Here is a 55,858-nt window from a genome sequence, read left to right as displayed (position 1 = left end):
GCGAGCGATCCCATGGCGTATTCAATCGTGCTCATCCCCTCATCGTTGCGGACGAGGGCGCGGGTGAGCTGGGAGTACTTAATAAATAGTGCAGACATTTTAGGAGTCCTTTCTTAAAAGGTGTGGTGGTTGAGTGGTTGAGTAGAAGTGAAAGGTGGTGCGTCTAGAAAAGCTGCGCGCCCAAGCTGATCACTACGGGCGCGAGGCCTAGAACGATGAATGCTGGCAGGAAGCACACCGCCAGTGGGAGGGCAATGAATACTCCTGCACGCTCTGCTTTAGCCGTAGCGTGAGCAGATGCTTCGGCGCGCAATGAAGTACAGATTCGCGTACATCCGGCGGCTATGGTGGCGCCGGATTGGCCCGATAAGATGACAAGCCCCGCCACGTCCTCTAGTCCCGCATGGCCTTTCATGTGGTCCCATGCAGATTCCGTGGGCACGCCAACCCCTAGGAGCGCGGATACCGTCTCCCACAGGTGCTGGGTATCGGCCTCTGCCGTGCGCGCGACTGCCGTAGCAGCCGCGTGCACCGTCAGGCCCGCACTCAGGCAAGCTGCGAAAAGTTCGATATCCCCGGCCACGAGGAGTGGATCCACGGTGGTAGATGGCTGGAGTTTGCTCATCAATCCCCCGCGCGCTGTTGCGCCATCGCGCTTTCTTGGGCCGGCGCGCGGGGTCTTCGCCGTGTGCTGCGCTGTGTATTGTGCCGTAGCCGGCCCCAGCCGCCCCTTGGTGGCCGGCAGCCCAACGAGCACGGCCAGCGCCAGGCAGATAAAGGCCATCATGGTGCCGCCTTCCTGATAATGACGCGGGACCAGGCAAAGCCGCCGCAGGCAAGCCCCACCCCGATGACCAGCAGGATTCCGCCTAATCCCCCGCCGAGCAAGAAGCCCAGCGAATTGGCCCCCATCGCCCCGCCCATGGCGATGCCCGCAATGGGAAGGCAGGCCAAGACCGTGGCCGTAGCTTGGGGTCCTTGCAGCCCGGCCGCGGTGGATTGGTGGTGGCGGCGCAGCGCATCCATTCGGCTTTGGGCCTGCTCAAAGAGGCTTGCCACCGCGATGCCGTGCTGTGTGGATAATTCAAGCAGGTGGCCCAGCCGGGTAAGTTCTGCATCCGCATGGGCTCCTGAGAGCGCCACGTGTGGGGGCGCACCGCGCGCCGCCGCGGTAGCAGTGGATTCTAAGGCCGCGCTCATATCCCGCGGCGTCGTCGAGGGAAGGGACTCCGCCCCGCGCGATAGCGCCCTTGCAAGGGTTGCCCCAGCGCGCAGGTCAGCGGTGACGACCCCGAAGTATCCGGCTAGGGCTTCGCGGCCGCACCGGCGCGTGCGGGCGGCCATGATGTCCTTGACATACCACGACACGCACCAGGCGATGATCGCTGCCGCAACCGCAATACTCATCCGCCCGACCGAGAAGAAGACCAAGCTGCCGCAGAATACGGCGCCCAAAATGGCTAAGGAGCTGGCCTTTATCCGGCTGCCCTTGCCAGCAATGCGGGATGCGCTCGAGGGCACAGACAGCAACAGCGCTGCGGCGAGCAATAAGAAGCTAAGCATCCGCCTGACCTCCTGCTTCTTCGTGCGGTTCCTCCAACAGCGCGGCCGAGAATTCCGCAAAGCCGGGCGCGGGGCCCTCGGTTGCACTCCAGACGATGCGCGGGGTGACCGGATTGCCCTCTAAGACGCCGATATGGGCCAGGCGCCGGCCATGTGGCGTGCGCTCCATGGTCAGCACCACGTTGACGGCGGCCGCTAATTGCGAGTGCAGGGCGCTGCGGTCCAGGCCGCCGAGCGCGCCGAGGGCCTCCATGCGGGCGGGTACCTCAAAGAGGGAATTGGCGTGCAAGGTGCCCGCGCCACCATCGTGTCCCGTATTCAGCGCGGCGAGGAGATCGACTACCTCTGGGCCGCGAATTTCACCGACGACGATGCGGTCTGGGCGCATGCGCAGCGCCTGCCGCAGCAATTGCGCCATGGTGATTTCCCCGCTACCTTCAGCGTTTGCCCGGCGCGAGACGATGCTCACGCAATGCGGGTGGTGGGGTGATAGCTCCGCCGTATCTTCGATGACCACGATGCGCTCGCGCTCGGATACGGTCCCTAAAAGCGCCGAGAGCAGCGTCGTCTTGCCGGAACCGGTTCCGCCAATAACGAGGAAGGACACCCGCTTGTCCACCATCGCGGCAAGCAGTTGGCCAATGTCTTCGGGCACGGTGCCATTGGCCACCAACTGCGGCAGAGTGGTCTGCGCCTGCCGCAATACGCGCAGGCTAATGCACGTTCCGCCCACGGCGGGTGGGCTTAAAAGGGCGTGCACGCGGAGCACGACGCCATCGGGGCGCGTAACGCGGCCATCGGCAAAAGGCTGGGCATCATCAAGCCGCGTTCCCGAGGCCGCGGCCAACCGGGAAGCGAGCTGGCGCACCTCCCCATCGTTGCGAAAGGTGATATCGCTGCGCTCTAGCCCCTCGCCGCGGTCCATGAAGACGTCTTCGGGCCCGTTGACCACGACATCGGTCACGCCCTGCCGGGCCAATAAGGCATCCAGTGGCCCCATGCCGGTGGCGTCCTGGCGCAGGCGCCGAAGCAGATCCACTACGGCTACGTCACTGATGACCCCCGCTTCCTCGCGGATCCGCCGGGCCAAGCTAGAGGCGTCGTGCACCAGATCTGGTTCGGCAGCAATGAGCCGCTGCATCTTCTCCATGGTTTCGGTCGAACTATCCATCGCTGCGCTCATACCCCTACCTCCTCGCGCACCGCAGTGGCGGTTTTGGCCAAAGCCGCGGGAAGTCGGGCCGGGAGTCCGCCGATCTCGATGCTGCGGGTTAGCCCGCGCACGGTAGGCAATTGGGCACTGACCCGGTGGTGGATGATGTCTTCTACCTCCGGCGCGCTCAGCGCCGCCCACTGCCGTTGGCGCAGCACCACCACGATGTCGCGCCGGGCCTCATCCATGCGCAGGATGAGTTGTGCGGCCGCCGCTGCCGATCGCACCTCCGCAGCCACCACCAACACCACGTGCGTGCAGGCAGCCGGGATATTTTCCGCCGTGCAATCCACAACGCACAGGCCCTCGCCTGCGTGCGCCGCAGACGTCGCCGCCGCCAAGAGCGCGGCATCCAGCGTGAAGGTGTCTTTCACCGTGCTGCGCGCCGCGGATAGCACCGCTATGTCATCAGCGGTAGAAGGCAAGGCGCGGTAAAGATCTGCGGCATCGATGCTGCCATCGCCAATATTGAGCTCCGGCCAGCGGGCACCTGGCGCGGTTTCCACGCCGAGGAGGAGATCGAGCCCGCCGGAGTGCGCGGTGGCATCGATAAGCAGCGCCCTCGCCTGCTCGCCCGCCGTGCAGTGAGATCGCGCCAAGGCTGCTGCAAAGGTAGAGGCTCCTACCCCACCACTGGCGCCCACCACCGCGATGGTGGCGGTACCGGGGCGATCTTCTGGCGGGTGCGCGGCCTGGGCGATTGCCGCCAGCAGGTCCTTAATCTCCGCGGGGATAATGAAAGCGCGGTCCGCATGGCAGGCAAGCGCTGCCTCATAATCGATGGGCCCCGGATCCGCGGCGAGGAAAAGCACCGGGGCGGGCGCGGTCTGTGCGGCTTGGGTCGAGGCGATAACGCGCGCCATGAGCGCGTCGACCAAGACCATATAGGCTCCGGGGAGGCTGCGTGGGATATCGCGGGGATCGGTTACCGTGATGACCTCGTGGCTGGTCGCGGCGGCGGCATGGACCGCCTCGGCGCGCAGGGCTTCCTCGCCTATGGCGACGACGATGGTGGAGCGAGAGTGTGCTGTATTCATGTCCCCTAGCCTGAAGCACCCGCCTCGGCTGCACTAGGGATGGGACTTCCCGCCTGTGGATAAAAGGGCAAAAGCTACCACTTAGCGCTCAGTTAGTTGAAATTTCTACAAAGCCTTGTGGATAACCGTAGATATAGGTGACGGCCCGCGCATCGGGGGTGCGCGCGGGCCGTCGGTAACCCGGCCTCGGGGGGCGAGCCGGGGCAGGCCGCACAGTATATCGGGGCCTTGCACCTATTATTATGACACGTTCACTACCCGATCACAACAGCTAAGAAAAATTATCTACCTGCACGGCGCTGACCTGCACCGAATGGATGTTCACCGCCTACCGGGTACGAGCGTACGGTTAGGCCGCGCGGGCGATGGCATCGGCTTCTTTGCCGCCTACCTCCCAGGCGGAGAGGTGAAAAAGCACCACCTCGCCGGGGCTGTCGCGGTAGCTCGCGCGGCACTCGCGGTAGGCCGTGGAATGGCGGTGGAAATACACCTCTGGCACGGCGAACCCGCGGGGATCGAAGCCGGTGTGTATGGCGGCAAGGCGGGCCGCAACGCGTGCTACGACGCCGCTGCGCGGGCCAAAGAATTCGCCTGCCTCGATTTCGGCGTGCACGACGCTCGGCAAGAGATCGCGGAATGCCGGTCCGCTGCCCTGCGCAATCAGGCGCGCCAAGCCCTGCAAGCGCGCGCTATCGCCGCTGGGAATCCCGTTGCCGCCGGCAGCGACGTCGATGCGCGCGAGCACCTGCAGCGGCGCGCGGGCAAAAGAGCGGACGGTGGAATCTACCACCTCAGGGGCTACCACGGAATACGCGCTGACCGCGCCGGCGAGCGGCCCGCTTTCCACATCGCCCGGGCCAGGATGCGGGGGGATGGCGTGCCCATCCAAGGCCACGCTAGCGCGCGCCCCGCGCATCAAGGACTCCGCGGAGATGACCTCATACCTGCGCAACCCTGCGGGCCTACGGTGGGCGCGCGCGATGGCCGCTGCGGCCTTTTCCGCACCTTCTTTCACCCCCGAGATGCGAAATAGCGGGGATAACGGGTCATTTTCTGGCATATACATTAGGATAGCCCTAGACGCCCCGAGCCCCGAAGGCCCCTACCTTTTGGCGTGGCACCGTAAAACCGCGCTGTATCTATTATCATTGGGGCCGTTACAAGGTTTAGATGAAAACGAGGAGAATTAATCGTGAGCAACGATGGATTATTTACTGACGGCACCGATCAATTCGCACCAAAGGTTAATTCGATTCCTTTGAGCGATGTTGATGCATCGTCCTCCGAAACCTCCATCGGCAAGTTGGTCTCCAATGCCACCGAGCAGATGTCCCAGCTCGTGCGCTCTGAGGTAGAGCTGGCCAAGACGGAGCTGGCGCAGTCCGCCAAGAAGGGCGGCATCGGCGCCGGCTTCTTCGGTGCGGCCGGCACCATCGCACTGTACAGCTCCTTCTTCTTTTTCTTCTTCCTCGCTGAGCTCCTCGCGCTCTGGCTGGAGCGCTGGGCTGCCTTCTTGATCGTCTTCCTCGTGATGATCGTGGCTGCCGGCGCCCTCGCCCTGCTCGGTGTCAAGAACGTCAAGAAGGTTAAGGCCCCGCAGAAGACCATAGATTCCACCAAGGAACTCAAGAACCTGATTCCGGGTAAGGCGCAGAAGTCGCTGGACCGCAAGGACACTCACGGCCTGTATACCTAAACCGCACGCACCATGAGATCCGCCTCAGCCTTTCCTGGGGCGGATTTTCTGTACACATAGAAAGGCGCCTTGCCCTCCATGGCCTTAGCACCACTTCCCCCCTCCACGGTTGAGCTGGAAGGACCCTTTGCGCACGAGTTTGTCCACACCCGGGGCATCCGCCTGCACGTGGCCATAGCGGGCGATAGCGCCGATCCCCTCGTCGTTTTTATTCACGGCGCTTTTGGCGGCTGGTTCGATTTCCAGGAGGTCATAGGGCCCCTCGCCCAGTGCGGCTACCACGTCGCCGCGGTGGATATGCGCGGCTTTGGCATGTCCGATAAGCCGCCCATCGATCCCGGCCAGGATATCCGCACCTTGGTCGGGGATCTGGATGGCCTCATCCAGGCCTTGGGCCACGATGACGCCTATATCGTCGGCGCCGATACCGGTGGCGCGGTAGCGTGGTGCCTGGCCGCCGAGCGCCCCAATCGCGTGCGCGGCTTGGTTTCGGTCTCGGCCGCGCACCCGGTTGATATCCGCCGCGCCATCGCCGCGCGCCCCTGGGACTTTGGGTGGATGATCCTGCGTTCCCTCCTCTGCCACCTGCCCAAGGTCACCCGCGCGAATACCCTGCTGCTTAGCCCCCGGGCCTACCGCAAGGAGCTCAGCCTGGATACGGGGCCCGCGCTTGCCGATGCCACCCTAGAGTCCATCCTTGCCCTGCGCCTGCGCGCCTCCCAGATTGGCAAGGTGCGCCGCGGAATCCTGTGGAACCACCGGATGCGCACCGCCGTAGTGCCCTTGAACTGGTCCGAATTAGCCGTCAAGCGCCCCGTCCTTTTCATCCACGCCCAACAGCGCCTGTGGAACCCCGTCATCCAGCGGGCGGCCCTGCGCGCCCGCGCGGGGTTTAGCGCCACCTCGATCCCAGGGGCCAAGAACCTGCCCTTCCTCGAGGCCCCTGAGGCGTTCGTCGACGAGCTGCGCCGCTGGCTCGACGCGTAGGGGGCGTAGGGCGCGTAGGGCGGCGCGTGGGGAGACATACCCCACGCGGTTCTAGTACGAAAAACTAGTGCGCCACGCACTCGCCGGTTTCTACTGGGCGCTGCAATTGGGTGACATCCCCAATGTGGCCGATGACCTCGTCTGCGGTCAGCGCGTATCCGGTCTCAGAATCGTCCACTGAGGCGCCGAAGATAACGCCCAAGACCTCGCCCGCGGTATTGACCAGCGGGCCGCCAGAATTGCCCTGTTGGATATTGCCACGCACGGTATAAGAATCGCGCTCTACCCGGCCTTGGGAGTAGATATCTGGCCCGGCGATGGTGATGCGATCGCGCACGCGGGCCATTTCCGCATTAAAGGGGCCTGAGTGTGGGAAGCCCATGACCATGGCGTCGTCGCCGGTCTGGGCCGGCTGCTGCGCCCACGGCAGGGGCTGGATGCCCAGATCCGGCGCGTGCAAGACGGCGATATCGACCTCTGGGTTGTAGTAGACCACCGAGGCGTCTTTCAGCCCCAGCTTCGTATCCAACCTCACCGTTTGGGTGCCGGCCACCACGTGGGCATTGGTGACCACATAGTCATTGTCCACCACGAAACCGGAACCCATGAGGCGGCGGGAGCACTCTTCGGCATCGCCAAGCACATGAATGATGGACGGGCGGATGCTGCGCACTAGCTCTGGATCCTGCACGTCTGGGGCGGGGTCCTCAACGTCCTTGCCGCTGATGGAATTTTCCCACGGCGAGACCAAGGGCGGAAGCCCCGATTCATTGAGCAACGCCGCCACGCCATTGGGAAGGGAAGCCAGGCGCGTCGGGGCGGCCGCGTTGAGGTTGCTCAGGATGCGGGAATCGCGCAGCCCCTGCCCCGCGGATCCGCCCAAATTGGTGGCCACGGGAATGGAAATCATCCAGATGACGATGAGCGCGATGAAGGACTGAAAGACCGCGCCGAATAGCGAATCTATCCGCTGGGTGGTGCGCGCCTTCATGCGATCGCGCATGCTGGTGCCCAAGGAGGAACCAATGATCTGCCCAATACCCACCAGCAAAACTAGGATGCCCACGAGCAGGAGCAGGCGCAGCGAAGGCTCCTCCACTGTGCGCAATACGCTGGGTGCTACGGCGATGCCCACCACGAGGCCCGCGCCCACGCCAATGGCGGAGAGCACCGCGGCGAGCGCACCATTGCGCCAACCACTTAGCAATGCTGCTAATACGGCAAGCACAATCAGGCCGTCAACAACGAGCGCAGCAGTCATGGCTTTGGTTCTTTCTCGATCGAAATCTCGTGCGTCCTCCGGCACCTTAAGCGCGCGGGCAATTAGGACATCTTCTCATTATTGCGGGACTTTTTGAGGGTGTCACGCAGGTCTATGACCGAATTGTTATCCCACGGTACGCTCCACCCAGAATGCTCCAATAATGCTGACAGAACTCCGGCAGTAAAGCCCCAAATCACGTAGTCATTGGCATAAAACGCCGGGCCTTGCCACTGCTTAAATCCCACCAGCAGGCGGTTGCGGGGGTCAATGAGCTCCCCGAGCGGGACGAAGAACACATCATCGGTCTCCGCCGGGCTAGCGGGATAGACTTCGCCCGGCTGGTTCCAATGGGCCAGGATGGGGCTTACCGGATTCCCCGTGGCGCGAATGTGCAGCTGTTCCCACTGCTCTAAGGGCGTGACCGTGTGGCGCTGCAGATCGGTTTCCTCCCACGCCTCCCGCAGGGCGGTATCTACCAGCGAGGTATCACCCGGATCCCGCCGGCCGCCAGGAAAGGCAATCTGACCGGAATGCGAGCGCAGGGACGGCGAGCGGTGCGTAAGCAAAATTTCGCCATCCTCCACACTGTTCCCGCTAAGCAGCATCAGCACCGCGGCTTCCCGCTTGGTTGGCACCTCTTCCTCTGAGCCATTGAGCTGCGATGCTTGCCGCTGCCCAATAAGTTCCTGCACCTGACTCGGATCGACGCCCAGCGCGGGTTTTATCCACTCGGGTGCGTACTCGGGCCATAATTCACTCATCCGGCGAGCGCCTCCTCAACCGTTTTTTCGATTTCGGCCGCCGAGGTAAACGGCTGGGCTGCCTGCTTAACCACTTCCCCATCGCGGAGAATCACGGTCACGGGAACCACGCCCGGCAGTCCCAGCGTGCCCGCGAAGCTATTATCCGGATCTTGGAAGCTCGGCAGGTCTACTCCCACATCGTTGAGAAAGGCAGCCCCGTTGGCGGCGTTTTTATCCGCGTGCACCCCAATGACCTTCCAGTCAGGGTGAGACTTTGCCACCTCGTCCAGGTGGGGCAATTCCGCGCGGCACGGCTCGCACCACCATGCCCACACATTGGCGATGGTAATGCCTTCATCCGCCTTGTCCCCTTCGCGTGCATCATCGCCGCCCAAGCATTCCAGTTCCACCCCGGCGATGGGCCCCGCGGGGCAATCTGGGCGCTCGGCCACGTCCTGGTAACCCGCCGAGCCCGATTCCGATCCCGCGCCAGGGGCCTGCGCCGAATCGCCCGTGCCGTTGTCATCCCCACGCAGCTGCATGACCCCCACCACCACGAGGGCTGCGATGACAATGGCCGCAATGACGGTGCCGAAGACGTATTTTTTCATACCGCTAGCTTAATGCAGCTGGGCACAGATCCCGCACCACGCAATTCCCACACTCCGGGTTCCGGGCATGGCAGACGCGCCGGCCGTGAAAAATGATGCGGTGGGAAAACATCGTCCACTCGGCCTCTGCAATGAGCTTGGCGATGTCCCTTTCTATCTTCACCGGCGTCTTCTCCCCCGTCAGCTCCAGGCGCTGCATCAGGCGGCTAAAGTGCGTATCCACGGTAAGGCCCGGTACCCCGAAGGCATCGCCCAGCACCACCAGCGCCGTCTTGCGGCCCACCCCAGGCAGGGAGGTCAGTTCCTTTACGGTCTGTGGCACCTCGCCGCCGAATTCAGAAACCAAGCGCTCGCCGATGCCCATAAGATGCCCCGCCTTTGCCCGCTGAAACCCCAGCGGCCGCAGGATCGCCTCCAGATCCTCCCGGCTGGCTGCCGCATAATCGGCCGCGGTGGGATAGGCGCGAAACAGCTCAGGGGTTACCGAGTTCACGCGCGCATCCGTGCACTGCGCGGAAAGCACCGTGGCCACCAAGAGTTGGAGGGGAGAGTCGAAATCGAGCTCGCACCGCGCATCGGGGTGTTCGCTTGCCAATCGCTCGTTAATGATGGGCGCTCTCTTACTCGGGGCCGCGGTGGCCGGCAGTGATGAACTCATGCCGCCAAGCTTAGTAGGATAGGAATACATGATTTCACTTGTTATTTTTGTACCGCTTGGTATCGCCCTTTTCGCCCTCCTCATGGAAAAATTGGAAGCAGTTGTCTTCGCCGATTAGCCGGAAATCCGCTGGCTGTAACACTAGGGGCGTAAGTGAACCCATTTCTGTCGTGTGACCATTATGGGGACAGTGTCCAAAAGTGACTAACTGCACTGTAAAATGGGGTACGCTAAAAATTGACCCCGCTTGTTCCGCATTAGCGTGCCTCCCTGGAGCCCGCAAAAGGATGTGGCCCAAGCACTTTAGTGACTTTTCGCAGTCGACATCCAAGGAGTAAAACGTGGAAGGCGTACAGGACACCCTCTCCCGCGCCGGAATCTTCCAAGGCGTTGATCCCGTAGCAGTGCAGAATCTTCTCGAGCAGATGGAGACAGTGCGCTTCCCGCGCGGTACCACCATCTTCGATGAAGGCGAGCCCGGTGACCGTTTGTATATCATCACCTCCGGCAAGATTAAGCTCGCCCGCCACGCCCCGGATGGACGCGAAAACCTCCTGACTGTGATGGGCCCCTCCGATATGTTCGGTGAGCTCTCCATCTTCGATCCGGGCCCACGCACCTCGTCCGCCGTCTGCGTGACCGAGGTCCAGGCCGCCACCATGAACTCCGAGCTGCTGGATAAGTGGGTCAGCGATCACCCCGCCATCGCCCAGCAGCTGCTGCGCGTGCTGGCCCGCCGCCTGCGCCGCACCAACGCCAACTTAGCGGACCTCATCTTCACCGATGTGCCCGGCCGCGTTGCCAAGACCCTGCTGCAGCTGGCTAACCGCTTCGGTGTCCAGGAAGGCAGCGCGCTGCGCGTCAACCACGATCTCACCCAGGAAGAGATTGCCCAGCTGGTAGGCGCTTCCCGCGAGACCGTTAATAAGGCCCTGGCTACCTTCGCCCACCGCGGTTGGATTCGCCTCGAGGGCAAGTCCGTGCTCATCGTCGATACCGAGCACCTCGCCCGCCGCGCGCGATAAAAACCACAAATTCCCTCCGCCTCCGTGCATAAGCACTAGGGAGCGGAGGGAATAAGCGTTTTAGCCGGCGTCCTACCGCGCCGCGCGTTAGTTGTCGGTACCGGTACCGTCGAGGTACTTCAACGCGGTGCGCGTAGACTGCTCTGCGGCATGGCGCAGCACCGGATCCACATCATCATACATTTCATTGACCAAGGTGGTCAGATCCACGTCATCACCCAGCCGGGAGCGGATTTCCCGGATCTGGTCGAGGCGGTAATGGCGGCGGTCAATGTACTTGCGCGCCACCTGCGAGGTGTCCTCCAAATCCGGCCCGTGGCCCGGGAAGAGCGGAACATCTTTCCCGCGAGATTCCAGCACGTCCAAGGTACGCAGGTAATCCGCCAAATCACCGTCTGTTTCTGAGAGCAAAACGGTGTGGCGCCCCGCGATGGTATCGCCGGTGGCGATGCCTTCTAACCGGGAATTATCCGCCTCCCCGCTCCACACGAAAAAGGACGTAGAGTCCGCTGTGTGGCCCGGCGTGTGCAGGACCTCCAGTTGCGGGGTGATGCCTTCTAGGGTCAGGATTTCACCCTTCTGCAACGCCTCCGCGCCATTGCAATAGCTGGGATCGAAGGCGCGGATGGGCGCGCCGGTCATCTGCCGGAGACGTTGTGCGCCCGAAGCGTGGTCATCGTGGCGGTGGGTAAGCAGAATTAAAGCCACCTCACCGGCATGGCGATGCACTACGTTGAGGTGGCCTTCATCCTCCGGCCCTGGATCTACGACGATCGACCGAGAGTCTTCAGCGGCGCTAATGATCCAGGTATTCGTGCCCTCGAGGGCGGTATAACTGGGATTATCACAAAGAACTACGCCAACGGATTGGCTTACGGGACGCAATTGACTATATGCGGGGTGCTCCATGCCTACCAGCCTAACCGATCACTCAGCGATCTCTACGATCAATTCGATCTCCACCGGGGCATTCTTTGGCAAGGCGGCAACACCGACTGCAGAACGAGCGTGCGTGCCAGCCTCGCCGAATACCTCCCCGATGAAATCCGATGCCCCGTTAACCACCGCGGGCTGGTCCTCGTAGCCAGGGTCCGAGGCCACAAAGCCAACGATCTTGATCACGCGGGAGATATTATCCAGTCCGATCTCCGCATCAACGGCCGCCAAGGCGTTGAGCACGGCGGTGCGGGCCTGGTCCTGGGCCTGCTCCGTGGTGACTTCAGCACCAACCTTGCCGGTCACCGGCAGGGAGCCATCCACCAAGGGAAGCTGGCCAGAGGTCCATACCTGGTCGCCCACGCGCAGCGCGGGCACATAGGAAGCCAGCGGCTTAGCGACGCCCGGCAGCTCCACCCCCATCTCTTTCAAGCGAGCGGAAAAGCTCATTTACTCTGCCACCTCGCGCTTAAAGTAGGCCACCACGTTCTCCGGGTTCGGGCCAGGGGTGATGGAGACCAATTCCCATCCGTCTTCGCCCCAAGAATCAAGGATCTGCTTGGTGGCGTGGGTCAGTACTGGTGCGGTTGCGTATTCCCATTTAGTCATGGGATTCATTCTAGCGATTTAGTACGACTTATGCCGCCCCTATTTGGCAGCGCTGCCACCGCTGCGCGGCCAGTCACACCCCTGACCGCCTTAAATGCCGACGAGTTCGCCACCCTTAGCCAGGTAATTGGCCCAGTCTGTGATGTGGGGGTTCTTGCGCAACAGCGCGCGGCGCTGGCGCTCGGTCAGCCCGCCCCACACGCCAAATTCCACGCGGTTATCAAGGGCATCTGCGCGGCATTCCGTTAATACGGGGCAGTGGCGGCAAATGACGGCGGCTTTGCGCTGTTCAGCGCCGCGCACGAATAATGCGTCCGGGTCCTCATTGCGGCACTTTGCTTGAGTGACCCACTCACCACGCTCGGGATTTCGGGCTGTATTGGACATTCCCGCAGTCTTCACTCGAACGGTCATGGGTGAGTGTTCTCCTTCCCAGACGGAATACTATGTACCGAAGCCTGAGTCTATTCACTAGAACGCGAGATTGTCTACGAGGTCACACTTTAGGGGGTGCAGGTCACCTTCCCCATTGCCAGGCAGACCACGTAGGGTATTGGGCGTGACTGTCTTCAAATCTTTGTCCAAGATAGCCCTGTCCACGGTCTTGGTAGCCGCGCTCATCGCGCTCGCGCTCGCCCCCTTTGCGGGCATTTCCGGCGTGGCGATCGCCCGCACCAACCAGACCATGCAATCAGACCTGCAAGACCTAACAGCGGGCAATATCCCTGGTGTTACCACGGTGCAGGATGCCTCGGGCAAAGATATGGCCTATGTCTATAGCCAACGCCGCCACCCCGTAGATGGTGACGAGATTTCGGATGCGATGAAAAACGCCATCGTCTCCATTGAAGACGAGCGCTTTTACGAGCACGGCGGCGTTGATCTTCAAGGCAATTTCCGCGCTCTGTGGACCAACCTGACCTCCGGCGGGGTATCCCAGGGTGCTTCCACTATTGACCAGCAGTACGTCAAGAACTACCTCCTGCTCGTCTCCGCGCAAACCGATGAAGAACGGGCTGCTGCGACCGAGCAGTCCGCCACCCGCAAGCTGCGCGAAATGCGCATGGCAACGCAGATGAATGAGGAGTTGGATAAGCAGGAAATCCTCACCAATTACCTCAATCTGGTCTCCTTTGGTAACCATGCCTACGGTGTGGAAGCCGCCGCGCGGACCTACTTTGATAGCCACGCCGCGGACCTCACGGTGCCGCAGGCGGCGATGCTGGCGGGTATGGTGCAGTCTTCAGAGCGCCTCAACCCTTATACCAATGAGGAAGAGGTGCTTGACCGCCGCAACGTCGTGCTCCAATCCATGGTGGATAACGGCTATCTGGAGCAGGCGGATGCGGATGAGTATAAGGGGGAAGAATTGGGCGTCGGCAAGCAGCCCAATACCCTGGCCAATGGCTGCATCGGCGCAGATGATCGCGGTTTTTTCTGCGATTATGTGCTGCAGTACCTCGAGGAAAAGGGCATAGACCAAGACCAGCTCGCCCACGGTGGATACACCGTAAAGACCACGCTGGACCCGCAGGTGCAGGATTCGGCGCTGTCCGCAGTGCAGTCGCGCACCAACCCAAATGCCCAGGGCGTCGCTGAGGTGATGGACGTTATCGAACCGGGCACGTCGGACCGCAAGGTCCTGGCCATGGTCTCGTCCCGTGCGTACGGGCTGGACCAAGACAATAATGAAACCCTGCTGCCGCAGACCAACTCCTTGGTGGGCAATGGCGCCGGCTCGGTTTTTAAGGCCTTTACCGCCGCAGCCGCCCTCGAATCTGGCTACGGCATTAAAAATACGGTGGATGTGCCCACCCGCTACGAAGCCGAAGGCCTTGGCCACGGCGGCGCCGATAACTGCCCCGCCAACCGCTACTGTGTGGAAAACGCGGGCAACTATAAGGCCACGATGACACTGCAAGAGGCCTTGGCCCACTCGCCCAATACGCCATTTATCAAGCTCACCGAGCAGGTTGGCGTGGCACCCATCGTAGATATGGCGGTGCGCCTTGGCCTGCGCTCCTATGACGAAAAGGGCACCTTTGATAAGGACACCTCCATCGCGCAGCGCACGAAGGACGCCAATTCCGGTTCCTTTACCTTGGGCCCCAACCCGGTAAATCCGCTGGAGCTATCCAATGTCGGCGCAACGATTGCCTCCAATGGCCGGTGGTGCGAGCCCAACCCCATTGACAAGGTCCTGGATAAGGACGGCAATGAGGTCTATCTCAAGGAGACCCCGTGTGAGCAGGCGGTAGACCAGGATGTGGCCCACGCCCTGGCCAATGCGCTGTCTGAAGATGCCAAGCAGGGAACCGCCAAGGATGCCGCCCACGCTGCTGGCTTTAGCTCCCCCGTCGCCGCCAAGACCGGTACCACCGAGTCCAACCAGTCCTCGGCGTTTTTGGGATTCAACGATGGGCTCGCCGCCGCTCCTTATATTTATAACGACGGCACCGATACCCAGCCGTTGTGTACCTCACCTGTGCGCCAGTGCACCGGCGCCGGCAACCTCTTTGGTGGCTTGGAGCCCGCGCAGACATTTTTCACCATGGCATCGCAGCTGCCGCGGGCTACCCAGGGTGGACTGCCCAATTACAATAAGAAATACGATGACGGCACCACCGGGGATAAGCTGCTCGATAGCTTGCGCGGCAAAAACGAGTCACAGGCCCGCAGCACCCTTGAGGCCAAGGGCTATGTGGTAAAGACCTCCCGCGTCGTCGGCGGGGATGTTCCCTACGGCCGCGTGGTGCGCGCGATTACCGGCAAGGATGGCAAGAAGGACGGCGCCGAGATTACCCTGCAGCTTTCCGATGGCACCTCTGCCACCCAATCCCCCTCCAGCGGCGTGGGCAGTGCGAATACGACCGGCGCACAAAATAACACCGGCAGCGCGAACACTACCGGTGTGAGCAACTGGGGAGGAAATAACGGCGGCGGATTAAACCTCAGCCCAGAGGACTTTGGAATCCGCCAAGAAGATATCGATAACTTCCGCAACGATATCCGCAATCTCCTCGGCCGCTAAAGATTAGTTAAGCTGGCCTTTTACCTCTGCGGAAAGGCGCTTGCCGTCGGCCTGGCCGGCGGCTTTTGCATTGGCAACCTTCATGACCGCACCCATCTGCTTCATGGTGGGTGCTTCGCCGTTTTCTTTTTCTACCTCAGCAATTGCTTCTTCTACCAATGCCTTCAGCTCCGCGTCATCGAGCTGGCGCGGCTGGTAGGCCTCGAAGAAGGGGACATCGACAAGCTCAGCCTCTGCCAATTCCGGGCGGCCATTTTCTTCATAGACCTCCGCGGACTCGCGGCGCTTTTTAATCTCGCGCGCGATGACCTTAAGGATGTCTTCATCCTCCAGCTCGTGGCGCGAACCGGTGGTTTCCTCAGCCTGGATTGCCGCCAACAGCGCGCGAATGGCGCTGGTGCGCTGCTTTTCCTTGGCCTTCATCGACGTTTTCAGATCTGCTCGGATAGTATCTTTTAGCTCGCTCATGCCTTTCAATATACGTCCATTTAAGGCAGGTAGTGTAGAAGCTGTGAAACTTCAACGGATTCTTGGCGGCGTCGCCGCCGGCCTAGGTATTGCTGCTTGGGGCTTTAGCGAGCTCACGAAATTCGAGCTCAAGGAATATACTCTTCCGCTCCTTCCCAAGGGCACCCTGCGCGGCGAAGAAGAGTTCCGCCTGCTGCACATTTCTGACCTGCACATGATCCCGGGGCAACAGACCAAGATCGATTGGGTCTCCGCCCTCGATGCGCTGGAGCCAGACCTCGTGGTCAATACCGGCGACAACCTCTCCGATAAGCAGGCCGTCCCCGATACCCTGCGCGCGCTCGGCCCGCTGCTCGCCCGGCCCGGCGTCTTCGTGTTTGGCACCAATGATTATTGGGCGCCCCGCCCGGTCAACCCCTTTAAGTACCTGCTGGGCAAAAAGCGCGAGCCCTCCTACGTTGACCTGCCTTGGCGCGGCATGCGCGCGGCCTTCGTGGAGCACGGCTGGTACGACGGCAACCAAGCCCGCCACGAGTTCAAGGTGGGCAATGTCCGCCTCGCCGTGGCTGGGGTGGACGATCCGCACCACGACTTGGATGATTATTCCGAAATCGCCGGCCCGCCCCACGAGGATGCCGATCTATCGCTCGCCCTGCTCCACGCCCCCGAGCCGCGCGTGCTCGAAAAATTCGCCGCCGATGGCTACCAGCTTTCCCTTTCCGGTCATACCCACGGTGGGCAAATTTGCCTGCCTGGGTCGCGCGCCATCGTGACCAATTGCGGCATTGATCGCCCACGCGCACAGGGCCTGCATGATTTCGGCCCTATGAAGATGCACGTCTCCAATGGCTTGGGCACGTCCAAATTCGCCCCAGTGCGTTTATTCTGCCGCCCCTCGGCCACCCTGCTGAGGATCACTGAGGCGGACTAGACCTGCCGTTTTGTCGATCTCATTCACCATGCGTTAAAGTATCTCAGTACTGCTTTTAAGCAGTAGACCGGGATATGGCGCAGGTTGGTAGCGCGCTTCGTTCGGGACGAAGAGGTCGCAGGTTCAAATCCTGTTATCCCGACAATAGCCTGCAGGAAACTGCGGGCTTTTTCCATGCCTACAGGGCCGGCGGATTCCAGGGCCCGCTTAGGCCAGCATCCCGGTAAAGAATGCGATGGCGACGAGGATGATGGAAAATACCCATGCGACGGGGAAGGCTATCTTCAAGTACTTGCCCATCTGACCGTCCGCCAGCCCCAGCGCCAGCCACAGCGCCGGCGAAAATGGGGAGACGAAGGTTCCCACCACGTTGCCGATAATAAGGGCGCTCGCAGCGCCCATCCCGCTGACGCCGAAGGACTCCACCGTGCCCTGCACGATGGGCAGTACCGAGAAGTAATACGCATCCGTGGAGGTCAACAGGTCTAGCGGAACCCCAAAGAATCCCACGATGACGTGCAAATACGGTGCCACTCCTTCTGGGAGAACATTCACCAGGCTCAGCGCGATTTCTTCTAGCATCTTGGTCTCATTGAGCACGCCCAAAAACATCGCGGCCGCGATGATCACTCCGGCCATGGACAAGGCGTTGGGAGCGTGACGCCGCAAGGCATCGCCCTGCTCCATCGCGCCGTCGAAGTTCACCACCAAGGCAATGGTGGTAGCAATGAGGAACGCGGGCGCCGGTGGCAACAAGCCAGAAAGCAGGGCTGCGAGCACGGCCAAAGCAACGACGATATTCGCGATGGTAACCCACCGGGATTTCCGGTACCTGAACCCGAGTTTCTGCTGTTCCTCGGCCTGCTTGGCGGAAAAATCATCCGCCAACGAATTCACGTCCACAGAGATGGTGCCCTTAATCTCGCCGCTTTCCTGTAGCTTGGCCAAGCGGCGGTTTTCGCGCCAGCCCAACAGGGTGGCAGTAGCAAAGATGAGGACCACTGCCACACCCTGAATGGGCAATAAGTGCAGCCAAATATCGTTCGGGTCTTGCTCAACCACCGCACCGGCACGCCCCAGTGGCCCGCCCCACGGGACCATATTCATCACCGAAGCGGCTAGGGCCACGATGGTAATTAGGACATAGCGCGACATGTGCAGCGCCCGGTACAGCGGCAGCAATGCGGGAATCGTAATAAGGAAGGTCGTGGAACCCGATCCATCGAGGTGTGCCACGATGCCGATGGCGGCCGTGCCTATGGTCACGGCCATGACATTGCCGCGGGTCGCCTTGATGAGTCTGCGGATCACCGGGGTAAAAAGCCCCACATCCTGCAAAATGCCGAAGAAAATGATGGCGAAGATGAACATCACCACGACGTTGATGACAGAACTTAAGCCTTCACCAAAGAAATCCGCGATATCTTCTACGCCGAAACCGGTTATCACAGCGCCGATGACAGGCACCAGGGTCATGGGGATGATGGGATTAACGCGGCCGCGGATGAGGATGCCCACCGTCACAAAGATGATGGCCAGTCCCATCAGGGTCAGCCCCAGGGAGGTCTGCATTGCGCTCCTTCAAAAGTCACTGGCGCCCGCCTGGCGCACGCCATTAGCCAATGGACGTATAGCTAATGTTAAACATTGCTGTGTGGTAGCGCACATTCCTGCCGTGAGCCGCACATATCCCCCTGGGCCGACCTGGATAAATAGCTTTGGGCAAAACGGGAAACGACGCGGCGCCCCTACAGCACCGCGTCGCCCCTATTCCCTATCACTCACAACGGCGCAAGCCGTTCGCCTACCCCCTAAGTAGACGGTGTGAGCACTAGCAAGAATAACACTCCTCGCATTCCAACCATAGCGATGGCAAATATTGCCAGCTTCATACAAGCTTTTGCCTATTTAAGTACACAATTTCATACTTTAGCGCCTGTTTTTGGGTTCTTCCTGGCAGGAACGATCCATTTCACTGCACTCAGACCTACGAGAGTGATAGCGCCCAATACGGCAAGGCCGGTCCACAGCACCACTGCCTCACCATCGTTGCCCGCCACGGTGACAGCCGCCGTTGTCCAGTTGAGCGGCAAAAGGTTAGCTACTACCTGCCACACCTTGTCCACCCCGGCGATGGCCGCGGATTTCCACAGCCACCCCACCAATGCGGTCTGCCCAATGCCAAAGATCGCGGCGAGGATGGATCCTACGGTCATGCCACACAGTTCGAGCAGGCCACGCACGATAAGAGCGGAGGACAGGGCACCCAAGAACAGCGCCCCTCCGGCGGCCACCGCGGCGATGGGGGTAAGGCCGATGGACAAGACGAAGAGCAGGATCTCCCCGATAGCCACCGCTGCCAGCGATCCGCCGAGAACCATCAGCCACGGGCGGAATCCCAATTTCCACGCCACTCCGGCCGCGGATCCAGCCAGCAGGACGAGCGCGGAAATGAGCATGGCGATGACCGGGCTCAGCTGGCGCGCATCTTCCTCCGCGGCCACGTGCGCGGGAGGCAGGGCGCGCTGCACCGCGCCCAGGTTCGATTGGTTTTGTTCCGCCATGCCGGTGAGCTTGCCGGCGCCATCGTCAAGCTGGCCCACCCCATCAAGCGCCTCATCCACGCGGCTATTGAGCTCCGCGATGGACTGGTTGAGCTGCTGCGCGCCTGCCACGGCCTGGTTGATGCCATCGTGGTAGGCATAACCGCTTACCGCCAGCTGATTGGAGAGATCGCGCGAGCCATCCTTCAGCTTCTTCAGCTCCCCAGTCAGGGATTCGTCGAGGTGGAAGTTTTCCACCTGCTTGCGCAAATCCCCCAGCTGGGAACGAACTTGTTTCGCTTCCTTGGAATCATTTCCTTTCAGGTCGCGCACCGTACCGTCGATGGCTTCTAGGATTTGGCCTTGGACGGCTCCCAGGCCCACGACCTGGTCAACGGCCCCTCCGACGGTATTGGCCAGTTCCGTCGCCCCACCGCCGAGGGTATTGGTCCCTGACTGCAACTGGTTAAGCCCCGACACCAGCTCTTGCGAACCACCGGCGAGCTTTTCGACGCCCTCGCCTAATTCCCCAGCACCCTTATCCAGCTCACTGGTGCCCTTGTTTAACCGATCCGCGCCAGATTTCAGGATGCTAGCCTGCGCTTGGGCGTGGCTGGCGGCCTCGGCGGCTTCCTTAAGCTCTGGCGAGGTCGAATTCGCCTGCGGCGCGCCATAAGGCTGCGCGGCGCTCGACCACGCATGCGCCGGTTCCCACTGCGACCAGGCCGCCACTGCGGTACCAACGATAAGCGGTACGGCGAGCAATACGAGCAGTAAGAGTGTGCGCCACCGCGAGGAACTCGCGGACGCGGTGGGCGCGGTCGAGGCAAGGCGTTTGGTCATGCTAGTAACCTATCGCTGCAGGTCATTCCCTTTCTGCAGGCGCGCCGATCCCCACGCATTACAAAGAGAATCTACTATTAAGACATGTCTAATCCTCTAAAACTCTCTCACTCCCGCGCCTTGGCGTGCGTAGCCGCGTTTCCGCTGTGCATGGCATTGGTCTCCTGCACCGATGATGCCGATAACTCTGGCGATTCCAGTGAGCCCCAGTTTTCTGATGCCGTGGCGCAATCCAGCTCCAGCTCCAGCACTACAAGTTCCACGGAGCAAACGGCGACTACGACGGACTCGCCCACAACCTCCCCGGTAGAAACGGTAGAAACTACTGCACAGCCACCTGCACCACAGGAGACAACAGTCACTACCACTACCACGCAGGCCAAAGGTGATTGTTCCCCAAGTACCTTCTCGTCTCTAGAGCCCGATATGGGCAAAATTGTGGTGTCGGATTGCGACGGGGAATGGGCTCATTTTGGCAAAGACAGTACAGATTGGACCGCTTGGGCACGTTTTAGCGATGGCGCATGGACAACTATTGAACCCATCGGTGAAACAAATAGTGGTTTGACCGCACCGTGCTATGACGTAGACAAATGGATCAATCAGGGCGCGCCGAGCTTTGTTGCAGACAATATGCGCCGCTGCGATTAATCCCGCCTAACGCACAAGCCGCCTTCGACCAATTACTCCACCCAACTCACAGCAGCTCGCTGTGGGGTGAGGACGCAGGGATGGTCGAAGGCGGCTTTGCTTTATGCCTCTAAAAAGCAGTACAACCGCAGTGGCGTGCTACTTCTTTTCGGCGAAGACCTCGCGCACGCGCTGGCCTAGGTCCGGGTGGACGTTGGTCCAGTACTGGTACACGCGCTCTTCGGTTTCTTCGGACACGCCGGCCATCGCGTTGGTGATATTGGTGACCAAGCGCTCCTTGGCGGCGTCGTCGTAGACGTTTTCGTACAGGTCGCGAGCTTGGACGAAGTCATCGTCTTCCGCGTGGCGCACGTACGGCGCGCGGACCAAGTCCTGGCCGTGGGGGTCCGGATTCACGTAGAGGTCAGCCGCGGTGGTGGTCTCTAGGTCCTCGCGGTTGTTTACGGAGGCATCGTCAAGCACGCCCGTACCCTTCGCATGGCGGTTGGGCGAGTACACCGGATCCTCTGGAGCATTGTAGAAATACTGCATTGGACCCTCGTGCTCGTAGGTATTGACCTTCTCCGCATTGCGCGGCTGGTTGACCGGCAACTGCTTGTAATTCGGCCCGATGCGGTAGCGCTGCTGATCCGCATAGGCAAAGACGCGGGCCTGCAGCATCTTATCCGGGGACAGGCCAACACCCGGCACAATATTGGAGGGATCCAGCGCAACCTGCTCAATTTGAGCAAAGAAGTTGCGCGGGTTGCGGTTGAGCTCGAAGTAGCCCACATCGTGCAGCGGGTAGTCCTTCTTGGACCAGACCTTGGTCAGATCGAAGGGGTTGAAGCGGTAGTCCTCTGCCTCCGCAAGCGGCATGATCTGCACCTTGACGTCCCAGATGGGGTAGTTGCCCTCTTCGATGGCGTTGTAAAGATCCGCACGGTGGCTATCCGGGTTCTTACCGGCTTCCACGGTGGCCTCTTCATCGGTGAAGTTCTCAACACCCTGGCGGGAGATGAAGTGGTACTTCACCCAGAATGCCTCGCCGTCTTCGTTGACCCACTGGAAGGTGTGGGAACCGTAGCCATTTTGGTGGCGGGTGGTCTTCGGGGTGCCGCGGTCACCCATCAGGTAGGTCACCTGGTGGGCGGATTCCGGGTTGCGGGTCCAGAAGTCCCACTGCATATCGGCATCGCGCAGGCCATTGGAACCAAGCCGCTTCTGGGAGTGGATGAAGTCCGGGAACTTCATGCCATCGCGCACGAAGAATACCGGGGTGTTATTGCCCACGATGTCGAAGTTGCCGTCTTCGGTGTAGAAGCGGAGGGCAAAGCCGTGCACGTCGCGCCAGGTATCCGGGGAGCCTTGCTCGCCAGCGACGGTGGAAAAGCGGCCCATCATCGGGGTGACGGTGCCCTTCTGGAAGACCTTGGCCTTGGTGTAGGCGGACACATCTTCGGTGATGTGCAGCTCGCCGTAGGCGCCATGACCCTTGGCGTGCGGGGTACGCTCGGGTACGCGCTCGCGGTTGAAGTGGGCGAGCTTTTCAATGAGGTGAATATCGTTGAGCGCGAGCGGACCCTGGGGTCCGGCGGTCACGGACGTGTTCTCGGAAGGCACGGGCTGGCCGGACGGGCGAGTAGTATTGCCCTTACCTGCGGGACGCTGTCCCTTGTTCAGGATGTCATCAGCGGTGGAATCAGTCATGGTATGTCTTTGCCTCCTGGCAATCAGTCGATAATTTGGGGTCAATTATCAATCACGGACAACCCATAGTTTACTACGTATAACGGTGCTGCGCTACCTTATGCGCGCATATGCTGCTTGCCGATGCCCCAGCCACCGCAACCTTGGCTAAGAAATACAACAGCTACTGGTAAATTCATTCAGGTGACACACCACTCCGCAGCAGACGACGCCCGCGTCACCGAGCTCGCCCTCCGGGCTGGGCGCGGCGACCGAGCAGCACTTACGGAGTTCATCAAGGCTACCCAGGATGATGTCTGGCGGCTGCTCGCCCACCTGGGCGGCCCCGAAATCGCCGACGACCTCACCCAAGAGACCTACCTGCGCGTCATCGGTGCCTTGCCGCGCTTTGCCGCCCGCTCTTCCGCCCGCACCTGGTTGCTCTCGCTGGCCCGGCGCGTCTGGGTGGATAATATCCGCCACGATATGGCCCGGCCCCGCAAGTCCGCCACACAATACGAGGATGCCATGAGCTCCGCCGCGGAAAATTCCGGCTCCTGGAGCGATTGGATCGATGCCCGGACGCTTATTGATGCCCTGCCGGCCGACCGCCGCGAAGCCCTCATCCTCACCCAAGTGCTGGGCTATACCTATGAGGAAGCGGCCAAGATTGCCGGGGTGCGCGTCGGCACCATCCGCTCCCGCGTGGCGCGCGCCCGCAAGGACCTCATCGAGGGCGCAAATTAATACCCCCGAATGTTCGAGCGCCTGGACGCATACTTTCGCCGCAATACTTATCAACGTGCAGGTACTTGGGGCAGCGCAGCGGGCGCATGCGGACCCTGGGCGGGGTAGAAAAATACTAAAGTGACGCGATTTCAGCTGTGAAGTCACGGGTGAAATGTGATTCTATTAGATACACACACGTGATAAATCGACCGTCGATCCGGGCCCGCGCGTTCCCAAAGCCGGGCCCGGCGAGTGTGAGTAAGAGAGTTTCTCCCCTCATGATTAAACGCGCAATCGGAATCTCCATGGCGTTTATTGGCATCGTTGTGGGCGCAGGCTTTGCTTCGGGCCAAGAAGCCATGCAGTACTTCGTAGCTTTCGGCGAGTGGGGCCTGTGGGGCATCGCCCTCGCCGCCGGCCTCATGATGGTCACCGGCGTGTCCATCCTGCAGCTGGGCTCCTATTTCCAAGCCGTGGAGCACACCGCTGTCTATAACAAGATCGCTTCACCAGTCACCGCCAAGATCTTGGACTGGTCCACGCTTATTACGCTGTTTTCCATCGGTTTCGTCATGTTCGCCGGTGGTGGCTCCAATATCAACCAGCAATTCCCCAGCATCCCTGTGTGGGTCGGCGGCACCGTCATGCTGATCCTCGTGCTGCTGGTGGGCCTTATGGACGTGGACCGCGTTACCCGCGTCATCGGTACCATCACCCCGTTCATCATCGTCTTCGTAGTGCTGGCCACCGGCTACACCATCCTTACGGCCGATGTGGACTTCGCGTCCCTGAACACCTGGGCCATCGATAATGTCAATACCTCGCTGCCAAACTGGTGGCTCTCCGCCTTAAACTACACCGGCCTGAACGTTATGACGGCCGTGTCCATGTCCATCGTCATCGGCGGTAACTTCCTGGATAACCGCGCCGTGGGCATCGGCGGCGTCATCGGTGGTTTCCTCTACCTCATCCTGCTGGCCCTGCTCGTCTTCGCCCTCTTCTTCGAGGCAAAGGACGTCAACGGCGAGGATATGCCGGTACTGAGGCTGATCACGAGCATCCATCCGGTGCTCGGTGTGCTCATGACCTTCGTCATCTACGGCATGGTCTTTAACACGGCCATCGGTATGTTCTACGCCCTGGGCAAGCGCCTAACCCGCAATAACCCGAAGCGCTTCTACCCCGTATATGCGGCATCCTGCATCATCGGCTTCATCCTGTCCTTCATCGGCTTCCAGTCCCTAGTCAGCAACGTCTACCCCATCCTGGGTTACCTCGGCCTGCTGATGATTGTGGTGATGGTTTATAACCGCATTAAAAACCGGGGCATGCTTGCCGATGAATCCGATCGCCGCATGCGCGCCCACGATCTCGTCGCCCGCAAGTTGGACCCGCGCGAGCGCTTTACCAAGAAGAATGAGCGCGAGCTGCGCATGCTAGCCGCAGCATCCAATATGCACACGCAAGAATTCATCGATCACCTCGCCGAGGATATCCACGAGGAGCTCGAAGAGGACGATGAACTCGACTACGACCGTTCGGAGCCTGCGCCTTCCGTCACCTACGTCCAGCACACGAAGCCGGAAGTACCTTCCGTCGATAGTGACTTGGACTTTGGCAAGAAAGACGAAGGCTAAGGACTAAGCCTTAGCGAAGCAAAACGCAATTCGGCTCCTCGCTTCCCAGTACAGGAAGGAGGAGCCGAATTTTTTATGCGCTGAGGCCAACGCTTAACAGCCCTGCCCCGGCGCGGTGGTGCCTTGCGGCTATACCAAGAGTTCTGCGATCTGGATGGTATTGAGCGCAGCGCCCTTGCGCAGGTTATCACCGGAGACAACAAGCACGAGTCCCTTATCGTCATCTACCGTCTGATCCTGGCGGATGCGCCCGACCAAGGAATCGTCCTTGCCGGCGGCGGCGAGAGGGGTGGGGACATCGGCAAGCGTCACGCCTGGAGCATCGCTCAGGAGCTCGGTGGCCTGCTCCGGGGTGATGGGCTTGTCGAATTCCGCGTGGATGGTCAGGGTGTGACCGGTAAAGACAGGAATGCGCACGCAGGTGCCGGCAACCTTGAGGTCCGGCAGGCCGAGAATCTTGCGGGATTCGTTGCGCAACTTCTGCTCTTCGTTGGTCTCATTGCTGCCGTCATCGACGAGGTTGCCGGCAAAGGGCAGTGCGTTATAGGCGATGGGCGCGACGAAGGGGCCCAAGTCCTCATCATCGAGGGCAGAACCATCGTGGACCAGATCCACGTTGTGATCGCCCACGCTGTAGACCTGCGCGGCCAGCGTCTGCACGCCGGCCAGGCCGGAGCCGGATACCGCCTGGTAAGACGATACGTGCAGCTTGTTGAGGCCCGCGGCATCGTGCAGGACTTTCAGCACCGGCATGGCGGCCATGGTGGTGCAGTTCGGGTTGGCGATAATGCCCTTCGGCGGGTTCTTCGCCTCCTCGGGGTTTACCTCAGTTACCACCAGAGGGACCTCCGGGTCCTTGCGGTAGGCCGAAGAATTATCCACCACGGTAGCGCCCGCGGCGGCAAAGACCGGGGCCCACTTCTCAGAGGTGGAACCGCCCGCGGAAAATACCGCGATATCGACATCGGCCACGGATTCTTCGGTGACCTCGGCCAAGTCCTCCACTTCGATCTGCTCGCCGCGGAATTCCAACTCGGTGCCGGCGGAACGGGCGGAGGCGAAAAAGCGCACCTTATCCGCCGGAAAATTGCGTTCTTCCAAAATTGAGCGCATCACGCGGCCGACCTGGCCGGTGGCGCCGACGACTGCAACGGTAGTCATTGTCTTCCTTTAATTGCTCTGAACTGCTCTGTAGTGCTCTGGTTTAGCGTCCGGTTCCAGCATAGACGGTGGCTTCTTCCTCGCCGCCGAGCTGGAATTTATCGTGCAGGGCGCGCGCGGCCTTTTCCAAGTCTGCCTCGCGCGTCAGCATGGAGATGCGGATTTCGGAGGTGGAGATAAGCTCCATGTTCACTCCCACATCGCGCAGGGCCTCGGTAAAGTCCGCCGTCACGCCTGGGTGAGACTTCATGCCGGCGCCGACGAGGGAGACCTTGCCCACTTGGTCATCGTAAAGCACATTGGACCAGCCGCCCTCAGACTTCAGCTTGCTCAATAGCTCCATCGCGCGGGGGCCATCGGCACGCGGGCAGGTGAAGGTGATGTCGGTGGTGCCATCCTCCAGGGAGGAGACGTTTTGCAGCACCATATCGATATTGATCTCCGCATCGGCGATGACGCGGAAAAGCTTCGCGGCCTCGCCCGGGCGATCTGGGATGCCCAACACGGTTACCTTCGCCTCGGATTTATCAGTTGCTACACCAGTAAGTACTGCTTCTTCCACGGGGATATCCTCCATCGAGCCGGTCACCAACGTGCCGGGGTCATTTGAATAAGACGAGCGAACTCGCAACGGAACATTGAAAGCGCGGGCGTATTCCACGCTGCGCAGGACCAGAATCTTGGATCCTACGGCGGCCATTTCCAGCATCTCTTCAAAAGAGAGCTTTTCTAGCTTTTGCGCATCCGGGACGATGCGCGGATCGGCGGTATAGACGCCATCGACATCGGAGTAGATTTCGCACACATCCGCCTTCAGCGCCGCAGCCAGGGCCACCGCGGTGGTATCGGACCCGCCGCGGCCCAGGGTGGTCACATCGCGCGAGTCCTTATTCACGCCCTGGAAACCGGCGACGATGCAGATCTGTCCATCCTCTAAGGCCTCGGTCAGGCGGCCGGGGGTGACGTCAACGATGCGCGCATTGCCGTGGCGCTCGGTCGTCAGCACGCCCGCCTGGGAGCCGGTAAAGGACTGGGCCTTCGCACCTAGGGACTCCACCGCCATGGCCACGAGCGCATTGGAGATGCGCTCGCCCGCTGTAAGGAGCATATCCATTTCGCGCTGCGGGGGAACAGGATTGACCTGCGCTGCAAGGTCAAGAAGCTCATCGGTGGTATCCCCCATAGCGGAGCACACCACGACGACATCATTGCCCTGCTTTTTAGTGGCCACAATCCGCTCCGCTACCGCGCGGATGCGATCTGCGGATTCGAGGGAGGAGCCGCCGTATTTTTGAACGATCAGGGCCACGGTGTGGTTGCCACCTTTCGTTTTAAAAGGCACCCCTGCGCGCAGACGCGCCACAGAAATACCTGTCGGACACTAGTCAAATTCCTATGCTACCCCGCAAGGCGCTACACCTCATCATAATTCCGAGACAATACTTTTATTTTATTCACACCCACCCCCGTGCGCGCGCTGGGTGGCGGGGCGGGGGCGGCATCGATAAGCAAAATGCATCTCCGTCACTTTTTTACTAGCGTTGAGCGGGTGTTAAGCAACCTCCTCGCCGTATTCTTCGCGCTCGCCTCCGCGCTTACGGTTGCTTGGGGCACGGTCGTTCGCCACCGCATCGCCCTTGAAGCAGACGATTCAGTCATGCGCTCCGCTATGACCAACCCACTGTGGTGGGTCGGCACTGGCGCGGCCATCCTCGCCTATGGCCTCCAGGTCGTTGCCCTGGGGTTTGGTACCTTGCTGGTGGTCCAGCCCATTTTGGTCCTCTCGCTCATGTTTACCCTGCCGCTTTCGGCCTGGTACGCCAAGCGCCCCATGCCCGTGCACGAGACGTTCTGGTCCATTGCGCTGACGGTGGCGGTCGGCGTGATGGTGGTCTACGGCCGCCCCGTTGCCGGCAATCCCCGGCCCGAGTGGAGCCAGTGGTGGCCCGCGCTGCTATTGGGCCTGGCCACCCTGGTCGCGTTGGGCGTGGCCGGCCATAAATTCCGCGAGCAGCGCCCGCTCGCCCTGGGCACGGCGTGCGGCGTCATCTACGGTTTCGTCGCCCTGCTCTCTAAGGCCGTGGTCGATATCTTCACCCACGAGGGCCTGAGCGTCCTGGTGGGCAGCTGGCAGTTCTACGGCCTCATCGGCCTCGCCCTGACCGGCACCGTGGTGCAGCAGTACTCCTTCAACGCCGGTCCGCTGGCGCAGTCGCTGCCGGCCATGACCATCTTCGAGCCCATCGTCGCCTTCGGCTTGGGCTACATGGTCTTGGGCGAGAAATTCCTCATCGATTCCACCGCTGGCTGGCTGGTCATGATAGCCGCGCTCGGCGTCATGATTGCCGCGACCATCATTTTGTCCCGCAATCCTGTCAGCCAGCGCAGCTAGATGGCCCACTCGAATACGGCCAGCATATAGGCCGAAAACCAGGCCCCGAAGAGCACCCAGGCGCCCACGCTTGCCGATGCCCCCTTCTTGCCCACCCACGGCAGCAAGACCACCGCTGCGGGCAGTAAGAGGCGGGGGCGGGAGTGCATAATGCCATCGGAAAGCAGCACATTTGCCATCAGCACCGCGGCAAACAGCCAGGCCGGCAGCGGCAGGCGCCCCCAGGCCAGCAGCAGGCAGATCGGGGCGGCGATGATCACCGCGGCACTGAGCAGATACCCGCCGTTCGTGGCGCTAGACAGCGTCTCCGCCACCCAGGTCACCGTCGCCCGGCCGCCGTCGAAACCGGAATTCCAGTGCTTTTCCTGCAGGCCAAAGTACCCGCCGGCGCCGGATAAATGGCGATTCGCCCACCAGATATAGCCAGCTAAGGGCAGCGCCGATACCGCCACGCTCAGCCAAGCCCACCAAGTGCGCCGCGCCTTGAAGAGCACCATGAGCGCGAAGACCACGATGAGATCCACCGCGGTGAGGCGGACGAAGGAGGCAAGGAAAATGAGCACCCCAGCCGCGATCCAGCGCTTATCATGCAACATCACCACGGCCCAGATCGCGAGCGCGCCGAAGAGCGCCTCCGTATAGGGCATGACAAAAACGATGCTCATAGGCGCGCTGGTGACCACCGTCGCGCCGAGCACCTGGCCGCGCGTGCCCAGCCCCATCTGCCTAGCCAGCGCCATAACGCCCGCCGCCAAGGCGATGGTGAAAAAGAGGTTGAGGACCATCGCCGTGCCCGCAATATCCGTGCCCAGCAGGTTACTGACCGCCCGCACCGCCAGTGGGAAGCCGGGAAAGAACGCGAGGGCGGTTTCCCCGCCATAGCCCGCGCGGGCGATGTCGACATAGTAGTGGGCGTCCCATTTATTCAGCAGCCCCCAGAGGGAATCGCCCTGCGCCGCGGCCAGCGCCGCGAGCACGCTGAGGCGAATCGCCGTTCCCGCAACCGCCACCAGTGCAGCATAAAACCAGCAGCGCAGCGCGGGCGCGGCTGCGGGGCGGCGGGTGGTAGGAACAGTAGGCACATCAGCATGGTACGCCACGCGCCCGGGTGTCCCGCTGAATGAAATATGTTGCCACACCGTGAGATCCTCTGTAGTGTGACCGGTATGACATTGCGGAACGACCTACTCCTTATCTGCCGCGGCGGGATTTCGGCCTAAACCTACGGCCAGCGCCCCGTCGCGGAGTCTGGCAATCCTTAGCCCAGCTGGCCGTCGCACTTCCCGACACCAAATACATTAAGGACACCGCACACTATGTCTCCCAACGATTCCTTCATTAGCGCACCCCGCGAAATCACCACCCCTGCAGGCCCTCCCCGCGAGGGACAGCCCGCTTGGAATAAACAGCGCGGCTCCTCCATGCCCTTCGACCGCTACCAGCCCTTCGCAGTAGAGGTCGAGGACATCGACCTGCCGGACCGCACCTGGCCGGGCAAGAAGATCACCCACGCCCCGCAGTGGTGCGCCGTAGACCTGCGCGATGGCAACCAGGCGCTGATCGACCCCATGAGCCCCGAGCGCAAGCACCGCATGTTCGACCTGCTGGTGCAGATGGGCTACAAGGAAATCGAGGTGGGCTTCCCTTCCGCCTCCCAGACGGACTTCAACTTCGTCCGCGAAATCATCGAGGGTGATAAGATTCCAGAAGACGTCACCATCCAGGTCCTCGTCCAGGCCCGCGAGCACCTGATCCGCCGCACCTTCGAGGCCTGCGCCGGCGCAAAAAACGTCATCGTGCACTTTTATAACTCCACCTCGAAGCTGCAGCGCCGCGTGGTCTTCCGCAAGGACAAACCGGCCATCAAGAAGCTGGCTACCGATGCCGCCGAGCTCATCAAATCCATTGCCGCCGACTACCCCGATACCAACTGGCGCTGGGAATACTCCCCCGAGTCCTTCACCGGCACCGAGCTGGATTTCGCCCGCGAGGTCTGCGATGACGTGGTCGCCATCATGGATCCCAGCCCCGAGAACCCGATGATCATCAACCTGCCGTCCACGGTGGAGATGATTTCGCCGAATGTCTATGCCGATTCCATCGAGTGGATGGACCGCAACCTGGCCCGGCGCGATTCCATCTTGATTTCGCTGCACCCCCACAATGACCGCGGCGAGGGCATTGCCGCAGCCGAGCTGGGCTATATGGCCGGCGCCGACCGCATCGAGGGCTGCCTGTTTGGCAATGGCGAGCGCACCGGCAACGTGGACCTAGTGACCTTGGGTCTGAACATGCTCACCCAGGGCGTTGACCCCCAGATCGACTTCACCGATCTGCCCAAGATCCGCGAAACCGTGGAGTACTGCAACCAGCTGCGCGTTCCGGAGCGCCACCCCTACGGCGGCGAACTGGTCTTTACCGCGTTCTCCGGCTCGCACCAGGACGCGATTAATAAGGGCTTGGACGCGCTGGCTGCAACGGTGCGCCCAGAGGCCAATTCCACCGACGTCAGCTGGGAAGAGCTGCGCGATGCCATCTGGGAGGTGCCTTACCTGCCCATCGACCCGAAGGACGTGGGCCGCGATTACCAGGCCGTTATCCGCGTCAATTCCCAGTCCGGCAAGGGCGGCGTCGCCTACATCATGAAGACCGACCACGGCATCAATATGCCGCGCGCCATGCAGGCGGAGTTTTCCACCGTCGTGCAGGAAATCACCGATACCGAAGGCGGCGAGGTCAATTCCAAGAATATGTGGGACATCTTCGCCACCGAATTCCTGGACCGCACCACCCCGCTGCAGCTGGAATCGTTCGAGATCGACAATATTTCCGCCGATGACACCGATGCCACCGTCACCGCCACCGTGACCTACAACGGCAAGAATTCCGAGGTCACCGGCACCGGCAACGGCCCCATTGCCGCCTACGCCAATGCGCTGGAGTCCTTGGGCATCGACTTCGATGTCATCGATTACTCCCAGCAATCGCGCTCGGCCGGCGATGATGCCGAGGCCGCCTGCTACATTGCCGCGGACGTCAACCAGAACAAGGTCTGGGGCGCGGGCATCGCCGGTTCCACGACCCGCGCCTCCATCAACGCGATTACCTCCGCAGTAAACCGCGCGTTGGCCTAACGCGGGCGCGGGTCGGCATGGTAGAAGATCGACTATGCCTTCTTCTACCTACCTCATCCCCCACCGCGGCCTCGGCGCGGTGCAGGCCTTGCCCATTCACGGCGCATCGGTGAAGGGCACGGAGGAGTTTACCGTCACCCTGGCTCCCAGCCAGGAGGGCGGTTTAAGCGTGGAAACCCAAGACCAGATCGGCACCATTAGCGCCGCGGACCGCGCGGAATACCCCGAAATCGATCTCCTTTTCCGCGCCGGTCTCACCCCAGCCGCCACGGCCCAGCCGCATACCGATGGCCACGTCACCCTCCTGCTTCCCCGCCCCGGGCTCTGCCTGCCGGCGAATAATCCACCCGTCGGGCCCTATACGATGCTCGGTTACGCCCCGCCCATCGATATCACCGATCTCCCCGCGGATCTCTATATCCCCGCCCAGGCCCGGATGCACGTGCTGGTCAACCTCGTGCCCTCCGCCAACGCCGTCGACGTCTTCTTCGGCCCTAAGTTCCTCACCACCCTGTCCCCGGGTCCCTCGCTGCCCCCGCTTGCCGATGCCCCCATCCTCGCCCACGCCTACCACGCCCCGCGCGGCAACGATCGCGTGCTAAGCATCTACGCCGGCGATCCGCTGCCCGCCTCCAACGAGGACTCCGTGGCCGTCGCCACCCCGACCACGCAGGCGGCGACCGAGACCTTCGAAACCAGCAGCTTCCGCGCCGTCACCGCCACACCGGAGCCTAGGCGCCGCACTGGGTGGTGGGTCACGGCCATTGCCCTAGTCGCCGTCGCGGCGCTGGTAACCGTATTGATCGTCGCGGTTTAGTTTCCACTAAACCGGATTAGGCACCGATGAGGCCCGGCGCGCCCTGTCCCGCCACAGGAATTCCGGGATACTAGACTTAGGTTGATGAATAACACACCTGGCCCCTCCCCACGGTCGCCGCAGGCTCCTTCGCCGGCGACCATGGCGTCCCAGCATGCGGCTAGGACCCACGCCCAGGCGTCCCCTCACTCCGCAGCCGACCCCGCCGCACAGCAGCGCAAGCCGGGCCCCAACACAGGTACGGCCAAACCGGGGCCGCGTCGGCCCCGTCCACGCCGCGCCGTCCGCCCCTCCGGCGGGCCTGCGACGCCGAAAACCTCAGCCGCGTCGTCTTCCCCGGCCGCCACGGCTTCCGAGGCATCCACATCCACCGCAGACAGCGCGCCGCAAAAGCAGCCGGACAAGGCCGAGACCGTCGCCAAGCACCCCTACGTTGCCCTCACGCTGCAGACCACGGGCATCCACCCCTCGACCGGCCGCATCGTCACCATCGATGCGGTGGCCTTTGATAACGCCGGCGATATTGGCCAACGCTTCCACGCCGTGCTCAAGCCGGATATCGACGCCGGCCCGCACCACCTCCATGGGCTCACCGTCGCGGATATCGAGCAAGCACCCGCATTTAGCAGAGTCCTCAAATCGCTGGATAAGCTTATCGATGGCCGCACCCTCGTCGTCCACGATATCCCCTATACCTGGGGCTTTATCGTCGCTGAGGCTCGCCGCGCCATGATGACCGCCGCCCGCCAAAACCGCGCGCGCAACCGCGGGCGCAATAAAAGCAAGCGGCGCCGCCAAAAGGTGGGCCACATGCCCGCCCCCGTACGCATCATCGACACCTTGGCCACCTCGTATGCGCAGGGGGTGCGTTCGAATGATGTGCGGCTAAGGGGCGTCGCTAAGCAGAATGGCCTGGATGCCGATCCTAAGGCGACGCTGGAGCGCGCCCGGCGCCCGGAGCAGGAGACCTCGCGCGAGGAGACGGAGCTGCTCATCCAGCTCTACCAGCACCAGCAGCGCGGCCCGGTGCGCAGCTATGCCCCAGACGAGGTCCGCGCCGACCGCTTTGGCCTACAGCGCTCGCACGTGCGCGTCGATGCCGCCGAAGCCCCCGTGCAGCACCACAACCCCGGCAAGTACGAGCCCGGCAAGGAACTGCGCCGCGGCATGGAAATCGTCGTGGCCCCCGAAATCCTGGAGGACCCGGATACCATCATCTCCGCCCTCATGCGCGAGGAGCTGAACTATTCAGAGAAGCTCACCCGCGAGGCATCGCTTGTCGTGTGCAATGTCACCACGGATCTCGTGGGCAAGGCCATGCACGCCCAGCGCAAGGGCATCCCGCTAATGTCTGATGCCGCGTTTCTCGATGCCCTCACCCGCATCGAAGACCCCACCACTGCGCGGCGCCAGCCCCCGCAAAAAAGCGGCGGAAATAACCAGAGCAAGAGCCAGAAACGGCGGCGCAGGCGCGGCGGGCGCGGCCGGGGGCGGCGAAATTCTGGCGGCTCGGCGCCCAAGAACAACGCCTAGGCCGCTTCCCCGACTACCCTAGGGGGCATGAGTTTTTCAGTCCCGGGTGCCTTGAAGAAGTTGCGCACCACCGCCGCGACATCCGCCGCGAAGCTGGCCACCACCGCTTCCCGCGCCACCGGCCGGGGCGCCGGCGGAATGATCGGCGGCCTTATCGCCAATGCCATTGATCCCTCCATCATGACCAACCTCGGCGGCGGGCGCCCGGCCGTGCTGGTCACCGGCACCAACGGCAAGTCCACCACCACCCGCATGCTCGCCGCCGCGGTCCGCGCCGAGCACCACGTCGCCACCAACGACGGCGGCGATAACATGGACGCCGGCATCATCTCTGCGCTCATGGCGGGCAAGGACGCCTCGCACCTGGTCCTCGAGGTCGACGAGCTGCACGTGCCGCACGTTGCCGATAACCTCAACCCGCAGGCGCTCGTCCTGCTCAACCTCACCCGCGATCAGCTCGACCGTGTCGGCGAGATCAACAAGATCGAGCGCGCCCTCCGCGGCGCCGTGGAGGCCCACCCGGACATGCTGGTCATCGCCAATTGCGATGACGTGCTCATGACCTCGGTGGCCTATGACGCCAAGAACGTTATTTGGGTCTCCGCCGGCGCCGGCTGGCTCGGCGATTCCGTCACCTGCCCGCGCACCGGCGGCCACGTCGTGCGCACCGAGGATGACTGGTACGCGGTCAAGCCGCTTGCCGATGGCCGCGAGTTCCGCCGCCCGCAGGCGACGTGGGGCGTCGATAAGCATGGCGTTATCACCCCCACCGCAAAACGCCCGCTCAACCTGGCGCTGCCGGGCCGCGCCAATCGCGGCAACGCGGCACAGGCCATCGCCGCGGCCGTCGAGGGCTTTGGCGTGGACTTGGACCGCGCTATTGCCGCGGCGGAAAGCATCGATGACGTCGCCGGCCGGTATTCCACCATCCATTGGAAGGGCCGCGAGATTCGCCTGCTGCTGGCCAAGAACCCCGCCGGCTGGCAAGAGGCCCTGTCCATGGTGGATCGCAGCGCCGATGGGCTGGTCATCGCCACGAACGGGCAAGTTGCCGATGGTATCGACATGTCCTGGCTCTGGGACGTGAAATTCGAGGGCTTCAATGGTCTCAGCGTCAAGGCCGCCGGCGAGCGCGGCACCGACCTTGCCGTCCGCCTCGTCTACGCGGATATCACCCACGAGCTCATCCCGGATCCCATGGATGCGCTCGCCGCCTGCCCTGAGGGCCGCATCGAGGTCCTTGCCAATTACACCGCCTTCCGCGATCTGAAAAAGGCCCTGTCCAAGGAGGCTAATAATGCTTAATATCGGCCTAGTGCTTCCCGATGTCCTCGGTACCTACGGCGATGACGGCAACGCCCTCGTGCTGCGCCAGCGCGCCCGCATGCGCGGCCTCGACGCCGAGATTCACCCCATCCGGCTGGGCGAACCCGTGCCCGAAACGCTGGATATTTATACCATTGGCGGCGGCGAAGACACCGCGCAGATTCTTGCCGCAGAACACCTCATTGCCGATGGCGGGCTGACCCGCGCCGCCACGTCCGGCCGCCCCATCTTGGCCATTTGCGCTGGCCTGCAGGTCCTCGGCGAGTCCTTCCGCGCCTCTGGCAGGGTTATCGATGGCGTCGGGCTTATCGATGCCACCACCGCCGGCATGCAAGACCGCGCCATCGGCGAGGTGTCTTCCACCCTTACCGGCGCCGGGGTGACCGCAGATCTCACCGAGCCGCTTACCGGCTTCGAAAACCACTTGGGCGCGACCATCCTCGGCCCGTCCGCCCAACCGCTGGGAACCCTGACCCGCGGCAATGGCAACGCCGACCAGGCCGCCACTGCGGATCTCGCCGATGGCTCCACCCAGCGCACCTACGAAGGCGCCGTGCAGGGCAGCGTCATCGCCACTTATATGCACGGCCCCGCCTTGGCCCGCAACCCGCAGCTCGCGGATCTGCTCCTGGCCCAAGCCATGGGCGTTTCGCTCGCCGATCTCGATCCACTAGACATCCCCGCGGTCGACCGTTTGCGCACCGAGCGCTTCAACGCCGCCGAGCCGCCGCGCTCCCAGCGCTAAACCTGTGGATAACTTCCCCAATTCGCGGCCTTCACAACCAAAAAGAGCCAAATTGAGCCGAGTTATCCACAGGCTGGCCGCGGTCGCCTTGTAGCTCCCAGGCCCCAACCCTAGGCTGCGGGGCATGACGTTATTGGAGCAGCTGGGGGACATCGCCAAGCGCGGCGTAGACCTGATTGAAGAGGCCTACGCCGCCGCTGACCTACCCCTGCCTGCGGACCAAGCGCGCGAGCTGCGCCGCACCGCCGAGGCTTTCCTCGCGCCCACCAGCCACTCGCGCTATCAACGCCGCGCCCTGGCCGCCGCACGGCGCAACGAGCACAGCCTGGACACGCTCGCGCTCATCGCGCGCCGCTCCCAGCGCGTGAAAAATCCCACCGAGCGCTGGCGCTTCCGCAAAACCCTGTGCGCTACGGCCGGGACCACGGCCGAAGTGTCCCGCGCCGCCACCCGCCTGCTGCGCGAAATCGCCCCGCCGCCCGAGCGCAAAGACGGCGGGCGCCGCATCCTGCACGGCGAGAAAACCACGCTGAGCTTTACCGGCCCCGCCGCTGAAATGGCCGATATCTGGGCCACCGCGAAGGGCGATCCCCTCGCCTGGCTCACCGGTTCCCGCGCCGTCGCGCCGGCCAGCGTAACCACCAATGTCATCATCGAGCTGCCGGATTACCTGAAAATCTTGCACGGCGAGGGCTCCGAAGTCCGCCTCGCCATGACCAACGGCGCCACCATCACCGGCGCCGACCTTATCCGCCGCACGCTCGCCGGCGCCGGCCTTTTCACCCTCATCCACCCCGAGGAAGGCCCCGTCAACCTCTACCGCGCCCGCCACGCCTCCGCCAAACAACGCCGCATGCTCGAGGCCGAAGGCGCGCGTTGCGCGTGGCCCGCTTGCCGACGCCCCGCCGCCGAATGCCAAGCCCACCACATCTTCGAATACGCCCGCGGCGGCCACACCCACCCGGCGAACATGTGCCTTTTGTGCCCGTACCACAACTCCATCAACGGCCTTCCGGGACGCGGGCGAATGGCGCGCATCAACGGGCGCATCGCCTGGCTGCCGCCGCATCCGCGCCACACGGACCGCCCCGCCCCGCCGGGCTCCGCTGCACCGTCACGTTCGGCGCCACCGCCAGACTCGGCGTCGCCACCGGAGCCGAATGCGCCTCCCCCAGTCTTTACTGGCCGCGCGCCACGCGGGCCGACCGCCGCCGTGCCCTAAACCCCAAGAAACCGAGCGGTGCCGCGGTCGGTGCTGCGGGCCCCTAAATGGTCAAGCGCCCCGAAAGCGCACGGGACAAGGTGAGCTCGTCCACGAACTCCAAATCGCCTCCGAGCGGCATGCCGGAGGCCAATCTGGTGATCTTTAAATCGGGAAAGTCCCGCAATAACCGCACCAGGTAAGCCGCGGTGGCCTCGCCCTCCGTATTCGGGTCGGTGGCGAGGATGACCTCACGGATGGTAGGGGTGTCGTCGTAAAGCGGGGCCTCTGGCGTGGAATCCGCCAACTCCCTATCCGGCAGCACCCCGCCCAGCCGCTGGAGGAGCGTGGAAATATTCAAATCCTTCGGCCCAACATTGGCCAGCGGATCCAGCGCACCGCCAAGCACGTGGTAGCGCCCCTCGTACTCACCCGTGCGCTCGATGACCTGGATGTCCTTCGGCTCCTCCACAACGCAAATAGTCGAGGCGTCGCGCTGCGAATTGATGCAAATCCGGCACACATCCTCGCGCGAAATATTGCAACAAATACGGCAGAAAGTAACGCCGTCGCGCACGCCGCCTAAGGCATTTTGCAGGCGCTCGATATCCTCCGGTTCCATGTGCAACACATGAAACGCGATACGCTGCGCCGACTTCGGGCCGATGCCCGGTAGCCGCGAAAACTCATCAATGAGGTCCTGCAGAGGTCCTTCAAACACCACAACTCCCAAAATTACGTCAAGGCCGCGGCCCCATCACCGGGGCAACGGCCTTTTAAGAATATCGCGCGGTTAGAAGCCGCCGAACATGTCATCCATCGACGGTCCACCCTGGCCGCCCATGCCTTGCGACAGGGGACCAATCTTTTCCTGTGCCAACTTGCCCGCTGCGGCGTGGGCATCCTTAAACGCGCCCATCACTAGGTCCTGCAGCGTATCGATGTCCTCCGGGTCAACCACGGACTTATCAATCTGCAGGTCTACTAGCTCGGCGCCACCGGTCATGGTCACCTTAACCAGGCCATTGCCCGCGCTGCCCTCAACGTTGGTGGCCAGGATTTCTTCCTGCGCCTTCTGCAGCTCGGCCTGCACCTGCGCCGCCTGCGCGATGAGGTCGTTCATGTCGTTGGGTTGTGGGGTGGAATCTTGTTCAGCCATAGCTTTCGTCCTTTCTAAATAAATCCACTGTAGCTTTGCTACCGCCCGAGTCTACCGTGCCGCAGTCCTAGACACGGCGTGCGCCTAGTTCCTTTTCCACGAGTTCTATCGCTATCTCGGTGGCGCTGCGGTGGTCCATTTCGCCTGCGGACTGCGCGGCTTCGACCATGTCGCGTTCTTCGTCATCGCGCGTATAGGCCGGCGGTTCTTCCGGCGGCGGCTCGTCCGCGGGGCCCTCCGGCTCGGGCGGCAGCGGCACCCCGTTGCTAAATTGCGGCGTGCGCGCGAATTCTTCATCGCGTTGCTTCGCCACCTCGCTTGCCTTGGCAATGCGCGAGCGCCACCCGGGCTTACTCTCCGCCTCCTTGTCGTCGCTTGGCTCCCGCTCGGGCGCGTTGGGGTTCCATTCGGGTTTGGCCTGCGGGGCCCGCGGCGCATCGAACCCTGCGCTCTTAGGGTCCGTGCCCACCACGCAGTTGACCTGAATATCGCGCTGGAATTCCTCCCGCAGCACGTCCACGATGACGGAATTATTCGCCGGCGCATTGATGCGTTCTGCCAGCGCACCGGTGGTATGCCCCAGCGTCAGCGTATTATCGCGGAATCCGAGCACGCGGGCTTCGGCAAGCATGATTTCGGCAACCTTATTACGCTTGCCGACGCTCCCCCTCAGCTCCACCCATTTCCGCTTCACTGCCTCCACGAAATCACCGTCATCGCCGCTTGCCGATGCCCCCTTCGACTGGTCCTGCCTCTCCGGCTGCGCTGGCGCCGCCGGCACCGGTTTCTCCAGCGGTTCCGCCTGGTCGTTTCCGCGGGCTGGCGCATTCTGCGGAACCTGGCGCTCCTGGCCCCATGGATCCGCGCTACCGTCAGTTTCTACGTTGCCGCCTGCCGCGGTAGCCGAAGCGTCCTCCGCAGGCACATCGCTAGACTGCGAATCCGTGGACTGCTGCTCAGGCTGCCCAGCCCAATCAGCTCTTTCTGGCTGCTCTGCCTGGTCAGATGGCCCAGCCTTTTGCTGCTGCCCCGGCTGCGTATACTCCGCGCTCGATTGCGCAGGCCACGATGCTGATTGTTCCTCATTCTCAGCTCCTGCCGGCTGCGCTGCGTCCTCATGCCCGGCCTGCGATTGCTGCGCCGTTGCCTCCCGCCGCTCGTGTGTTTGCTCAGGTTGAGACGGCGATGACAATGCTGACGGTGATGCCGATTCCGGGGCCGGCTCCGGTGCCCCGGTGCCCGCGGCCGCTTGATTCCGTTGTTGTCCAGGTGCCTCTGAAGCAGTGGAGCCAGTAGCGGCCTGGTTTTGCTGAGCCTGGGACTTTGCACGGCGCCGCGCGATGATGGCGGCCGCTGCCGACTGCGGATCCTGGGCGCCCGAAAAGGCTGGCCCGTTTCCTGCAGAGGGTGCTGACTGGCCCGGCTGTCCTGCCTGCGGTGACTGTGCAGACTGTGCCCCTTGGCCAGCATGGTTGGGCTGGTCAGATTGTGCGGATTGCGGGGCGCCGCTGGGTTGGGCAGGCTGGGCTGCGGATGCCGCACTCGGTGCCGCGCCGGACGAGGTACCAATGAGCAAGTGGGCGCACATGATTTCGAGCAGTAGGCGCGGCGAGGTGGCCCCGGTCAGATCGCTGATGCGGTCATTGACGGTGGAGGCAAGATAAGTTAGCTGCGGGCCGGAAAAACGCTGCGCTTGGGCGGTGAGCACCTCGGCGCGGTCGGTTGGCGCGGAAACTAGGCCCGCATCGATGGCCCCAGGCACGGCCTGCAGGATCATCAGGTCGCGCAAACGGTCGAGCAGATCCACTGCGAACCGGCGCGGATCGTGGCCGGCCTCGATGACGTTGTCTATCTGCGCAAAAAGACCGGCCTTGTCGTTCTCGGCGAGGGTGGCGATGGTGTCATCGAGAAGCGTGACGTCCGTAACGCCGAGCAGCGGGCGCGCGAGGTCATAGGTCAGGCCATCGGGACCCGCGCCGGCCAAAAGCTGGTCCAGCAGCGACAGGGTATCGCGCGGGGAACCGCCGCCGGCCTCGATGACCATGGGATAGACGGCGTCTTCGACCTGCACGCCCTCGGCGGCCACGGTCTTTTGCAGCAGCCCCTTCATCGCGGGCGGGGTAAGCAGGCGGAAGGGATAGTGGTGTGTACGGGAGCGAATGGTGCCGATGATCTTTTCCGGCTCCGTCGTCGCAAAGATAAAAATCACGTGCTCCGGCGGCTCTTCAACCACCTTAAGCAATGCGTTGGCACCGGACGGGGAAATCATGTGCGCCTCGTCGATGATGAAGATGCGGTAGCGCGATTCCGCCGGCGCATAGTAGGCGCGATCGCGCAGCTCGCGCATGTCCTCCACGCCATTGTGCGAGGCGGCGTCGAGCTCCGTCACGTCCAGGTTGCCCGGGCCGCCGGGCGCGAGCGACACACACGAATCACACTTACCGCACGGCGTCGAGGTGGGCCCGTGCTCGCAGTTGAGCGAGCGGGCCATAATCCGCGCCGAAGACGTCTTACCGCAGCCGCGCGGGCCGGAAAAGAGGTAGGCGTGGTTGATGCGCCCCGCGTCGAGGGCGGCAGATAGCGGCGTGGTGACCTGCTCTTGCCCCACGACCTCGGCAAACGTTGCTGGACGGTATTTCCGGTATAAAGCCACGGTTAGCCAGTTTACCGGCTAACCCTCGCGCGACCAGTCCAGCAGGTCAATGCCCTGCTCGGCCACGGCCTCCTGCAGCTTGCCGACGCCCTCTTCCACCCCAAACGCATATTCCGCATCCGTCAGCATGACCAGCTGCAGCACGAGCGTCAGGCGGTTCTCCTCGCGGTATTGCGGCGTCTGCCCGCCCCAGAGGTACGGGGCGATGAGCAGTCCGTGGTGCACGGTCAGCTCGCCGGGGAGATCCAAAAGCGACGGCAGCAAGACGCCGGGTTGCGCGGGCAAGAGGCCGCCCGCCTTCTCCAGCTTCGCGGCCGCGGCCCCCACGGCGGCGGCGACTTCGGGCTGGCCCACGCGCGCTACAGTGACGAGTTCGCAGCGCACATCTAGGCCTTCGGCATCGCTGCGCAGGCCGGTATCGACGTCGTTGAAGGTGGTGGTGAGGGCGAGGGATTGGGCATCGGCAAGCGTGGCTAAACCCAGCCTGCGCCCGTCGACGTACCGGAACTCCAGGGGAGCCGGGATGACCTCGCTGAGCCACACGGCGGATTCGTCGGCGTTGATTTTAGCCCTCCGCCTTTTCGATGGCCGCCAGAAGCACGCAGGTGGCAACGCCGTCGATGGCTTCCTCGATTTCCTCCTGCGGCGGCAGCGACACCGCAAGGCGGATATTGCGGTCATTCTCATCGCGGCCGTGCGGGTAGGCCGCGCCCGCCTTGGTGAGCACGATGCCGGCATCCTTAGCCAGCTCCCACACGCGGGTGGCGGTGCCGTCGACGACGTCCATGGAAATGAAGTAGCCACCCTTAGGGTCGGTCCATTCCGCGACGCCGTACTCGCCCAGACGCTCATCCAGGATGCGGCGCGCGGCGGCGAACTTCGGCGCCAGCAGCTCGGCGTGGCTGCGCATCAGCTCGCGCACGCCGTCCGCGGAGCCAAAGAACTCGGCGTGGGCGAACTGGTTGATCTTATTCGGTCCAATGCCGCGGATGCCCGCGTTCGCCAGGTACCAGTCGAGGTTGTCTGCCGAGGACCCGAAAAAGCTCACGCCAGAGCCCGCGAAAGTGACCTTGGAGCTCGAGGACATGGCCCAGAAGCGGTTGGGGTGCCCGCCCTGCTTGGCGATGTCCAGAATCGGCAAGATTTCCGGGAACTCGTCTGTCAGCGTGTGTACTGCATAGGCGTTATCCCACACAATGCGGAAATCCGGCGCCGCGGTATCCATGTCCGCCAGGCGGCGGGTCTTGTCCTCCGAAATGAGCGCACCGGTGGGGTTGGAGAACATGGGAATGATCCACATGCCCTTGACCTGTGGGTCCTGGGCGAGCTTAGCGATGGCCTCGACATCCGGGCCGTCGTCTTCCATCGGCACCGTCACCAACTCGAAGCCGAAGAGCTCCGTGATGGCGAAGTGGCGGTCATAGCCGGGAACCGGGCAGATCCACTTGACAGTTTCTTCCTCGCTCCACGGGTGCGGCGAATCATTGGTGCCGAAGGTATAGGCCCAAGAAATGAGGTCGAACATGATGTTGAGCGAGGAGCTATCGCCGGCCAATAAGAGCTCTGGGTCAATATTGGTAAGCTCGCCCCACAGCTCGCGCAGCTTCTTAACGCCCTTCAGGTTGCCGTAGTTGCGCAGGTCAGCACCTTCAGCATCGGTGTAGTTTCCCTCACCCGGCAGCGACAACAGCGCGTTGGAGAGATCGAGCTGCGCCTTCGATGGCTTGCCACGGGTCAAATCCAGCTTGAGGCCCTTTGCCTTCAGTCCCGCATATTCTTCGCGGACTTTCGCGGCAAGTTCTGCCAAGGCGGACGATTCCAGAGTGAGAAGCGACATTAGTATGTCTTACCTTCCGTAGTGTGGTGCGACGTTTAGCCACCAATACTAACGCACCCTGCATAAAAAAGGGACCCCGCGCACCCGTCAGAGCCTCCTGACCCTTGCTGCATTCCTGCCCTGGGGGAGTTCAGAGGATGGACGCCACGCGGAATCCTGCCCTTACTTTAACGCCCACGGCCCGCATAAGCCAAATACACCGCCGCCCGACATCGCTTGGGGCGAGGCGGAAGGCTGTGGGGGCATCGGCAAGCGGCAGCAGTTCGGTGAGCGCCGGGTCCTGCCCTACCGAAACCCAATAATTGCCCAAAAATCGGCACTGACCAGGCGATTGGCATTCTAATTGCCACGGCTGCTAATGTTTCTTCTCGGAGGATTCGACTAGCGGCCTATGTCACACGCCTGGAACGCGTGCGGGGTTCACGCCCCTCGTGGGTTCAAATCCCACATCCTCCGCCACTGGAAATCCCGGCTCGAAAGGGTCGGGATTTCCGCATATCTACAGCCTGCTTGTTTAATCCGTGAAAACCCGTCAAAATAGAGATAGTTCCTTTCCCCATAAACTATCTCACTAGGACGCTCTCCCCCATGGACTATGTCTTGGCTCTCGGCGAAAACCCCGATTTTCCTTTGTGGCTTCGCGCGACGCACCTCATCAACTTTGTACTCATCGGCATGCTCTTGCGCTCCGGGCTGGAAATGCTTTCTTCCATGCCGCGCCTGTGGTGGCGCAATGACTGCGCCCCTGGCACCGAATGGCTGCGATTTACCAAGCGCAAGCTGCCCAAGGAAGAGGGCGTATATACCTCTTTGATGGACGAGCTTTCGTGGTCGCCGCTGGTGACCCTGCCGGGCCGCGAAAACGTGGGCCTCGGCCGCCACTGGCACGGCCTATCGGTCATGCTGTGGGTCCTCAATGGCTTGGTATATGTCGTGCTGCTCTTTGCCACTGGCCTGTGGCAGCGCCTCATCCCCACGTCCTGGGACATCATCCCGGAGGCTTGGGATACCTTCAAGGTCTATATCAGCCTCAGCGCGCCCGGCATCGAGCACTTCACGCCCTACGATGCCCTCCAGCAGCTTGCCTACGCCTTCGTCATCTTCATCGTCGCGCCCTTCATGATGGTGACCGGTCTGGGCATGTCGCCGGCCATCCGCGTGCGTTTCCCGTGGTTCGTGAAGATGTTGGGCGGGCACCAGGGCGCTCGCTCACTGCACTTTATCGGCATGGTCTTGATGTCCGCGTTCATCCTGGTCCACGTGGTGCTGGTCTTCTTCGTGCACCGCGAGCACAACATGGTCCACATCGTCTTCGGCGACGTCTCCACCGAGCGCTATGTGCAGGCCTTTACCACCGTCGTCATCACCATCGTGGCGGTCATCATCTTCTGGATTGCCCTGTCCTACTGGACCTTGGCAGACCGCGCCCGGGCGCATAATTTCTTGGTCTCGTTCACCGAAATCGGCCGCAAGCTTTCGCTGAATCACTTCCACCCGCGCAAGCCCAAGGAGACCAAGGACTCGCCGATGCCCATTTCCTCCTTCCACTGGACCAACGGCCTGCCGCCGACGGAGAAGGAGTCCCCTGAGTGGACCGAGTACAAGCGCAATGGCTGGCAGGATTACGCCATTACCGTGGCTGATGATGTCAACGGCACCGAAAAGACCGTCACCCTTGAGCAGTTGCGGGAGCTGCCGCAGACGTCTTATATCGCCACGCATACCTGCATGCAGGGGTGGTCGGCGACCTCCAAGTGGGGAGGGCCCAAGCTTGCCGATGTCCTCGAGCTACTCTGCCCCCGCCCCGAAGGCGCCAACTACGTGCTCATCGAGTCCTATGGCTTGGCGCAAAAGATGTACGATAACCGCCCGCGCGAGCCTTTCTACGCGGCCTTCGATATCGAGACCGCCATGGAAGATCAGTCCATTTTGGCGATTTCGCGCAATGACCAGGACATCGATCTGCACTTGGGCGCCCCAGTGCGCGCCCGCGTGGAGTCGAACCACGGGTATAAGGCCGTGAAGTGGGTATCGCGCATTGCCTGGATTGGTGATTACGCCGACTACGGCGATGGCCGCGGCGGCACCCGCGAGGATTCCGCGCTCCAGGCCTTCAACGGCCGCATCTAACACCGAAGGATTAGAATCTGTTTCTATGACTGATAAATCTTCCGTCACCGAAACCCGCATCGCCATCGAAGGCGTCCGCAACGACAATGACGTGCGCAAGTGCCTGCAAAAGCTCTACGGCATCTTTGCCGATACGGGAATGGGCCAAGCCACCTTCGAGATGACCGGGGAGGCCACCGCGGATGTCGTCATCAAGCACTCCGAGTCCGTCACGGTGGACCCAGAGGTCATCGATGCGGCGGTGCGCAAGGCGGGGCCGTACCGCCTCGCCTAGTCGATGCGCGGTGGCTCGTAGCCGTCCTCTTTAAGCCACGCGATATGCGGCGGGGTATTCATGCCCCACTCGCTGCGCGCCCAGGCAAAGGTCTGGCGCACCTCGGCCTCGGAATAACCGCCATCGCGCAGGTACTGCCGGAAGCCGTTCGGCCCGGAATCCTTGATCCAGAGCCAGACGTAGTCGTCGAGGGAGTCATCGGCAAGCAAGCTTTCTAAGCCCGCCGGAACGAACTCGCGCTCGGCGCGCACGCGGTCCGCCAAATCCTCATCGAGGAAATCGTAGAGGTAGTCCATCGCGTCCTCGAGCTCGGCATAGTGTTGTGGATCCATGGGCTAGATCTCCCGGTGATTAGTGCCGATGACCATGCGGTCGATCTCTTCCAGTATCTCATCCACGATGGCCGGATTGAAGGCCCGATCCTTGCGCAGGACTAAGAGCTCGCTCTGCGCGGCGTTCAGCGCGGTGCGGCGGGCCTCCAGGGCGACGCGGCGGGCCTCCTCGGCGCGCTGCTTGCGCATATCGTTATTCTCGGCGGGGTTTTCGCCATCGCCCAGGCGGTCCTCGAACCACTGAATGACGTTGGCGGAAATCTCCGGATCGACCGTTTCGGCCTCGCCGGTGGCATCGTCTTCCGGGCGGAATTGCGATAGCGCATCGATGCTGGCGGCGCGCGCCCGCGAGACCACCGCGGCGCGCATCTTATCGTTGGCGGCCTGCGAGGCCTCGGTGAGATCGAGCTGCCTCATCAACCACGGCAGCAGCAGGCCGGGCAGCACCATGGTGACCAACAGGACGGTCAGGGCGATAACGGCCAGCTCGTGGTGGAAGGCGAAGACGCCGGTGGGAATGGATAGAACCAGCGCCAGGGTCACCAGGCCGCGCATGCCGGACCAGGTCATCAGCAGCACCTCCTGCATCCGCAGCGGGGCAACGTGCGGGCGCCCGCGCGAGACGTTGAGGCGGTAGTAGAAGAACATCCACACGAAACGCACCACGAAGGCTACCAGCGAGAGGATTACGCCGACCATAACCGAGTGCCACAAATCCGAGCCGACCTCCGCGATGGCCGTATTAACCGTCAGCCCGATAAGGCCGAACGCGACGCCGGTAAACAGCAGCTCCATGGTCTCCCAGAATGACTGGCCGGAAAGCCGGTCCTCGGCCTGGATATCGGCGCGCGAGTTGAGCTCGACGGCGGCGATGACCACGGCGATAACCCCGGAGGCTTTCAATTCCTCGGCCACGAGGAAGGTGGCGAAAGGAACCACCCAGGTCAAAGCGTTGCGCGCGACCACATCGTGGACGTGGGTAATAAACAGCGCCGTCAGCCGCCCGATGAGCCAACCAATGGCAAGCGCGACGACGGACGAATAAAGGAAGCTCAGCACGCCGCTGCCAAAGGAAATATCGCCGCCCTGGGTCACAGCGGCAAGCGCGAGGTGGAAGGCGACGATGGAGGCGGCATCGTTAAATAGCCCCTCCGTTTGCAAGGTGGTGATGATGCGGCGCGGGATGCCGGCGGGCTCGGCCACCGCATCCACGGCCACGGGGTCCGGCGGGGCGATGGCCGCGCCGATGAGGATGGCGGCGGCAATGCTAATTCCCGGCAGGAATGCGTAGGCGGTCGCACCCACGGCGAGGGTGGTGGCGACGACAAGCAGCACGGACAGGCTCAGGATGGTCACCCACTGCCCGCGAATCACGCCCCAGGACGTGCGCCGCGCCAGCGCCCACAGCAGCGGCGGCAAGAAGATGGGAAGGATGAGCTCGGTGGGGATGTCGAATTGCGGCAGCCCCGGCACGAAGACGGCGCAAGCGGTAATAATCGTCAGCAGCGCGGGCCAGGGCAGCCCGACCCTATCGCCGATCGCAACAACGAAGACGGTCAGCAGCATGAGCCCGATGAGAACCAATAAAACTTCCATGGGCTCGATAGTATTACGCGCGCCAAATATACGGCTCGCGGCTCAATTCCTCCGGCCGGAATTGCGTGAGGAGCTCGGCGGCGGTCTCCGCCTCATAGCCCAAAGACTGCGCCAGCTGCTTGACGATGCCCCTCTGCTCCCCCATATCCCGCATCGTCACCGCGCCATCGCGCTTGGCCAGGCGCTTGCCCGCGGAATTCAGGACCAGCGGCACGTGCACGTAGGTCGGCGGCTCAATCTCCAAAAGGGAGGCCAGGTAGGCCTGGCGCGGGGCGGAGGATAAGAGATCGTCGCCGCGGACCACCTGGTCGATGCCCTGGTAGGCATCATCCACGACCACCGCCAGGTTATAGGCCCAGCCGCCGTCCTGCCCGCCGCGGCGCAGGATGAAGTCATCAACGTCGCCGGTGTAATCGCCGTGCAGGGCGTCGTGGATGGTGAAGGTGGAGACATCAGCGCGCAGGCGCAGCGCCGGCTGGCGGTTGTCGGCGGCGAGCTGGGCGCGCTTGGTGGCACGTTGGGCATCGGAAAGCGCACGGCAGGTGCCCGGGTACTGGCCGGGGATGGCGTGCGGGGCGCGGGAGGCTTCGCGGATATCCTTGCGCGAGCAGTAGCACTCGTAGACCGGCAGCTTCTGGAGCGCCGCGGCATAGGCGGCATCGCGATCCTGCTGGTAGATGACCTCGCCATCCCACTCCAGCCCCAGGGCCGCAAGGTCCGCGAGTTGGCGCTCGGCCGCCGCGCGGGAGGAGCGCTGCTTATCGATGTCCTCCACCCGCACCACAAACCTGCGCCCCGTCGAGCGCGCGTAGAGCCACGCGAGAAGCGCCGTGCGGAGGTTGCCAAAGTGCAGGTCGCCGGAAGGGCTCGGGGCGTAGCGGCCCGCCCCGGTGGTCGCGGAATTCATATTCCCAGCATACGGTTTGGCACAATGGTGGGCATGGAAAAATCCCCCTCCTCTCAAGTGCGTTTTATCCCCGTTCATTCCACTCTCTATCCCTGGCTCGTCACGATCTTCGTCGTGACGTTTTTGATTTCTAATATCAACGCCACCAAGGGCGTCCAGCTCGGGCCGCTCGTGACCGACGGCGCCTTCTTCCTCTTCCCGCTGGCCTATATCGTCGGCGACGTTTTGTCCGAGTGCTACGGCTTCAAGTCCACCCGGCGCGCCATCTACATCGGCTTTGCGATGGCCCTGCTCGCTGTGGTGTGTTTCTACATCGCCATCTGGCTGCCCGCGGCGGATTTCTATGAGGGCCAGGAGGCCTTCGCCGCCACGCTGGGCTTGGTGCCGCGCATCGTTTTGGCCTCCCTGGCCGGCTACCTGGTGGGCCAGCTGCTCAACGCGTGGACGCTGACCGCGATGAAGAAGCGCAGCGGCGAAAAGGGCCTTTTCTCCCGGCTGATTGCCTCCACCGTGGTGGGCGAGTTTGGCGATACCTTGCTGTTTTGCGCCATCGCCGCGCCCGTCATCGGCATCGACACCACGAGCGGTTTCATCAACTACGTGGTGGTGGGCTTTGTGTGGAAGACGCTGATTGAGGTCGTCCTTTTGCCCATAACCTCCACTGTTATCAAGCTGGTGAAAAAGCGCGAAGATTACCGCGCCTTCGACGCCGCGTAGTAGCGGCCCAGGAATTCATCGCGGTAGTCCTCGTAGTAGCCGCCGTTGATGGCGGCGCGAATATTGTCCACTAACCGCACCATGAATTCCACGTTGTGAATGGTGCACAGCGTGCCGGCCAAAAATTCCTTCGCCTTGAGCAGGTGGTGCAGGTAGGCGCGCGAGTAGTTCTCCGTGACGTAGCCGCCGAACTCCTCGTCGATGCCCTTGAAATCCCGCTTGAACCGCGCATTGGTGAGGTTCAAGCGGCCATCGAGGGTGTAGACGCCACCGCGGCGAGCCAGGCGGGTCGGCGCGACGCAATCGAAGGTATCGGCGCCGGCCTCGACCGCGGTAAAGATGTCATCGGGTTCGGAGATGCCGAGCAGGTGGCGCGGTTTATCGTCCGGTAGTTCATCGCAGACCCAGCCCACGATGGTGCCGAGGTTCTGCTTTTCCAGCGCGCCGCCGATGCCGAAGCCGCCGAAACCGCGCTGGCCCTTCTCCCGCGCGGCGCGGTCCAGGTCCAAGAGCCCACGGGTGGCCTGGCGGCGCAGATCCTCGTATTGCGCACCCTGTACCACGCCCCACAGCGATTGCTTCGGGCGGTGGTAGCGCTCACGGGTGAGCCTGTCGTGTTCCTCCAGGCACCGCTGCGCCCACCGGTGCGTGCGGGCAACGGATTCCTCCTGGTAGGTGCGCGAATCAATGAGCGTGGTCAGCTCGTCGAAGGCGAACATGATGTCTGCACCCAGCCCGTGCTGAATCTGCATTGATTTTTCGGGCGTAAAGCGGTGCTTGGAGCCATCGATAATCGAGCGGAAGTCCACGCCTTCCTCATCCACCTTGGCCATGCGCTCCCTTTTCGCGACCCGAATATCCTTTTCGGTGAGATCCGCCAAGTCCATGGCGATGACCTTTTTAAAGCCCACGCCCAAAGACATCACCTGGAATCCGCCGGAATCGGTGTAGGTCGGCCCGTGCCAGTTCTCAAATTTCGCCACGCCGCCGGCCTCGTCCACGATGTCGTGGCCCGGCTGGAGGTAGAGGTGATAGGCATTGGACAAAATGGCCTGCGCTCCGGTGGCGCGAATCTGCTCCGGTGTCAGTGTCTTCACGGTGGCCTTGGTCGCCACTGGGATAAACGCCGGGGTGGCGATATCGCCGTGCGGGGTGTGGATAACACCACTGCGACCATGCTTGCCGGGGCCTTCGGGCAGGCGCTTATCGATGTCGAAACTTAAGTCCTTCATTCCTTTTCTTCCTCTTCTTCCCTGGTCTTCTGGCCGTCATCCGCGTGTTGTGCTTCCCATTCTTCCTCAAGCGCGGTGCCTTCGATGTCTACGGTGGGCAGGATCTTATCCAGCCACTTGGGCATCCACCACGTAGCGCGGCCCATGAGGAACATGGAGGCGGGGACGAGGGTCATGCGGACAAAGAAGGCATCGAAAAGCACGCCCGCCGCCAAGGCAAAGCCGAAGATCTGGATGAACGGCAGCGGCTGATTGATAAAGGCCACGAAGACCGAAATCATGATGATGGCCGCGGCCGTCACCACGCGCGCGCCCTGGGTAAAACCGGTGATGGTGGCCTCATCGACGGCGCTATAGGGTCCCGACGTGCCCTTCGGATGCCGCGCAATGTGCTCGCGCATGCGGGTGACCAGGAAGACCTGGTAGTCCATGGCCAAGCCGAAGGTCACACCGATGAGGAAGATCGGCATGAATGATAGCAGCGGGCCGGGGCCCGGGACGAGGCCCCACAGGCCGTCTTGCCATACCAGCACCGTCAGTCCGAAGGCGCCGCCCACCGAAAGCAGGAAGCCGAGGCCCGCCACCAGTGGCACCAGGAGGGATCGGAAGACGACGAGTAGCAGCACGATCGCCAGCCCCACAACGATGCTGAGGTACGGCACCATCGCACCGCGCAAGCGCTCGGTAATGTCCAATTGCACGGCGGTCAGGCCTGTCAGGCCGATCTCGGTGCCGGTGGTGCCTTCGATCTCCTTGGTGGCGGAGCGCAGCGCGTGCGCAACATTAATGGTTGCGGCTTCCGTTGGCGAGGTTTCCGGAGTCACCATGATTTGTGCCGAGCGCTGGTCCTCGCTGAGCGAAACGATTTGTGCATGCTTTACCCCGCCGAGCGTCTTCAATTGATCCGCGGTGTAGAGGAAGGACGCCAGCGCTGCCTTGTCTTCGGCGCTGGTCGGCGCGGCGGCGTCTTCCTTGTCCTCGACCTCTGCGACGGGGGCGATTTCCGGCTCCGCTGGCTGGTCGCCAGGCTGGTCCGCGGGGTGATCGCCGGGCTGGTCAGCTGGCTGGTCCGATGGCTGATCGGGCGCCCCGTTGGGCGCGGGCCCAGGCGCGTTATCGGGCGCATGATCCTCCGGGTTTTCGGCGGGCGGCTCGCCGGCACCTTCTTCGGGTTCGGCTTCTCCGCCCTGGGCCGCCACCAATGGGGCGAGTGCGGCGGAATCGGCGTTGATGGTGTGGGCATCGACAACCGCGAGGAACGGCCCGTTGACGCCGGGGCCGAAGCCCTCGGCCATCAGGTCGGCAGCCTTGCGCTGGGTGGTATCGGGATTCGAGGTGGTATCGGCAGGCAGCGCCAACTCCATGTGAAGCACGGGGGCGGTCATGGCGCCGAGGGCGAGGACGACGAGGGCCATCGCCAAGCCGGGCACCTTTTGTACCAGTCGTACCCAGCGATGGCCCATGGTAGGCCCGCGGCGCGCCTTGCCCTTGCGGGAAGGGTTGCCGGCCACGCCGGGGATGCGGCCGCTAAACGCCTTGTCCCCCAAAAGCCCGAGCATCGCGGGGATGAGTGTGAGGGAGACAAGGACGGCGATAGCCACGGTTGCTGCGGCGGAAAGCCCCATGGCGGTGAGGAATTCGATGCGCGCAATGAGCAGGGCAAAAAGCGCGGTAAAGACGGTGGTTCCGGCGAAAACCACGGACGAGCCCGCCGTTCCTGCTGCCATACCTGCGGCCGCTGGGGCGGACATGCGGGCCCGCTCGGCGCGGTAGCGGGACAGGATAAATAGCGCATAGTCGATGCCCACCGCCAGGCCAATCATGATGGCCAGCACCGGCGTCATGTTGTTGAGCTCTATCCAGTGCGTGGTAATCAGCATGCCGCATGCGCCCAGACCGACTCCGATGACGGCCGAAATTAACGGCATTCCAGAAGCGACCAGGGAGCCGAAGGTAAAAATGAGGACGAGGAAGGCCACGCCCAGGCCAATAATCTCGGAAGTGGAGTTAACCCGAATCTCATCGCCAAACCCGGCGCCGCCGGCCTCGACGGTAAGCCCCTGCTGCCTGCCGATGTCCATCGCTTCCGTCACGATGTCTTTATCGGCTTGGTCCACGCTATAGGGCGATTCGGCATCGAAGTTGAAGGTGGTATAGGCAATGGTCTTGTCTTCGTTGACCATGGCGAGGTTATCGGCATCGGCATGCGCGGACGATTCCGGCAGCCCCATCTCCGTGAACTGGTGGATGACCTCATCCTGCAGCCGCGGCGAGACCTCAAGGGGGTTGCCAAAACGCATGGTATCGCCCATCTCCAGGTTATCCTCGAGGTGGGTGATGACCGCCTTGATGGCCTTTTCATTGGCGGGATCTGAGAGCTTTTGGCCCTCCGGGGCCTGGAAGACCAAGTTCACCGATGGGGAGTTGGCGGGATTGCCGCCTTCCGGGAAGAGATCCATCGTTTTGTAGGTGGCATCGATGGACGGGGTGCCTTTGATAGCGAACTCGCTCGTCATCGGTTTCATCAACAAGGCGGTAGCGCCGCCGGCGGCGGCAAGCAGGACCACCCAGGTGACGATGACCTTCCATTTATTAAGGAAAGACCAGCGCCCGAGCCGGTAGAGGAGTTTAGCCACGGGAAATGTACCTTCGCATTCGCGTAGTCGGACGGATTTAACTTCGCCCTAGTGTAGTTGCCGTGCCCCTTATTCCCTATTACTTAGCCGCCGGGCAGCCCGTATTCACAGACGATGCCAAGGCGGCGGGCCAAAAAGAACCGTGGCCGCCCGATGCAGTCAAGGACTAGATCGGGTGGCCACGGCGGAGCGGCGTAGGCAATACGGCCGCGAGAGAGCGCTCGCTGTTTAAACGTACTTTGACAAGCTCAGGCCAGGAAGAACGAGGTCAGAGAAGAAGGCGCCAATTTTCTTTACCCGCTCGATAACAGCGGCGATGGTCTCGCCTAGTGTGCCGAAGGAAGAACCGTGGAAAGAGGAGCCATCGGCTGCAGCGTTGTCGCCCGAAGGCTTCTTTTCTGGGGTTACCTGGTCAGATGGTTTAGCGTTTTCGGAGGCACCGTCGAATGCCACGGTGAGATCCGAGTTGGCATCGTCAAGCGGCTGCCCCACTGGGTACTTGCCCAAGAAAATGTCGGAGCCCGTCTGGGTCAACGAGGTGGGGGCATCAGTTGTGGCGTAGGACTTGCCGGTTTCCGGCACCAAGGGCTCAGTAAGCGTGAAGGTAGAGATTGCGGCGTCATCGCCAGACAATTCAACCGGTTTGTTCTTAAGCGGGCCGGAGGCGCCCGTAAGTTTATAATCCGCAGTAATGGTGGCGTTTTGGCCTTCTACTTCTACCTTGATATCCGAAAACGTGAGATCGACGCCGTAGGAACCATTAGGGCCGAAGCCTGGATAGCCTTGAATCTGCACGGATCCCTGAGTGCCAATAGTGCCGTTTCCCTCAGCATCCAGCGTGGTGTGGGCCGCATCGACCGGGAAGGTGAAGTCCTTTCCTACCTTCTCCGCGCCTTCGGTGGTATTGATTATGCCTTTGGCAAGCGGGTTGGTGTCCACGTGGTGAATGAAGGATTCCTTGATGGGCCAGTTCAATTGGCCGGATTCCACGGCGGGGACATCGGCTGGAGCCTCATCGGCAGAGGCTACCGGTGCGGTGACGGCGCCGAGTGCAACCGCTCCAACGGCGATGACGGATGTTGTTTTCATGAATTTCTCCTCTTGAGAGCAGTGGTGAAGCTTTGCCCAAAGTATTAGGCCAGCCTTACCTTAATTGGAAAATTAGAAAAAGTAAATCAGTGGCGCTTATCAAGCTCGGCGAAGATCCCCGAGTTGAAAGCGAATGCGCGCTGCGCCTCCGAGAGCAAAGCCTCGCGCCGCTCCGCAGTCAGCATGAGACTATCCAGGCGTTCGCGGTAGCCCTTGCGGTACGGCGGAATCTTGCCGATGGCACTGAAGTCATAAAAGTTCAGTGCATCCGGTTCGATGTCATAAAGCGTGCCGAGGCGCGCGGCAATCACCTGGCCGCCGGAGATATCACCGAGATACCGAACATAGTGGTGGGCCACCACTTCCGCTGCACTGCCAGATACCGCCTCTAGGCGGGCGACGTAGGATGCCGTGGCCGGCAGGATCCGGATCTTTTCGCGCCAGTCGCTACCGACGAGCGCCGCCAAATCCGCCTCCAGAGCAAAGCGCCGCTCAAGGCGTGGATCGGCCACCGCTCCGGCGATTGGAGTATGCGCCACACTGCGGACTGCACGCTCCAGAGACTCATAGACAAACCACAGCTGGCCGCTTAAATCGGCGGCGGCCTCAGCGCTCAGCTGACCTGACATAAGTCGCTGCATAAACGCCGAACCCTCCGCGTTCTCGTGAGCGTGGGCGGTCTCCTCGCGCAATGCGGCGGATAATGGTTTCTTAAGCGTCACAGTCACTGACTTCCTCCAAAGTAATGCTTACCTAATGTCTAAAATTAAATTTAAGGTTAGGCAATCCTTATTTACAAGGCCTGTGGGGAGAAATCAACCAAAAGAACTAACTCCCTACCCCACTGCCTGCGGTGCGCGCGTCATTAGGATGCGGCTGCCATCACGACGCGCTTAGCTGACCACCTATTACCAATGGAGAAGAGCACGCACGCTCTCAAGGGCGCCCGACTTTATAAAGGCCTGCCCAAGAATGGCAAACATGCTGCCAATGGTTGCCACGCCCAAGATGTAGTTCCACACCTTGGCAAAGCTAGAACCGGAGGGAGTGTCCTTCTCTGGCTTATCAGTGCCCGGCTTCTTAGGCTCCGAAGTCTCAGGGGTCTTTGGAGTCTCCGGATCCTTCGGCGGTGCCGGAGTCTGCGAGGTCGCTGGTGGCTGACTCTGTGGCTTCTCTTCCTTTTCCGGCGAAGCTACCGGCGGCTTGGGAGCAGGCTCATTCTGCGGCTTTTCCTGATCCTGCGGCGTTTCTTCCTTCTTCTGGCCACAACCAGGGGAGACCTTGAGGGTTAGGTGGGCATCATCAAGCTCAGGCTTGTTCTCCGAGCTATACATGCCCATGAAAAGTTGGTCTACGCCCTCGATTTTTCCATCTTTTGTTCCCTGCTGCTCCTTGTACCGCACATCGCTGGCGGAAAGGGTGAGTGTATCGTCCTCCTTGGTCCATTGCGCCGTGCCGTGGCCAAAGATCCCATCCCCGGTGCGCTTATTGGCGTCGATGTGGTCATCCTCGGTGTATTGCAGCATATTCTTACCCTCTACGTGATAGACCTCGTAGCCGGAACCGAGCTGGGCTTCATTACCGGAGGTCTTGATGAAAGGTGCCACAACCGTGGAATGTAGAGCGCCGTGGTGACCGGTGAACGTGATCGAGGAGTCTTTACTCTCGATATTGGACGAGACCACATTGCCCTCCTCATCTACCGTTACCGTAGAGGTTTCAGGATCGACCTCGAAGCCGAAAGAGAAATCCTTCCCCTTAGGATCACCGGTTTGCGTCACTGGGCCACTAGTGGACCAATCACCAGCAGCGAAACCGCTTTTGAGGTAGGAACGCCACGAGTGCTTAATTCCCCAGTTCAAGGAACCGGATTCGATGGTGCAGGTTTCTTCCGCAGAAGCGTGTGGCACGGTGAGTGCGGTCGCCGCGAGAGCGGTGACCACTACTTTCTTAAACATGGAAATCCTCCAATTTGTGTGAGAAGAGTGGGTTGATGGTGGGCGTTGCACGCTGCGGATGTACCCGCAGCCCCTCGACGGATATCGGCCAGCCATACACTTGAGACAAGGTGGGACTGGTAAAGACCTCATCTACGCGCCCTTGGGCTGCTAATCCCCCGCACGACAGGCATACGAGATTAACCA

The 55,858-nt window shown here is 62.1% G+C and carries 51 protein-coding genes, 2 tRNA genes, 1 other RNA gene and 2 pseudogenes (1 of these 56 cut by a window edge); 19 read left to right on the top strand and 37 right to left on the bottom strand.

Translation table 11 applies throughout. The features are described 5' to 3' along the window. The 6 genes from ABRP93_RS03840 to ABRP93_RS03815 all read right to left on the bottom strand — a co-directional run. A protein-coding gene (locus ABRP93_RS03840) for a DUF4244 domain-containing protein (protein WP_005276515.1) crosses the window boundary here: on the bottom strand, positions 1–98 show its 5' portion. The gene continues 106 nt to the left of window position 1, outside the view; the window shows 98 of its 204 coding nt (coding positions 1–98); the start codon lies at positions 96–98; the stop codon falls past the left edge of the window. A 65-nt stretch (positions 99–163) separates the two neighbouring features. Continuing rightward, positions 164–787 carry a type II secretion system F family protein gene (locus ABRP93_RS03835; RefSeq protein ID WP_349862109.1) on the bottom strand — a complete coding sequence of 208 codons (624 nt, stop codon included), beginning with the start codon at positions 785–787 and terminating at the stop codon, positions 164–166. Continuing rightward, positions 784–1,563, bottom strand: coding sequence for a type II secretion system F family protein (locus tag ABRP93_RS03830; RefSeq protein ID WP_349886968.1), 780 nt, complete (start codon positions 1,561–1,563; stop codon positions 784–786). Before ABRP93_RS03830 ends, ABRP93_RS03835 begins: the two co-directional genes overlap by 4 nt. Then, positions 1,556–2,746 (bottom strand): TadA family conjugal transfer-associated ATPase, encoded by a 1,191-nt coding sequence (locus ABRP93_RS03825; RefSeq protein ID WP_349886967.1) that lies wholly within the window; start codon positions 2,744–2,746, stop codon positions 1,556–1,558. Before ABRP93_RS03825 ends, ABRP93_RS03830 begins: the two co-directional genes overlap by 8 nt. Beyond that, positions 2,743–3,813, bottom strand: a complete 1,071-nt coding sequence (ssd, locus tag ABRP93_RS03820; protein ID WP_349886965.1) for a septum site-determining protein Ssd — start codon at positions 3,811–3,813, stop codon at positions 2,743–2,745. The genes ABRP93_RS03825 and ssd overlap by 4 nt, the downstream gene beginning before the upstream one ends. Before the next feature lie 349 nt (positions 3,814–4,162). Continuing rightward, on the bottom strand, positions 4,163–4,879 hold the full coding sequence (locus ABRP93_RS03815) for an oxidoreductase (RefSeq protein ID WP_349886964.1): 717 nt from the start codon (positions 4,877–4,879) through the stop codon (positions 4,163–4,165). 126 nt (positions 4,880–5,005) lie between these two features. Here ABRP93_RS03815 and ABRP93_RS03810 point away from each other — a divergent pair, with 126 nt between their 5' ends. Together ABRP93_RS03810 and ABRP93_RS03805 are read left to right on the top strand one after the other, a co-directional pair. Then, positions 5,006–5,509, top strand: coding sequence for a phage holin family protein (locus ABRP93_RS03810; RefSeq protein WP_023028175.1), 504 nt, complete (start codon positions 5,006–5,008; stop codon positions 5,507–5,509). A 78-nt stretch (positions 5,510–5,587) separates the two neighbouring features. Beyond that, the gene (locus ABRP93_RS03805) at positions 5,588–6,496 is read left to right on the top strand and encodes an alpha/beta fold hydrolase (RefSeq protein WP_349886963.1); all 909 of its coding nucleotides are present in this window, start codon (positions 5,588–5,590) and stop codon (positions 6,494–6,496) included. Positions 6,497–6,560: 64 nt separating this feature from the next. On the opposite strand, the gene ABRP93_RS03800 is transcribed toward ABRP93_RS03805, so the two are convergent. From ABRP93_RS03800 to nth, 4 genes are all read right to left on the bottom strand, one after another. Further along, the gene (locus ABRP93_RS03800; RefSeq protein WP_349886962.1) at positions 6,561–7,757 is read right to left on the bottom strand and encodes a MarP family serine protease; all 1,197 of its coding nucleotides are present in this window, start codon (positions 7,755–7,757) and stop codon (positions 6,561–6,563) included. A 62-nt stretch (positions 7,758–7,819) separates the two neighbouring features. After that, the gene (locus ABRP93_RS03795; RefSeq protein WP_239268934.1) at positions 7,820–8,521 is read right to left on the bottom strand and encodes an NUDIX hydrolase; all 702 of its coding nucleotides are present in this window, start codon (positions 8,519–8,521) and stop codon (positions 7,820–7,822) included. After that, positions 8,518–9,114 (bottom strand): TlpA family protein disulfide reductase, encoded by a 597-nt coding sequence (locus tag ABRP93_RS03790; protein WP_023025032.1) that lies wholly within the window; start codon positions 9,112–9,114, stop codon positions 8,518–8,520. The genes ABRP93_RS03795 and ABRP93_RS03790 overlap by 4 nt, the downstream gene beginning before the upstream one ends. Before the next feature lie 4 nt (positions 9,115–9,118). Next, complete coding sequence (gene nth / locus ABRP93_RS03785; RefSeq protein ID WP_034659463.1) at positions 9,119–9,772, bottom strand: endonuclease III; 654 nt, start codon at positions 9,770–9,772, stop codon at positions 9,119–9,121. Positions 9,773–10,113: 341 nt separating this feature from the next. On the opposite strand from nth, the gene glxR reads away from it, so the two are divergent. Continuing rightward, positions 10,114–10,797 (top strand): CRP-like cAMP-activated global transcriptional regulator GlxR, encoded by a 684-nt coding sequence (glxR, locus tag ABRP93_RS03780; RefSeq protein ID WP_005276495.1) that lies wholly within the window; start codon positions 10,114–10,116, stop codon positions 10,795–10,797. Between the two features lie 87 nt (positions 10,798–10,884). On the opposite strand, the gene ABRP93_RS03775 is transcribed toward glxR, so the two are convergent. The 4 genes from ABRP93_RS03775 to ABRP93_RS03760 form a co-directional block, all read right to left on the bottom strand. Beyond that, positions 10,885–11,706, bottom strand: coding sequence for an MBL fold metallo-hydrolase (locus ABRP93_RS03775; RefSeq protein ID WP_349886960.1), 822 nt, complete (start codon positions 11,704–11,706; stop codon positions 10,885–10,887). Between the two features lie 18 nt (positions 11,707–11,724). Continuing rightward, positions 11,725–12,183, bottom strand: a complete 459-nt coding sequence (locus ABRP93_RS03770) for a RidA family protein (RefSeq protein WP_349886959.1) — start codon at positions 12,181–12,183, stop codon at positions 11,725–11,727. Then, positions 12,184–12,342, bottom strand: coding sequence for a Sp36 family protein (gene sp36, locus ABRP93_RS03765; RefSeq protein ID WP_126318073.1), 159 nt, complete (start codon positions 12,340–12,342; stop codon positions 12,184–12,186). It lies immediately after the preceding gene. Positions 12,343–12,432: 90 nt separating this feature from the next. Then, on the bottom strand, positions 12,433–12,756 hold the full coding sequence (locus tag ABRP93_RS03760; protein ID WP_005276491.1) for a WhiB family transcriptional regulator: 324 nt from the start codon (positions 12,754–12,756) through the stop codon (positions 12,433–12,435). A gap of 145 nt (positions 12,757–12,901) precedes the next feature. On the opposite strand from ABRP93_RS03760, the gene ABRP93_RS03755 reads away from it, so the two are divergent. After that, entirely contained in the window at positions 12,902–15,373 is a 2,472-nt protein-coding gene (locus ABRP93_RS03755) for a transglycosylase domain-containing protein (RefSeq protein WP_349886958.1), read from the top strand. A 3-nt stretch (positions 15,374–15,376) separates the two neighbouring features. On the opposite strand, the gene ABRP93_RS03750 is transcribed toward ABRP93_RS03755, so the two are convergent. After that, positions 15,377–15,841 carry a GatB/YqeY domain-containing protein gene (locus ABRP93_RS03750; protein WP_005276488.1) on the bottom strand — a complete coding sequence of 155 codons (465 nt, stop codon included), beginning with the start codon at positions 15,839–15,841 and terminating at the stop codon, positions 15,377–15,379. A gap of 43 nt (positions 15,842–15,884) precedes the next feature. Between ABRP93_RS03750 and ABRP93_RS03745 the strand changes: the two genes are divergently transcribed. Together ABRP93_RS03745 and ABRP93_RS03740 are read left to right on the top strand one after the other, a co-directional pair. After that, positions 15,885–16,772: a metallophosphoesterase gene (locus tag ABRP93_RS03745; RefSeq protein ID WP_349886957.1), complete on the top strand. Its 888-nt coding sequence runs from the start codon at positions 15,885–15,887 to the stop codon at positions 16,770–16,772. A 68-nt stretch (positions 16,773–16,840) separates the two neighbouring features. Next, positions 16,841–16,914, top strand: a tRNA-Pro gene (locus ABRP93_RS03740). Between the two features lie 65 nt (positions 16,915–16,979). Here ABRP93_RS03740 and ABRP93_RS03735 read toward each other — a convergent pair. The 4 genes from ABRP93_RS03735 to ABRP93_RS03720 all read right to left on the bottom strand — a co-directional run bounded on the left by ABRP93_RS03735 (position 16,980) and on the right by ABRP93_RS03720 (position 22,498). Beyond that, the gene (locus tag ABRP93_RS03735) at positions 16,980–18,344 is read right to left on the bottom strand and encodes a CitMHS family transporter (RefSeq protein WP_349886956.1); all 1,365 of its coding nucleotides are present in this window, start codon (positions 18,342–18,344) and stop codon (positions 16,980–16,982) included. Positions 18,345–18,694: 350 nt separating this feature from the next. Next, entirely contained in the window at positions 18,695–20,158 is a 1,464-nt protein-coding gene (locus ABRP93_RS03730; RefSeq protein ID WP_349886955.1) for a hypothetical protein, read from the bottom strand. A 107-nt stretch (positions 20,159–20,265) separates the two neighbouring features. After that, positions 20,266–20,520 carry a hypothetical protein gene (locus tag ABRP93_RS03725; RefSeq protein WP_239268952.1) on the bottom strand — a complete coding sequence of 85 codons (255 nt, stop codon included), beginning with the start codon at positions 20,518–20,520 and terminating at the stop codon, positions 20,266–20,268. A 427-nt stretch (positions 20,521–20,947) separates the two neighbouring features. Further along, positions 20,948–22,498 carry a catalase gene (locus tag ABRP93_RS03720; RefSeq protein ID WP_349862127.1) on the bottom strand — a complete coding sequence of 517 codons (1,551 nt, stop codon included), beginning with the start codon at positions 22,496–22,498 and terminating at the stop codon, positions 20,948–20,950. Positions 22,499–22,681: 183 nt separating this feature from the next. Here ABRP93_RS03720 and ABRP93_RS03715 point away from each other — a divergent pair, with 183 nt between their 5' ends. Continuing rightward, positions 22,682–23,224: an RNA polymerase sigma factor gene (locus ABRP93_RS03715; protein WP_349862128.1), complete on the top strand. Its 543-nt coding sequence runs from the start codon at positions 22,682–22,684 to the stop codon at positions 23,222–23,224. Positions 23,225–23,484: 260 nt separating this feature from the next. Next, the gene (locus ABRP93_RS03710) at positions 23,485–24,843 is read left to right on the top strand and encodes a YkvI family membrane protein (protein ID WP_298695388.1); all 1,359 of its coding nucleotides are present in this window, start codon (positions 23,485–23,487) and stop codon (positions 24,841–24,843) included. 129 nt (positions 24,844–24,972) lie between these two features. Here ABRP93_RS03710 and ABRP93_RS03705 read toward each other — a convergent pair whose 3' ends face one another. Then, positions 24,973–26,004: an aspartate-semialdehyde dehydrogenase gene (locus ABRP93_RS03705; protein ID WP_298695390.1), complete on the bottom strand. Its 1,032-nt coding sequence runs from the start codon at positions 26,002–26,004 to the stop codon at positions 24,973–24,975. Between the two features lie 43 nt (positions 26,005–26,047). Beyond that, on the bottom strand, positions 26,048–27,313 hold the full coding sequence (locus tag ABRP93_RS03700) for an aspartate kinase (protein ID WP_023025016.1): 1,266 nt from the start codon (positions 27,311–27,313) through the stop codon (positions 26,048–26,050). 240 nt (positions 27,314–27,553) lie between these two features. Between ABRP93_RS03700 and ABRP93_RS03695 the strand changes: the two genes are divergently transcribed. Then, on the top strand, positions 27,554–28,396 hold the full coding sequence (locus tag ABRP93_RS03695; protein ID WP_349886954.1) for a DMT family transporter: 843 nt from the start codon (positions 27,554–27,556) through the stop codon (positions 28,394–28,396). Here the strand turns inward: ABRP93_RS03695 and ABRP93_RS03690 are convergent. Further along, positions 28,393–29,478, bottom strand: a complete 1,086-nt coding sequence (locus tag ABRP93_RS03690) for a mannosyltransferase family protein (protein ID WP_349886953.1) — start codon at positions 29,476–29,478, stop codon at positions 28,393–28,395. The two genes, ABRP93_RS03695 and ABRP93_RS03690, sit on opposite strands and share 4 nt — an antisense overlap. A 234-nt stretch (positions 29,479–29,712) precedes the next feature. Between ABRP93_RS03690 and leuA the strand changes: the two genes are divergently transcribed. The 6 genes and pseudogenes from leuA (at position 29,713) to ABRP93_RS03660 (ending at position 37,173) form a co-directional block, all read left to right on the top strand. Next, complete coding sequence (gene leuA, locus ABRP93_RS03685) at positions 29,713–31,530, top strand: 2-isopropylmalate synthase (RefSeq protein WP_349886952.1); 1,818 nt, start codon at positions 29,713–29,715, stop codon at positions 31,528–31,530. A 34-nt stretch (positions 31,531–31,564) separates the two neighbouring features. Continuing rightward, positions 31,565–32,347, top strand: a complete 783-nt coding sequence (locus ABRP93_RS03680; protein WP_349886951.1) for a hypothetical protein — start codon at positions 31,565–31,567, stop codon at positions 32,345–32,347. A 399-nt stretch (positions 32,348–32,746) separates the two neighbouring features. Beyond that, positions 32,747–33,880 (top strand): annotated as a pseudogene (locus ABRP93_RS03675) (exonuclease domain-containing protein); the annotation flags it as partial. Between the two features lie 27 nt (positions 33,881–33,907). Continuing rightward, complete coding sequence (locus ABRP93_RS03670) at positions 33,908–35,185, top strand: Mur ligase family protein (protein WP_349886948.1); 1,278 nt, start codon at positions 33,908–33,910, stop codon at positions 35,183–35,185. After that, a complete protein-coding gene (locus ABRP93_RS03665; RefSeq protein WP_349886947.1) occupies positions 35,178–35,951 on the top strand; it encodes a type 1 glutamine amidotransferase in 774 nt (257 codons plus the stop codon). The genes ABRP93_RS03670 and ABRP93_RS03665 overlap by 8 nt, the downstream gene beginning before the upstream one ends. 124 nt (positions 35,952–36,075) lie before the next feature. Continuing rightward, positions 36,076–37,173, top strand: coding sequence for an HNH endonuclease signature motif containing protein (locus tag ABRP93_RS03660; protein WP_349886946.1), 1,098 nt, complete (start codon positions 36,076–36,078; stop codon positions 37,171–37,173). Between the two features lie 43 nt (positions 37,174–37,216). Here ABRP93_RS03660 and ABRP93_RS03655 read toward each other — a convergent pair whose 3' ends face one another. The 6 genes from ABRP93_RS03655 to ffs all read right to left on the bottom strand — a co-directional run bounded on the left by ABRP93_RS03655 (position 37,217) and on the right by ffs (position 42,962). Then, a complete protein-coding gene (locus ABRP93_RS03655) occupies positions 37,217–37,873 on the bottom strand; it encodes a recombination mediator RecR (protein WP_023029977.1) in 657 nt (218 codons plus the stop codon). 72 nt (positions 37,874–37,945) lie between these two features. Beyond that, positions 37,946–38,311 carry a YbaB/EbfC family nucleoid-associated protein gene (locus ABRP93_RS03650; RefSeq protein WP_023024999.1) on the bottom strand — a complete coding sequence of 122 codons (366 nt, stop codon included), beginning with the start codon at positions 38,309–38,311 and terminating at the stop codon, positions 37,946–37,948. Positions 38,312–38,378: 67 nt separating this feature from the next. After that, positions 38,379–40,964, bottom strand: a complete 2,586-nt coding sequence (locus ABRP93_RS03645) for a DNA polymerase III subunit gamma and tau (RefSeq protein ID WP_349886945.1) — start codon at positions 40,962–40,964, stop codon at positions 38,379–38,381. Positions 40,965–40,982: 18 nt separating this feature from the next. Next, positions 40,983–41,507 (bottom strand): hypothetical protein, encoded by a 525-nt coding sequence (locus ABRP93_RS03640; RefSeq protein ID WP_349865760.1) that lies wholly within the window; start codon positions 41,505–41,507, stop codon positions 40,983–40,985. A gap of 22 nt (positions 41,508–41,529) precedes the next feature. Next, positions 41,530–42,801, bottom strand: coding sequence for an aspartate aminotransferase type Ic (locus tag ABRP93_RS03635; RefSeq protein ID WP_349886944.1), 1,272 nt, complete (start codon positions 42,799–42,801; stop codon positions 41,530–41,532). Between the two features lie 64 nt (positions 42,802–42,865). Further along, positions 42,866–42,962: signal recognition particle sRNA small type (ffs, locus tag ABRP93_RS03630), an RNA gene on the bottom strand. A 209-nt stretch (positions 42,963–43,171) separates the two neighbouring features. On the opposite strand from ffs, the gene ABRP93_RS03625 reads away from it, so the two are divergent. The 3 genes from ABRP93_RS03625 to ABRP93_RS03615 all read left to right on the top strand — a co-directional run bounded on the left by ABRP93_RS03625 (position 43,172) and on the right by ABRP93_RS03615 (position 45,205). After that, positions 43,172–43,260: transfer RNA gene (locus ABRP93_RS03625), tRNA-Ser, on the top strand. 129 nt (positions 43,261–43,389) lie between these two features. Then, a complete protein-coding gene (locus tag ABRP93_RS03620; RefSeq protein ID WP_023024992.1) occupies positions 43,390–44,931 on the top strand; it encodes a molybdopterin-dependent oxidoreductase in 1,542 nt (513 codons plus the stop codon). Positions 44,932–44,956: 25 nt separating this feature from the next. Next, positions 44,957–45,205, top strand: a complete 249-nt coding sequence (locus tag ABRP93_RS03615) for a hypothetical protein (RefSeq protein WP_005276443.1) — start codon at positions 44,957–44,959, stop codon at positions 45,203–45,205. Here ABRP93_RS03615 and ABRP93_RS03610 read toward each other — a convergent pair. Genes ABRP93_RS03610 through gluQRS form a run of 3 tightly spaced genes read right to left on the bottom strand, consistent with a single transcriptional unit; the run spans position 45,202 to position 48,040 of the window. Continuing rightward, the gene (locus ABRP93_RS03610; RefSeq protein ID WP_005276440.1) at positions 45,202–45,537 is read right to left on the bottom strand and encodes a hypothetical protein; all 336 of its coding nucleotides are present in this window, start codon (positions 45,535–45,537) and stop codon (positions 45,202–45,204) included. The genes ABRP93_RS03615 and ABRP93_RS03610 overlap by 4 nt on opposite strands. Before the next feature lie 3 nt (positions 45,538–45,540). Beyond that, complete coding sequence (locus ABRP93_RS03605; protein ID WP_023024989.1) at positions 45,541–47,133, bottom strand: cation:proton antiporter; 1,593 nt, start codon at positions 47,131–47,133, stop codon at positions 45,541–45,543. A gap of 13 nt (positions 47,134–47,146) precedes the next feature. After that, entirely contained in the window at positions 47,147–48,040 is an 894-nt protein-coding gene (gene gluQRS, locus ABRP93_RS03600; protein WP_349886943.1) for a tRNA glutamyl-Q(34) synthetase GluQRS, read from the bottom strand. Between the two features lie 24 nt (positions 48,041–48,064). Between gluQRS and ABRP93_RS03595 the strand changes: the two genes are divergently transcribed. Then, positions 48,065–48,757 carry a queuosine precursor transporter gene (locus ABRP93_RS03595; RefSeq protein ID WP_023024985.1) on the top strand — a complete coding sequence of 231 codons (693 nt, stop codon included), beginning with the start codon at positions 48,065–48,067 and terminating at the stop codon, positions 48,755–48,757. Here ABRP93_RS03595 and tgt read toward each other — a convergent pair. The 6 genes and pseudogenes from tgt to ABRP93_RS03565 form a co-directional block, all read right to left on the bottom strand. After that, entirely contained in the window at positions 48,733–49,989 is a 1,257-nt protein-coding gene (gene tgt / locus ABRP93_RS03590; RefSeq protein ID WP_349886941.1) for a tRNA guanosine(34) transglycosylase Tgt, read from the bottom strand. The two genes, ABRP93_RS03595 and tgt, sit on opposite strands and share 25 nt — an antisense overlap. Continuing rightward, positions 49,986–52,625, bottom strand: a complete 2,640-nt coding sequence (locus ABRP93_RS03585; RefSeq protein WP_349886940.1) for an MMPL family transporter — start codon at positions 52,623–52,625, stop codon at positions 49,986–49,988. The genes tgt and ABRP93_RS03585 overlap by 4 nt, the downstream gene beginning before the upstream one ends. A gap of 228 nt (positions 52,626–52,853) precedes the next feature. Next, complete coding sequence (locus tag ABRP93_RS03580; protein WP_349886939.1) at positions 52,854–53,714, bottom strand: HtaA domain-containing protein; 861 nt, start codon at positions 53,712–53,714, stop codon at positions 52,854–52,856. Between the two features lie 86 nt (positions 53,715–53,800). Further along, positions 53,801–54,442, bottom strand: a complete 642-nt coding sequence (locus ABRP93_RS03575) for a biliverdin-producing heme oxygenase (RefSeq protein ID WP_023024977.1) — start codon at positions 54,440–54,442, stop codon at positions 53,801–53,803. 180 nt (positions 54,443–54,622) lie between these two features. Further along, positions 54,623–55,672: an HtaA domain-containing protein gene (locus ABRP93_RS03570; protein WP_349886937.1), complete on the bottom strand. Its 1,050-nt coding sequence runs from the start codon at positions 55,670–55,672 to the stop codon at positions 54,623–54,625. Next, a pseudogene (locus ABRP93_RS03565) lies at positions 55,665–55,858 on the bottom strand (hemin ABC transporter ATP-binding protein); the annotation flags it as partial. The pseudogene ABRP93_RS03565 and the gene ABRP93_RS03570, both read right to left, overlap by 8 nt.

This window comes from Corynebacterium sp. KPL2850, from assembly GCF_040225855.1.
In the GTDB taxonomy this organism is placed as follows: Bacteria; Actinomycetota; Actinomycetes; order Mycobacteriales; family Mycobacteriaceae; genus Corynebacterium.
Note: the sequence above shows the minus strand (reverse complement) of the source record. Positions and strands in the feature narration are given on the sequence as shown.

What these genes read in the sequence shown, in the direction of transcription:
- ABRP93_RS03835 (WP_349862109.1), bottom strand. Translation starts at nt 787, where the DNA reads ATGATGGCCTTTATCTGCCTGGCGCTGGCCGTGCTCGTTGGGCTGCCG.
- ABRP93_RS03830 (WP_349886968.1), bottom strand. Translation starts at nt 1,563, where the DNA reads ATGCTTAGCTTCTTATTGCTCGCCGCAGCGCTGTTGCTGTCTGTGCCC.
- ABRP93_RS03825 (WP_349886967.1), bottom strand. Translation starts at nt 2,746, where the DNA reads ATGAGCGCAGCGATGGATAGTTCGACCGAAACCATGGAGAAGATGCAG.
- ssd (WP_349886965.1), bottom strand. Translation starts at nt 3,813, where the DNA reads ATGAATACAGCACACTCTCGCTCCACCATCGTCGTCGCCATAGGCGAG.
- ABRP93_RS03815 (WP_349886964.1), bottom strand. Translation starts at nt 4,879, where the DNA reads ATGTATATGCCAGAAAATGACCCGTTATCCCCGCTATTTCGCATCTCG.
- ABRP93_RS03805 (WP_349886963.1), top strand. Translation starts at nt 5,588, where the DNA reads ATGGCCTTAGCACCACTTCCCCCCTCCACGGTTGAGCTGGAAGGACCC.
- ABRP93_RS03800 (WP_349886962.1), bottom strand. Translation starts at nt 7,757, where the DNA reads ATGACTGCTGCGCTCGTTGTTGACGGCCTGATTGTGCTTGCCGTATTA.
- ABRP93_RS03795 (WP_239268934.1), bottom strand. Translation starts at nt 8,521, where the DNA reads ATGAGTGAATTATGGCCCGAGTACGCACCCGAGTGGATAAAACCCGCG.
- ABRP93_RS03790 (WP_023025032.1), bottom strand. Translation starts at nt 9,114, where the DNA reads ATGAAAAAATACGTCTTCGGCACCGTCATTGCGGCCATTGTCATCGCA.
- nth (WP_034659463.1), bottom strand. Translation starts at nt 9,772, where the DNA reads ATGAGTTCATCACTGCCGGCCACCGCGGCCCCGAGTAAGAGAGCGCCC.
- ABRP93_RS03775 (WP_349886960.1), bottom strand. Translation starts at nt 11,706, where the DNA reads ATGGAGCACCCCGCATATAGTCAATTGCGTCCCGTAAGCCAATCCGTT.
- ABRP93_RS03770 (WP_349886959.1), bottom strand. Translation starts at nt 12,183, where the DNA reads ATGAGCTTTTCCGCTCGCTTGAAAGAGATGGGGGTGGAGCTGCCGGGC.
- sp36 (WP_126318073.1), bottom strand. Translation starts at nt 12,342, where the DNA reads ATGACTAAATGGGAATACGCAACCGCACCAGTACTGACCCACGCCACC.
- ABRP93_RS03760 (WP_005276491.1), bottom strand. Translation starts at nt 12,756, where the DNA reads ATGACCGTTCGAGTGAAGACTGCGGGAATGTCCAATACAGCCCGAAAT.
- ABRP93_RS03750 (WP_005276488.1), bottom strand. Translation starts at nt 15,841, where the DNA reads ATGAGCGAGCTAAAAGATACTATCCGAGCAGATCTGAAAACGTCGATG.
- ABRP93_RS03735 (WP_349886956.1), bottom strand. Translation starts at nt 18,344, where the DNA reads ATGCAGACCTCCCTGGGGCTGACCCTGATGGGACTGGCCATCATCTTT.
- ABRP93_RS03730 (WP_349886955.1), bottom strand. Translation starts at nt 20,158, where the DNA reads ATGACCAAACGCCTTGCCTCGACCGCGCCCACCGCGTCCGCGAGTTCC.
- ABRP93_RS03720 (WP_349862127.1), bottom strand. Translation starts at nt 22,498, where the DNA reads ATGACTGATTCCACCGCTGATGACATCCTGAACAAGGGACAGCGTCCC.
- ABRP93_RS03710 (WP_298695388.1), top strand. Translation starts at nt 23,485, where the DNA reads ATGATTAAACGCGCAATCGGAATCTCCATGGCGTTTATTGGCATCGTT.
- ABRP93_RS03705 (WP_298695390.1), bottom strand. Translation starts at nt 26,004, where the DNA reads ATGACTACCGTTGCAGTCGTCGGCGCCACCGGCCAGGTCGGCCGCGTG.
- leuA (WP_349886952.1), top strand. Translation starts at nt 29,713, where the DNA reads ATGTCTCCCAACGATTCCTTCATTAGCGCACCCCGCGAAATCACCACC.
- ABRP93_RS03680 (WP_349886951.1), top strand. Translation starts at nt 31,565, where the DNA reads ATGCCTTCTTCTACCTACCTCATCCCCCACCGCGGCCTCGGCGCGGTG.
- ABRP93_RS03670 (WP_349886948.1), top strand. Translation starts at nt 33,908, where the DNA reads ATGAGTTTTTCAGTCCCGGGTGCCTTGAAGAAGTTGCGCACCACCGCC.
- ABRP93_RS03665 (WP_349886947.1), top strand. Translation starts at nt 35,178, where the DNA reads ATGCTTAATATCGGCCTAGTGCTTCCCGATGTCCTCGGTACCTACGGC.
- ABRP93_RS03660 (WP_349886946.1), top strand. Translation starts at nt 36,076, where the DNA reads ATGACGTTATTGGAGCAGCTGGGGGACATCGCCAAGCGCGGCGTAGAC.
- ABRP93_RS03650 (WP_023024999.1), bottom strand. Translation starts at nt 38,311, where the DNA reads ATGGCTGAACAAGATTCCACCCCACAACCCAACGACATGAACGACCTC.
- ABRP93_RS03635 (WP_349886944.1), bottom strand. Translation starts at nt 42,801, where the DNA reads ATGTCGCTTCTCACTCTGGAATCGTCCGCCTTGGCAGAACTTGCCGCG.
- ABRP93_RS03620 (WP_023024992.1), top strand. Translation starts at nt 43,390, where the DNA reads ATGGACTATGTCTTGGCTCTCGGCGAAAACCCCGATTTTCCTTTGTGG.
- ABRP93_RS03615 (WP_005276443.1), top strand. Translation starts at nt 44,957, where the DNA reads ATGACTGATAAATCTTCCGTCACCGAAACCCGCATCGCCATCGAAGGC.
- ABRP93_RS03610 (WP_005276440.1), bottom strand. Translation starts at nt 45,537, where the DNA reads ATGGATCCACAACACTATGCCGAGCTCGAGGACGCGATGGACTACCTC.
- ABRP93_RS03605 (WP_023024989.1), bottom strand. Translation starts at nt 47,133, where the DNA reads ATGGAAGTTTTATTGGTTCTCATCGGGCTCATGCTGCTGACCGTCTTC.
- gluQRS (WP_349886943.1), bottom strand. Translation starts at nt 48,040, where the DNA reads ATGAATTCCGCGACCACCGGGGCGGGCCGCTACGCCCCGAGCCCTTCC.
- ABRP93_RS03595 (WP_023024985.1), top strand. Translation starts at nt 48,065, where the DNA reads ATGGTGGGCATGGAAAAATCCCCCTCCTCTCAAGTGCGTTTTATCCCC.
- tgt (WP_349886941.1), bottom strand. Translation starts at nt 49,989, where the DNA reads ATGAAGGACTTAAGTTTCGACATCGATAAGCGCCTGCCCGAAGGCCCC.
- ABRP93_RS03580 (WP_349886939.1), bottom strand. Translation starts at nt 53,714, where the DNA reads ATGAAAACAACATCCGTCATCGCCGTTGGAGCGGTTGCACTCGGCGCC.
- ABRP93_RS03570 (WP_349886937.1), bottom strand. Translation starts at nt 55,672, where the DNA reads ATGTTTAAGAAAGTAGTGGTCACCGCTCTCGCGGCGACCGCACTCACC.